Source organism: Taibaiella koreensis (assembly GCF_003545715.1).
Lineage (GTDB): Bacteria > Bacteroidota > Bacteroidia > Chitinophagales > Chitinophagaceae > Taibaiella > Taibaiella koreensis.
Genome location: NZ_QVNU01000010.1, coordinates 1 through 57463 on the forward strand (window position 1 = coordinate 1; position 57463 = coordinate 57463).

General features: G+C 46.0%; 58 protein-coding genes and 1 tRNA gene (1 of these 59 cut by a window edge). 33 read left to right on the forward strand and 26 right to left on the reverse strand.

The features are described 5' to 3' along the window. From DZK30_RS23815 to DZK30_RS23825, 3 genes are all read right to left on the reverse strand, one after another. A partial coding sequence (locus tag DZK30_RS23815) for a hypothetical protein (protein WP_162903402.1) occupies positions 1-189 on the reverse strand: 189 nt, incomplete at its 3' end. A gap of 647 nt (positions 190-836) precedes the next feature. Further along, complete coding sequence (locus DZK30_RS23820; protein ID WP_162903403.1) at positions 837-2534, reverse strand: T9SS type A sorting domain-containing protein; 1698 nt, start codon at positions 2532-2534, stop codon at positions 837-839. A 257-nt stretch (positions 2535-2791) separates the two neighbouring features. Next, complete coding sequence (locus DZK30_RS23825) at positions 2792-3331, reverse strand: GNAT family N-acetyltransferase (RefSeq protein WP_118976709.1); 540 nt, start codon at positions 3329-3331, stop codon at positions 2792-2794. A gap of 293 nt (positions 3332-3624) precedes the next feature. Here DZK30_RS23825 and DZK30_RS23830 point away from each other — a divergent pair, with 293 nt between their 5' ends. Further along, the gene (locus tag DZK30_RS23830) at positions 3625-7038 is read left to right on the forward strand and encodes an Ig-like domain-containing protein (RefSeq protein ID WP_162903404.1); all 3414 of its coding nucleotides are present in this window, start codon (positions 3625-3627) and stop codon (positions 7036-7038) included. 719 nt (positions 7039-7757) lie between these two features. On the opposite strand, the gene DZK30_RS23835 is transcribed toward DZK30_RS23830, so the two are convergent. Then, a complete protein-coding gene (locus DZK30_RS23835; RefSeq protein ID WP_118976711.1) occupies positions 7758-9299 on the reverse strand; it encodes a DNRLRE domain-containing protein in 1542 nt (513 codons plus the stop codon). Between the two features lie 228 nt (positions 9300-9527). On the opposite strand from DZK30_RS23835, the gene DZK30_RS23840 reads away from it, so the two are divergent. Beyond that, the gene (locus DZK30_RS23840; RefSeq protein ID WP_118976712.1) at positions 9528-10367 is read left to right on the forward strand and encodes a helix-turn-helix domain-containing protein; all 840 of its coding nucleotides are present in this window, start codon (positions 9528-9530) and stop codon (positions 10365-10367) included. A gap of 64 nt (positions 10368-10431) precedes the next feature. Continuing rightward, positions 10432-11082 (forward strand): HD domain-containing protein, encoded by a 651-nt coding sequence (locus DZK30_RS23845; RefSeq protein ID WP_118976713.1) that lies wholly within the window; start codon positions 10432-10434, stop codon positions 11080-11082. A gap of 70 nt (positions 11083-11152) precedes the next feature. Here DZK30_RS23845 and DZK30_RS23850 read toward each other — a convergent pair whose 3' ends face one another. After that, complete coding sequence (locus DZK30_RS23850) at positions 11153-11941, reverse strand: hypothetical protein (RefSeq protein ID WP_118976714.1); 789 nt, start codon at positions 11939-11941, stop codon at positions 11153-11155. A 201-nt stretch (positions 11942-12142) separates the two neighbouring features. Here DZK30_RS23850 and DZK30_RS23855 point away from each other — a divergent pair, with 201 nt between their 5' ends. From DZK30_RS23855 to DZK30_RS23870, 4 genes are all read left to right on the forward strand, one after another. Beyond that, on the forward strand, positions 12143-13084 hold the full coding sequence (locus DZK30_RS23855) for a helix-turn-helix domain-containing protein (protein WP_118976715.1): 942 nt from the start codon (positions 12143-12145) through the stop codon (positions 13082-13084). An 11-nt stretch (positions 13085-13095) separates the two neighbouring features. After that, positions 13096-13953, forward strand: a complete 858-nt coding sequence (locus DZK30_RS23860; protein WP_118976716.1) for an SDR family oxidoreductase — start codon at positions 13096-13098, stop codon at positions 13951-13953. Positions 13954-14331: 378 nt separating this feature from the next. Then, positions 14332-14580, forward strand: a complete 249-nt coding sequence (locus DZK30_RS26120) for a hypothetical protein (protein WP_162903405.1) — start codon at positions 14332-14334, stop codon at positions 14578-14580. Between the two features lie 640 nt (positions 14581-15220). Further along, complete coding sequence (locus DZK30_RS23870) at positions 15221-16375, forward strand: cystathionine gamma-synthase (protein ID WP_118976718.1); 1155 nt, start codon at positions 15221-15223, stop codon at positions 16373-16375. A 162-nt stretch (positions 16376-16537) separates the two neighbouring features. On the opposite strand, the gene DZK30_RS23875 is transcribed toward DZK30_RS23870, so the two are convergent. Beyond that, entirely contained in the window at positions 16538-17977 is a 1440-nt protein-coding gene (locus DZK30_RS23875; protein ID WP_118976719.1) for an OmpA family protein, read from the reverse strand. Positions 17978-18249: 272 nt separating this feature from the next. Between DZK30_RS23875 and DZK30_RS23880 the strand changes: the two genes are divergently transcribed. Next, positions 18250-20430, forward strand: a complete 2181-nt coding sequence (locus DZK30_RS23880) for an OstA-like protein (protein WP_162903406.1) — start codon at positions 18250-18252, stop codon at positions 20428-20430. Positions 20431-20580: 150 nt separating this feature from the next. Here the strand turns inward: DZK30_RS23880 and DZK30_RS23885 are convergent, their stop codons facing one another. Together DZK30_RS23885 and uvrC are read right to left on the reverse strand one after the other, a co-directional pair. Further along, positions 20581-20790, reverse strand: a complete 210-nt coding sequence (locus tag DZK30_RS23885) for a hypothetical protein (RefSeq protein ID WP_118976721.1) — start codon at positions 20788-20790, stop codon at positions 20581-20583. Between the two features lie 324 nt (positions 20791-21114). After that, the gene (gene uvrC, locus DZK30_RS23890) at positions 21115-22947 is read right to left on the reverse strand and encodes an excinuclease ABC subunit UvrC (protein WP_240432983.1); all 1833 of its coding nucleotides are present in this window, start codon (positions 22945-22947) and stop codon (positions 21115-21117) included. 82 nt (positions 22948-23029) lie between these two features. Here uvrC and DZK30_RS23895 point away from each other — a divergent pair, with 82 nt between their 5' ends. After that, a complete protein-coding gene (locus DZK30_RS23895) occupies positions 23030-23503 on the forward strand; it encodes a DinB family protein (RefSeq protein WP_162903407.1) in 474 nt (157 codons plus the stop codon). A 117-nt stretch (positions 23504-23620) separates the two neighbouring features. Here DZK30_RS23895 and DZK30_RS23900 read toward each other — a convergent pair whose 3' ends face one another. Continuing rightward, positions 23621-24826: an NAD(P)-dependent oxidoreductase gene (locus DZK30_RS23900; protein ID WP_118976828.1), complete on the reverse strand. Its 1206-nt coding sequence runs from the start codon at positions 24824-24826 to the stop codon at positions 23621-23623. A gap of 137 nt (positions 24827-24963) precedes the next feature. On the opposite strand from DZK30_RS23900, the gene DZK30_RS23905 reads away from it, so the two are divergent. From DZK30_RS23905 to DZK30_RS23945, 8 genes are all read left to right on the forward strand, one after another. Continuing rightward, positions 24964-25047, forward strand: a tRNA-Leu gene (locus DZK30_RS23905). A 131-nt stretch (positions 25048-25178) separates the two neighbouring features. Continuing rightward, positions 25179-25631: a very short patch repair endonuclease gene (locus DZK30_RS23910; RefSeq protein ID WP_118976723.1), complete on the forward strand. Its 453-nt coding sequence runs from the start codon at positions 25179-25181 to the stop codon at positions 25629-25631. Then, entirely contained in the window at positions 25606-26595 is a 990-nt protein-coding gene (locus DZK30_RS26475) for a DNA cytosine methyltransferase (RefSeq protein WP_118976724.1), read from the forward strand. Before DZK30_RS23910 ends, DZK30_RS26475 begins: the two co-directional genes overlap by 26 nt. Before the next feature lie 4 nt (positions 26596-26599). After that, the gene (locus tag DZK30_RS23920) at positions 26600-27592 is read left to right on the forward strand and encodes a BsuBI/PstI family type II restriction endonuclease (RefSeq protein WP_118976725.1); all 993 of its coding nucleotides are present in this window, start codon (positions 26600-26602) and stop codon (positions 27590-27592) included. 331 nt (positions 27593-27923) lie between these two features. Continuing rightward, entirely contained in the window at positions 27924-29207 is a 1284-nt protein-coding gene (locus tag DZK30_RS23925) for a tyrosine-type recombinase/integrase (protein WP_118976726.1), read from the forward strand. 328 nt (positions 29208-29535) lie between these two features. Continuing rightward, positions 29536-30516: an ArdC family protein gene (locus DZK30_RS23935; protein ID WP_118976728.1), complete on the forward strand. Its 981-nt coding sequence runs from the start codon at positions 29536-29538 to the stop codon at positions 30514-30516. A gap of 70 nt (positions 30517-30586) precedes the next feature. Then, entirely contained in the window at positions 30587-30802 is a 216-nt protein-coding gene (locus DZK30_RS23940; protein ID WP_205529557.1) for a helix-turn-helix transcriptional regulator, read from the forward strand. 47 nt (positions 30803-30849) lie between these two features. After that, positions 30850-31818 carry a toprim domain-containing protein gene (locus tag DZK30_RS23945; protein ID WP_118976729.1) on the forward strand — a complete coding sequence of 323 codons (969 nt, stop codon included), beginning with the start codon at positions 30850-30852 and terminating at the stop codon, positions 31816-31818. 7 nt (positions 31819-31825) lie between these two features. Here DZK30_RS23945 and DZK30_RS23950 read toward each other — a convergent pair whose 3' ends face one another. Then, positions 31826-32269, reverse strand: coding sequence for a DUF2958 domain-containing protein (locus tag DZK30_RS23950; protein WP_118976730.1), 444 nt, complete (start codon positions 32267-32269; stop codon positions 31826-31828). A gap of 34 nt (positions 32270-32303) precedes the next feature. Next, positions 32304-33389 (reverse strand): hypothetical protein, encoded by a 1086-nt coding sequence (locus DZK30_RS23955; RefSeq protein WP_118976731.1) that lies wholly within the window; start codon positions 33387-33389, stop codon positions 32304-32306. Between the two features lie 124 nt (positions 33390-33513). On the opposite strand from DZK30_RS23955, the gene DZK30_RS26125 reads away from it, so the two are divergent. The 7 genes from DZK30_RS26125 (at position 33514) to DZK30_RS23985 (ending at position 38640) form a co-directional block, all read left to right on the forward strand. Further along, positions 33514-33651: a hypothetical protein gene (locus DZK30_RS26125; RefSeq protein ID WP_162903408.1), complete on the forward strand. Its 138-nt coding sequence runs from the start codon at positions 33514-33516 to the stop codon at positions 33649-33651. A gap of 16 nt (positions 33652-33667) precedes the next feature. After that, the gene (locus DZK30_RS23960) at positions 33668-33937 is read left to right on the forward strand and encodes a helix-turn-helix domain-containing protein (RefSeq protein WP_118976732.1); all 270 of its coding nucleotides are present in this window, start codon (positions 33668-33670) and stop codon (positions 33935-33937) included. Next, positions 33937-34149 carry a hypothetical protein gene (locus tag DZK30_RS23965; RefSeq protein WP_118976733.1) on the forward strand — a complete coding sequence of 71 codons (213 nt, stop codon included), beginning with the start codon at positions 33937-33939 and terminating at the stop codon, positions 34147-34149. The genes DZK30_RS23960 and DZK30_RS23965 overlap by 1 nt, the downstream gene beginning before the upstream one ends. Before the next feature lie 210 nt (positions 34150-34359). Continuing rightward, entirely contained in the window at positions 34360-36213 is a 1854-nt protein-coding gene (locus tag DZK30_RS23970) for a type IV secretory system conjugative DNA transfer family protein (protein WP_118976734.1), read from the forward strand. 325 nt (positions 36214-36538) lie between these two features. Further along, a complete protein-coding gene (locus tag DZK30_RS23975) occupies positions 36539-36910 on the forward strand; it encodes a plasmid mobilization protein (protein WP_118976735.1) in 372 nt (123 codons plus the stop codon). Beyond that, positions 36894-37769 (forward strand): relaxase/mobilization nuclease domain-containing protein, encoded by an 876-nt coding sequence (locus DZK30_RS23980; protein ID WP_118976736.1) that lies wholly within the window; start codon positions 36894-36896, stop codon positions 37767-37769. Before DZK30_RS23975 ends, DZK30_RS23980 begins: the two co-directional genes overlap by 17 nt. 22 nt (positions 37770-37791) lie before the next feature. Then, a complete protein-coding gene (locus tag DZK30_RS23985) occupies positions 37792-38640 on the forward strand; it encodes a hypothetical protein (protein ID WP_118976737.1) in 849 nt (282 codons plus the stop codon). On the opposite strand, the gene DZK30_RS23990 is transcribed toward DZK30_RS23985, so the two are convergent. Continuing rightward, positions 38637-39020, reverse strand: coding sequence for a hypothetical protein (locus DZK30_RS23990; protein ID WP_162903409.1), 384 nt, complete (start codon positions 39018-39020; stop codon positions 38637-38639). The genes DZK30_RS23985 and DZK30_RS23990 overlap by 4 nt on opposite strands. Before the next feature lie 103 nt (positions 39021-39123). On the opposite strand from DZK30_RS23990, the gene DZK30_RS23995 reads away from it, so the two are divergent. Together DZK30_RS23995 and DZK30_RS24000 are read left to right on the forward strand one after the other, a co-directional pair. Beyond that, on the forward strand, positions 39124-39606 hold the full coding sequence (locus tag DZK30_RS23995) for a hypothetical protein (RefSeq protein WP_118976739.1): 483 nt from the start codon (positions 39124-39126) through the stop codon (positions 39604-39606). A gap of 192 nt (positions 39607-39798) precedes the next feature. Then, a complete protein-coding gene (locus tag DZK30_RS24000; RefSeq protein ID WP_118976740.1) occupies positions 39799-40032 on the forward strand; it encodes a hypothetical protein in 234 nt (77 codons plus the stop codon). Positions 40033-40133: 101 nt separating this feature from the next. Here DZK30_RS24000 and DZK30_RS24005 read toward each other — a convergent pair whose 3' ends face one another. From DZK30_RS24005 to DZK30_RS24020, 5 genes are read right to left on the reverse strand one after another with little or no spacing between them, the layout of a single operon-like run. Next, positions 40134-40709, reverse strand: a complete 576-nt coding sequence (locus DZK30_RS24005) for a hypothetical protein (RefSeq protein WP_118976741.1) — start codon at positions 40707-40709, stop codon at positions 40134-40136. 5 nt (positions 40710-40714) lie between these two features. After that, positions 40715-41236 carry a hypothetical protein gene (locus DZK30_RS24010; protein ID WP_118976742.1) on the reverse strand — a complete coding sequence of 174 codons (522 nt, stop codon included), beginning with the start codon at positions 41234-41236 and terminating at the stop codon, positions 40715-40717. 23 nt (positions 41237-41259) lie between these two features. After that, positions 41260-41664 carry a hypothetical protein gene (locus DZK30_RS24015; protein WP_162903410.1) on the reverse strand — a complete coding sequence of 135 codons (405 nt, stop codon included), beginning with the start codon at positions 41662-41664 and terminating at the stop codon, positions 41260-41262. A gap of 45 nt (positions 41665-41709) precedes the next feature. Then, on the reverse strand, positions 41710-41961 hold the full coding sequence (locus DZK30_RS26130; protein ID WP_162903411.1) for a hypothetical protein: 252 nt from the start codon (positions 41959-41961) through the stop codon (positions 41710-41712). Further along, entirely contained in the window at positions 41958-42617 is a 660-nt protein-coding gene (locus DZK30_RS24020) for a recombinase family protein (RefSeq protein WP_118976744.1), read from the reverse strand. Before DZK30_RS24020 ends, DZK30_RS26130 begins: the two co-directional genes overlap by 4 nt. Positions 42618-42962: 345 nt before the next feature. Between DZK30_RS24020 and DZK30_RS24025 the strand changes: the two genes are divergently transcribed. Both DZK30_RS24025 and DZK30_RS24030 read left to right on the forward strand, forming a co-directional pair. Next, positions 42963-43691, forward strand: a complete 729-nt coding sequence (locus DZK30_RS24025; protein WP_118976745.1) for a TIR domain-containing protein — start codon at positions 42963-42965, stop codon at positions 43689-43691. Position 43692: 1 nt separating this feature from the next. After that, the gene (locus DZK30_RS24030) at positions 43693-44328 is read left to right on the forward strand and encodes a ribonuclease H1 domain-containing protein (protein WP_118976746.1); all 636 of its coding nucleotides are present in this window, start codon (positions 43693-43695) and stop codon (positions 44326-44328) included. A 9-nt stretch (positions 44329-44337) separates the two neighbouring features. On the opposite strand, the gene DZK30_RS24035 is transcribed toward DZK30_RS24030, so the two are convergent. Both DZK30_RS24035 and DZK30_RS24040 read right to left on the reverse strand, forming a co-directional pair. After that, positions 44338-44685, reverse strand: a complete 348-nt coding sequence (locus tag DZK30_RS24035) for a hypothetical protein (RefSeq protein WP_118976747.1) — start codon at positions 44683-44685, stop codon at positions 44338-44340. 85 nt (positions 44686-44770) lie between these two features. Then, positions 44771-45985 carry a site-specific integrase gene (locus DZK30_RS24040; protein WP_118976748.1) on the reverse strand — a complete coding sequence of 405 codons (1215 nt, stop codon included), beginning with the start codon at positions 45983-45985 and terminating at the stop codon, positions 44771-44773. A gap of 670 nt (positions 45986-46655) precedes the next feature. On the opposite strand from DZK30_RS24040, the gene DZK30_RS26650 reads away from it, so the two are divergent. The 4 genes from DZK30_RS26650 to DZK30_RS24060 all read left to right on the forward strand — a co-directional run bounded on the left by DZK30_RS26650 (position 46656) and on the right by DZK30_RS24060 (position 50250). Then, positions 46656-46724, forward strand: coding sequence for a DUF1508 domain-containing protein (locus tag DZK30_RS26650; RefSeq protein ID WP_394342415.1), 69 nt, complete (start codon positions 46656-46658; stop codon positions 46722-46724). An 889-nt stretch (positions 46725-47613) separates the two neighbouring features. Then, the gene (locus DZK30_RS24050) at positions 47614-47907 is read left to right on the forward strand and encodes a hypothetical protein (RefSeq protein WP_118976749.1); all 294 of its coding nucleotides are present in this window, start codon (positions 47614-47616) and stop codon (positions 47905-47907) included. A gap of 386 nt (positions 47908-48293) precedes the next feature. Then, positions 48294-49571 (forward strand): hypothetical protein, encoded by a 1278-nt coding sequence (locus DZK30_RS24055; protein ID WP_118976750.1) that lies wholly within the window; start codon positions 48294-48296, stop codon positions 49569-49571. 7 nt (positions 49572-49578) lie between these two features. Beyond that, on the forward strand, positions 49579-50250 hold the full coding sequence (locus DZK30_RS24060) for a T9SS type A sorting domain-containing protein (RefSeq protein ID WP_162903412.1): 672 nt from the start codon (positions 49579-49581) through the stop codon (positions 50248-50250). A 651-nt stretch (positions 50251-50901) separates the two neighbouring features. Here the strand turns inward: DZK30_RS24060 and DZK30_RS24065 are convergent. The 7 genes from DZK30_RS24065 to DZK30_RS26335 form a co-directional block, all read right to left on the reverse strand. Beyond that, positions 50902-51114 carry a DoxX family protein gene (locus DZK30_RS24065; protein ID WP_118976752.1) on the reverse strand — a complete coding sequence of 71 codons (213 nt, stop codon included), beginning with the start codon at positions 51112-51114 and terminating at the stop codon, positions 50902-50904. A gap of 2 nt (positions 51115-51116) precedes the next feature. After that, positions 51117-51779 (reverse strand): flavodoxin family protein, encoded by a 663-nt coding sequence (locus DZK30_RS24070; protein WP_118976753.1) that lies wholly within the window; start codon positions 51777-51779, stop codon positions 51117-51119. 286 nt (positions 51780-52065) lie between these two features. After that, positions 52066-52239, reverse strand: a complete 174-nt coding sequence (locus tag DZK30_RS26135; RefSeq protein WP_162903413.1) for a hypothetical protein — start codon at positions 52237-52239, stop codon at positions 52066-52068. 102 nt (positions 52240-52341) lie between these two features. Then, positions 52342-52740, reverse strand: coding sequence for a VOC family protein (locus DZK30_RS24075; protein WP_240432985.1), 399 nt, complete (start codon positions 52738-52740; stop codon positions 52342-52344). A 129-nt stretch (positions 52741-52869) separates the two neighbouring features. After that, the gene (locus tag DZK30_RS26140; RefSeq protein ID WP_162903414.1) at positions 52870-53043 is read right to left on the reverse strand and encodes a hypothetical protein; all 174 of its coding nucleotides are present in this window, start codon (positions 53041-53043) and stop codon (positions 52870-52872) included. 227 nt (positions 53044-53270) lie between these two features. Beyond that, positions 53271-53477, reverse strand: coding sequence for a class I lanthipeptide (locus DZK30_RS26655; protein ID WP_205529558.1), 207 nt, complete (start codon positions 53475-53477; stop codon positions 53271-53273). A 785-nt stretch (positions 53478-54262) separates the two neighbouring features. Beyond that, positions 54263-54619, reverse strand: a complete 357-nt coding sequence (locus DZK30_RS26335; protein WP_118976755.1) for a response regulator transcription factor — start codon at positions 54617-54619, stop codon at positions 54263-54265. Between the two features lie 505 nt (positions 54620-55124). On the opposite strand from DZK30_RS26335, the gene DZK30_RS24090 reads away from it, so the two are divergent. Then, positions 55125-57463, forward strand: partial view of a T9SS type A sorting domain-containing protein gene (locus tag DZK30_RS24090; RefSeq protein ID WP_118976756.1) — the beginning only. 4042 nt of this gene lie beyond the right edge of the window; 2339 of the gene's 6381 nt are visible here — the first part of the coding sequence; its start codon is at positions 55125-55127; its stop codon lies beyond the right edge, outside the window.

Below are 57463 nucleotides of genomic sequence, written 5' to 3' on the forward strand. Positions count from 1 at the left end.
GATATCGACGCTGCCGTCAAACAGGTTGGGGCTATAGAGGCTTGAAGCGCCATTGCCGCCGCCGCTGCGCGTGGCTTCCGTCTGCGCTTTGTTGCTGGCGGGCGTACCGTCAAGGTCCTGGGCAGAGGCCAGCGCCGGGAATGATCCCAGAAAAATGCCCCAGAATAAGCGGTTAATGCAGGGTGTCATATACTTGTTGAAATATGGATAAGGATTGAAGCGCTCGGGTGCACAATGAGTGCCTGTATTTGTTTTGATGAATGTCGGGAAGGCAAGGGAATTGTCATTTGATCAGGAAGCCGGCTTGCCCCTTAGTTGCTGCAAGCGGTCGATAGTATTCCGGTAGCGCGATGCTTGTGCATCATACCTGGGAAACGAAGGATTTTTCATGAATAAAGGGGCGATTGTTTCCGGGGCAGGCGTTCCTGGATTGCTGCTCCCGCTAAAATGATCACAAATATTTGCAAAAAAAGGTCAGGCAAACGTTTCTTACAAACATTTCTAAAAAAGAGTGGCTATCGGGACGGGAAAGTAGCAGCCGGGATTTTGGTTGATAAAACGCTGGTTAAATAATTGTCTGTTAAATAAATAGGCGACCAATTTATTGTGATTTTACAGGAAAAGGCCTGAAAAAATTACAGGTTAAAACCTGTAATTTTTTTATTGCATACTTTGAAAATATAAAAATAAGATAATTTGTTTGCCCTGTTCATGGCACATCGGCGCTTCCCGGTCCGGGCTTGTCTGCAGCAGGTGTGAAGAGAATTGGCGGCTTACGCTTTCCTACGACAAAGGGCGCCGGATAGGCGCCCTTATGCTATATGTTTTTATGCAGACTATTGCTTCACCACTTTCGTCATACCATTCCAGCGGCCGCTTTCGGAGCTGATGCTGATAAAGTAAATACCGGGTGTCAGCTGGTTGCCTGTAATGCCTAGCTTGCCGTTCACTTTGGTCAGCGATCCATCGAAGATATCAACAGTTTTGCCCTGTACATCGGCGATCAGGATATGCAGGGTTTCATTATTATAACCGTCGATCGCCAGCTTGAAGCCGCTCCGGAAGGGGTTAGGATACAAGGTAACTCCCTGGGCCAGGGAAGGTTCTCCAATACCAGTAGGCGTTTCGGGACGGAAGCCGCCCGAAGTCCAGGGCACCAGCTTGGAACGCATGTCCAGGTTGAGCGGGCCCGAAGTGCCTGGCAAAGGGTAGGCGAGAAAAAGCCTGTCGTTAGCATTGTTCTGCCGGTTGAAGGAAAGCCTTGCCCCCGCGGCAATAGGCGAGCCCGGGAACAGAGCGATATTGAAATAGACACCCGGCGCAGATGGCGAAATAAAGGTGGTGCCATTGTTGGATAGCCGCGTGGCGATATAATTGTGGTTGACATCGGTGTACCAGCCGTAATTGATCTGCGTGGAATTTTGGGAATAGGCGATGGCCGGCCACATGTTTTGCCCGCTTAGTGAGGTAGTGAGCAGGGTAGTCACCGCTGGTCCGCCGGGCGGTTTGGTACGGGCCAGCAGTTGGTTGGGATTGCGGTTAAAGATCACCGACCAGATATCGCCGCCGAAGTTATCGGGGCAGTCGAGATGGATATGATCGTTCTCCGCCAGCCCGATGAGCCCGGTCGCGTTGACGACAGAATCGTCCCAGTTGAAGGGGACGGTGGGTGGCAACGCTGTTCTAAGCGTGGAAAAGCTCTGGTTGCGGATATACACCGGCTGCAACATGCTGGATACGGCATACATGGTATCCGAATTGTAGTAAGCGATCCGTACCCGGTCGCCGCTGGTGGCAAAGGCCACATCGGGCTTAATGCCCCAGGCAGTGGTGCCTGCTACCTGCAGCGCAAAGCCGCTGGAGGCGGTGAAGGGAGGGGCCGCAGTGTTGTCTAAAACCCTTACCCAGGTGCCGCCGGGATCGATAACAGCGCCGCCGCCATCCAGTATCACCGGTTCGTCCCAGGCAAAGGCGGCACGCTTCAGGTCCCAGGTATCCATCTTGATACGGTTAAAGCCCCAGCGGACAGGCGAGCCGGATACTGCGGGCCGCAAGGGGATCGGGGGAAAATCCGGCGTAGGATTCAAGCCCCAGGGATGCCAGCGGTACAGATCGTAGTACGCGCCACCCTGGTAGTAAGATACGATCACATAAGTAATGGTACCGGTACTGTTCTGCAAAAGCCCTACGCTCATATAGGCCTTGGTTGTGGGCACGCTGATATAGCCGGTGTCGATAATAGCGCTGGTAGCGGGATTGCGCCGTATCCAGCCGATACCGCTGTTAACGAAGTTGCCGCCATTCCAGCTGTAAACATACAAGTCCATGGGTGCGAAGGGACCGGTACCCATACCGCCCTGGTCGAAGGAGACATCGTTGTAGGAATAGGCCGATGTTTTGATGGGAACATAAACCTTCATGGCGGTGGATGCCGGCATCACCAGATCGGGTGTGCCGGAAGGGAGAAATGTCTGCGCATGTAAGGACGTCGCAAATAAAGCCACAGTGAGGGCTCGGGAGATCTTTTTTATCATGTGTGTGGTGTTTGGTATGACAAAAGTAGATGTACTAAGCGGCGTACTGTCGCGCTTCGGGACAGTAGCGTTGCTAGTGGAAGACCGCGTGCAGCAAAGGTTCTGGAAGATCGGAAGCTGTAGTCCTCGTGCGGTACGTAAAGCAATACCATAGCGCAAAGTCATGCTCCCACATTAGAGAACATGCTGTGACAGCAAAAAATCACAAGCTATTTAGCTCAAGACATATCGTGCAATGGTTCCGGTTGGTTGTGGTATCAGCCTTTGTCTTTTGTCAGGGTAAAGAAGACCCTGTTAGGTGGTACCGGTTTTTGGGGTTTGGCCTGCTGCCGGAAATGGTTCTTGATCAGTAGTCTGATGGAGCCGGCATTGCGTTCATGTGTATAGGCTTCGATCTGTTGAAGCTTCATCGTATGCCATCCGAAATCGATCACTTTTACCAATGCCTCATGCATATAGCCCATCCGGTGATGTGCCGGATCAAGCGTATAGCCGATCTCTGCTTTGTCCTGCTCTTTCGAAATATTCCAGAGACAAATGGTACCCATAAATGCCGGATCGCCTTTTTGTGTGAGTACCCAGAGTATCGATTGGCCCCTGGCAATCTCTCCTTGCACCCTGTTGATGAAGGCCTCGGTTTGTTCAACAGAAGAATGTCTGAAGTCGTCTAGCCAGGTATTCACTTCATCATTGGAGCGGTGTGCAAAAATAGCCAACTTGTCGCCTGCTTCGAGCTGTCTTAAGAGGAGGCGGTTGGTGGTCAGCTCCGGGAAGGGTATGAATGGGGTTTCGATCATCGGTAATATATGGGCAGGGACGAAGGTGATGGTCGCTGCCGGTTTTCCGGAGCGGCAGGCGGTAATATTTTCCTGATAAAGTTAAGCAGTAAAACCCTATCGGCGGTCATTGGCGGCCAGGTAATGCTTGCTGTGCCCTATCAAAAGGCTGCTATGCGATATACTATTTTATGAATAGAGAACGAATAGGATAGCCGGCTACTATGCGACATGATTATGTAGGGTGCCCTGCTTGCGTCCCGCCCCTTAAATTTGTTTGCAACAAAGAACTGATAAAACCAAAATTTAGTCCATTGAAAAAAAATCTATTCACCATCGCGGCAGTTTTTTGGGGTACCCTGAAGCTTGCCGCCCAGATTTCTGTTACCGCAACGGGAGGTACCACCGGGCCCACGGCCTACACCAATTTTACCACTGCCTTTGCGGCCATCAACAGCGGCACCCATACGGGATCGATAACGGTATCCGTTTCGGGGAACTTTTCTGAGAGCGCTACGCCTACCATCAATTCCAGCGGTACCGGTTCGGCCAGCTATACGGCGATCCTCATTAAGCCTGCGGCGGGCGCCACGCCTGTGATCACCAATACAGGCGATAATACGGCTGCCATCAAGTTGGATGGGGCCGATAATGTGACCATCGACGGCTCCAATGCACCGGGTGGTACCAGCCGGGACCTTACCTTTGTCAATACAAATTCCATTGGATCCGGCAAGGCCTGTAACATCTGGCTGGCCAGCAAAAGCGGCAATGGCGCCACAAACAATGTTATTAAGAACTGTAAGCTTGCCGGTTCCGGATTTTCGGGCGGCGCGGCCTATATGGGCGTTTGCATCTACAGCAGCAATTCCACCCTGGCGGGTTACTGGGAGGCGGGCGCACCTACGGTGAGCGCCAATAGCAACAACCTGATCCAGAACAACCTGATGAACGGTACCAATGCCGGCGTGGTGTTCATGGGCGGCGCCAGCGTAGGAGAAACAGGCAACCAGGTTATTGGCAATGTGATAGGGGACAATACCAGCGCCACCAATCTCAAATTTACCAATGTAGGGGTGTACCTGCTCAACCAGGCCAGCTTCAAGATCGACCAGAACACGTTTACCTGGATCTCGGCCGGCAATACCAATGTGGCCCCGGGAGGCATCTCAATAGGCGCAGGCTGTACCAATGGTACCATTGCCCGCAATACGATGACCAATATCCGGTTCAGCCAGACGACCGTGCTTACAGGTGGCATCCTGCTGCGTGCAGGCGCATCCAATGGTATTGCGATCTCCAACAATTTTATCTCCGACGTGGCTTCGGCAGGATCAAGTACCAATGCAACCAATAATGCTTACGGCATCGCTATCGGCGCCGGTACGGGTTATGATATTGCTTTTAACTCGGTGCACATGAATACCAACCCGACCACTACAGCCAATGGCTACCAGGCGGCGCTGTATGTGGATGCCGCAGTCAATACGGTCCAGGTACGGAATAACCTGCTGGTGCAGGCCAGCGCCAATACGACCAATAAATTCAGCGTGTATGCCGCCAGTGCCAATCCTACCGGCGCTACCATAGACTATAACGATTATTACAGCAGCGGTACCTCCCTGGCTTATGCCGGATCGGCGCAGGCGGGGCTGACCGATGTACAGGCCAACCTGCAAAACAATCTTGCACATTCGAAGAATGTGCTCCCCGTATTTGTCTCTGCGACCGACCTGCACCTGCAGGCCACCAATGCCAGCAATGTAACCAACCTGCAAGGCGCAGGGATAGCGATCACAGGTATCAATGTCGATTTTGACGGCACTGCCCGGCCGGTCAATCCCACACTAGGCGCACATGAGCTGGTATCGGTTCCCTGTACCACACCTGCGGCACCCACAGCGCCTGCAGCTTCCCGTTGTGGTCCCGGCACGCTTATACTTACGGCCACCGGCGCCACAGGTACCACGCTCAACTGGTATAGTGGTCCTACAGGTGGCCCGGTCATCGGCACCGGTAGTCCTTTTACTACGCCTAGCAACAGCGCGACCACCACTTATTATGTATCTGCCGCTTCCGGTACCTGTGAGAGCCCCCGTACAGCTGTCGTATGTACGGTCAAGGATAAGCCTGTAGCCGGTGTTACACCTGCGGGAACGGTACAAGCCTGTGCCGGAAGTACGCTTACCCTTACCGGCTCGGGAACGGGCAGCTACCAATGGCTTAACGCTACCGGTCCTATCGGCGGCGCAGTGAATACAACATTGGTTACCGGAACGGCAGGCAACTATCGTCTGGTAGTGACCAATATCACTTCGGGCTGTGCCGATACCACAACGGCTGTAGCGGTTACGATCAATCCGTTGCCCGTAGTATCGCTGGGCAGGGATACCATATTCTGTTCAGGTAACAGCCTGGTACTGGACGCAGGCAATGCCGGCGCTTCTTTTCTTTGGGATAATAGCGCCACCACACAAACGCGGACAGTAACCAACAGCGGTACTTATTTTGTAAAAGTAACCAACAGCAGCAACTGCCTGGCCAGGGATACGATACAGGTGACGGTAAATCCGACGCCCACTGTAAACCTGGGTATCGATACCAATCTTTGCGAAGGCATCAGTTATGTGCTGCAGGCCGGCAATACCGGCGCCAGCTACCTTTGGAATGACAACACTACAGCGCAAACCAAAACGGTAACGGCTTCGGGATCCTATTCTGTAAAAGTGACGAACGGTTTTAACTGCAGCGCCCGCGATACTGTGGTAGCCACTTTCTACCCCATACCGGTGGTAGCGCTGGGCAGCGATAAGGATATCTGCGCCGATGCCACAGTAATACTCGATGCCGGCAACCCCGGTGAGACTTATATCTGGGACGATGGCTCCACACAGCAAACAAGGGTGGTCGACGCCTCTGGTACCTACTATGTTACCGTCAGCAATATTGCGCATTGCAAGGGCAGCGATACCGTGCAGGCGATCGTGCATCCCCTGCCGGTCGTTAACCTGGGCAACGATACCGTTTTTTGCCATGGCAATGTCCTGACGCTGGACGCGGGTAATCCGGGTGCGGCTTATCTCTGGAGCGACAACAGTACCGACCGTACGCTGGATGCCGGCGCTACCGGTACTTATAGTGTAGTGGTAACCGATCAGTATGCCTGTAAAGCCTCCGATGCGATCGATATTCTGGTAAAAGGCCTGCCACAAGGCGTGATCAACGCGGTATACGGAGAAGCGGCTACTTATACCTTTAATATACTCGATGCGCAATATGTCACTTCCTGCATCTGGGATTTCGGCGATGGATCGCCTTCCGCTACTGTAAGCGATGCCAGCGCATTGGTACAGCATACTTATCATCGCAATGGTATTTTCCCTGTGCGTGCCAGGTTGCTGGGCCAATGCAACGACAGCCTGACGCCCATGCGTACTGTCGAGGTATTTGACGCCTCGGGTACGGGCATTCCCGTCATCGGGGACGACAAAGACCTGTTGTTGTATCCCAACCCGGCTACAGACAGGCTGATCCTGGAAAGTAAAGGCCAGCTGCGCATGGTACAGGTGATCGTATCCAACGTGCTGGGCCAGGTGGTATATAATGCAAAGGTGGATCATGCCGACAAATACCAATTGCCCACCGGCACCCTCGGCTCAGGTATGTACACCGTAATAGTGGCCACGGATAGAGGTACGATCGTCAGAAAATTAGAAATAAGAAAGTAAGGCCCTTTCTTGCCCCTTTTTTCAAAGCAATAACCAACGCCTTAGCATATAACTCTGAGGCGTTGGTTATTTTTATTGTATAGATGCCGGTGTGATCTTTTTGTATATAAGCTGGCGCGTGCCTCGCGTGTGCCCATTAAACTGTCTTGTAGCGGTAGCACAGTGATTTTTCTCACAAAGACACAACGGTACAAAGTAATACAAAGGCATGGTATGTTTGTGCCGTAGCAAAAACATTTCCCTGCATCGATGCGCCACAGCGGGCAATACAATCCAACACTTGCAAGAGAAAGAATGCAGCAGAAGAAGAAGAAACCCGCAAAGAGCACAAAGGTTACGCAAAGATCGCAAAGACCCATATCAAGGATAAGAATAGCTAAGGGCAACAGATGCTTGACGTCTCCGTGTGCCCGTATCTGAGCTATAATAAAGCGTCCGGAATCCTTTTCCCTTCACATGCCTCGTATCTGGATGAACGTATAATGTTTACAGTCCTGGTAAGCAGAAAACCATAAACATATCATTGCTCATGCTGACATCTGTGGCATCATGGAAGCATATCGATAGGGATGATGGTTGCGCCGAGCTTGGCGCCCTTTGCGTTAGGTAGGGGTTTTCGGCATACCACTTGATTATAGCGCCGGCAATCATTTTTCTTGGCGCACAAGAAAAGAGCCGCTCCGTTATGAAGCGACCCTTGATCCTATACTATAGACCTGCTATTCTTTTACTGCTTTAACTTTTGCGTTCAGGCCCGCTCCTGTTACGCTCAGGTAATACATGCCGGCCGGCAAGGCGCGGGCATCCTGGTATATCGTCTGGTCTCCCTCTTTTACAGCCTGTGTGGTATTCCGGAGCAGTTTACCGGTAACATCATAGACATTTATGGCGATGGCGCCACGGGCGGCGGCAGATAACCGGATATTCCAGCCATCCTTTGTGGGGTTGGGCGACAGCGTTACGATAGAAGAACCTGTGGCTGTTTCGCTAACACCCGTTGCGGGTGCGCCCGGACCGGCTGGGCGGTTCTGGCCCATGCAGAACTGTACACACCGATCGGTGGTTTGTCCCAGCGAGTTTGTCGTCTTAAGACAAATATAGTTTCCTGAAGGACCAGTAGGAAAGGTATGGTTAAGGGTGGGTGTGGTTGCGATCTGTGTGCCATTCAGCGACCAGCTATAGGAGCTTTGACCTGGAACGGCAGCAAAGCTATAGCTATAGGGTGTGGCAGTGCTGGAACAATAGGTAAAGTCGCCGGATGAGGGTGTTCCGAATGTGGGATTATCGCCAGGACAGATGTAAATGCATTTGGCGCATTTGCCCATACCGCTTGGCGTGGTTACATTGAGGCAGACAGGTATGCTGGGTGGGCTGAGCAGGGGCGTATTAACGCTTGGTGTATTACCACCCGGGTTTCCCTGGATCGACCAGTTATAGGTACCCTGGTTGGGATTGTTGGCGGTAAGCGTATAGATATACGGATTCATAGAGTTGGCGCAATAGCTAAAGCCGGCATCGCAAACCTCATAGGTCACCTCAAGCGCCGGCCAGATGCTATTGTCTGCAGCATCGCTGGATGCATAAAGCTGTGACCGGTAGTGCATTTCGGTCTGGAGCTGGAGCATAAAGCCGTTATTGGCATAGGGGTCGGTGGCCAGACCCGAAACAATGGCCTGTACCATAGCCCTTACGTCTATAGCGGGCACAGTCCAGTTGTACTGCGCCCCTGTAACCGGGATGGTAGCCCAGTTGGCATTTGTAGGGTCGGTACCGATCGATTGTGCGCTGTTCCAGGTTATGGTTTGTTCCTTCCAGTTATTGGGGCTGTTGACATTTCCGTTACCGGGCAACACTCTTTTTACCCAGCCGGGATTGGTATTGGGCATGGGAGTACCCGGATAATAATTGTTACCCGCCTGCTGGTTGGGCAAAAGAGATGGGGTATACAACCGCAGCTTGGCGCTGGTGATCGTGGCATTGGTGGGGATGGTACTCAGCTGGGTGAACCGGATATAGGTCCTGGTTGTCCCGGTGCTGCAGGAGCCCCAGGTCCACTTGGTAATGCTGCATTCCGGTGAGTTACCGAAATTCTGGCTGGCAGGTGTTGTTGTGTATCCGTTGGGTATGCAGGTAGTGTTGTCCAGGCCCCATACAAAGGCGTCTTCGCCTACGGCGGCGCCGGGCTTGAAGGTGACGGAGGTTTGGGCTGTCGCCGTTGTCGCGGCGAGGGCCAGAAGCGCAATGTGGATCGCTTTCATCATAATGTGTGTTTTGGATTAAAGAAAATAATTGTATATCGGTGAGGGTAATGCCATGAGACCGGGCTGTTCCCTATTTGTGCTTCAATGCTATGAAGATAACGGCAGGCCCCGGCGGAGGCAAGCAGTGATTCAGAAGTGTGCCGATCAATTTGATAAATGTGCGTATAGGCATAAGCCAAGAAAAGCGGCGGCGGAAAGCGTTACTTTAGCAGTCAATTGACTGTCTCTATGTTAGTCCGGGCTGAAACAGAAATACCCGATTCCTTTTCGATACGCATATTGCCTTTTGAGGGAATGCAGCAGGCCTACCGGTTGAGGTATCACCGTATCCTGTTCCTCACGGGTGGCGGCGGCATGCTGCAGATTGACGACAATACATTTTTTGTGTCGGGATCTTCTCTTTTCCTCATCTCCAAAGGACAGATCTTCATCGGCAATCCGGCACTCCGGATGGAGGGTTACGAGATCGCTTTTGGCGACTGTTTCTGGGAGCGCACGCCCTCGAGTGTTCATAATTGCAAAGCGGCTTTGTTTGACAATGCTACCGGCAACCGGCATCTTCTGCTGAATGATGAGGACAGGGCCGGTCTCGAGCCGCACATCGTTGCGTTGCATGAAGAAGCAGCTGCCGGTCCTTATATCAATAAGCTGGATGTGCTGGCCGCCTTTCTGAAGATCATTATGATCAAAATAGCCAATATCGACGCGGCGCTTACCGGCAGCTACGATAATCATGAGCGGCAACTATATCATCGTTTCCTGCAACTGACTACCCGGCAATATGAGGGGATGCACGAGGTGGCCGGATATGCGGCGCAATTACATATCACTGCCCGTAGATTGTCCGATATCTGCAGGCGCTTCGGCGGTAAGAGCGCCAAACAGGTGATTAACGACCAGGTGCTGGCCGAGGCGAAGCGACAGCTGCAGTTTTCTTCCCTGGCAGTGAAAGAGATTGCCTATAAGCTCCATTTTACCACACCGGAACAATTTAACCGTTTCTTCAGGAAGCATACACAATCCTCGCCTTCTGCTTACCGGTCCGGTTCCGTCAATTTGGATAGGTGAAGCGGCAATTCTGACTGTTTTCCCGATACAGGTGCCGGTAGCTTTGCAACATAAATCATCCTTTATGTCTGCAAACAAAATAAAATCAATCGCAGGGATCGTAATCCCCGACAGTGCCATTGCCCGCCAGGCCACCGACTTATTGCAGGAACATGGCACGACTTTTATCTACAACCATTCCCTGAGGGTATTCCTGTTCGCATCGCTGAACGGACAGCGCAATGGCCTCCATTATGACCCGGAGTTGCTCTATATCAGCGCGGTGTTTCACGACTTGGGCCTGGTGCCGCATTACAGCAGTCCCGATAAACGGTTTGAAGTGGACGGGGCCAATGCCGCCCGGACTTTCCTGGACAGCCATGGCCTTCCAAAGGCATCTCTGCAGCTCGTTTGGGACGCCATTGCCTTGCATACGACCATTGGTGTCGCCGAATATAAAGAGCCCGAAGTGGCTTTGCTGTATGCCGGCGTGGGCCTGGATGTGATGGGGGAGGGCTACGAACACCTGAGCAGGGAGAACAGGGAGGCAATTGTTGGCGCTTTTCCCCGGACGGGTTTTAAAAAGGAGATCATCCCTACTTTCTTTTCCGGCTTCAAACATAAGCCCGGAACTACTTTTGGTAATATCAAGGCCGATGTTTGCGCTTATATGATCCCCAACTTTGAACGGAAGAACTTTTGCGATTGCATCCTGCATTCGCCCTGGACTGAGTGATGGCAACCCTGTTTGTGACCGCAACGCGCCTTTCCGCAATGGCGCGTTGTGGAAGCAGCGGCGGCAATGTTCACCGGTAACTTTTGGGAACGACTTTCATTTGCTTCTTCGTATACCATTCATGCTTTTCGTCGTCAAGCAGCTCTACCACCCGTTCGGCCCCTTCATTGTTGCTCGCTTTGATCTTTTCCAGCAGAGGCTTCAGCTCACTTTCGTACTTGTCCAGACTAAGCCCCTCAACGTTTACGCTGCCATCATTCAGGAAATCAAGCGCCGCTTCCTGCCGTTGGGCATCATTGCTGGCAAGGGCCTCTTTAAGCGCGTCGTATCGCGACCAGTTTCTTTTGTGTTTTTCCCACCAGCCGGCGGCAGTATCTGCAAGTCGAAGCCGGAGGGCTATGAGCTGTTGCCGGTCTAGCTTGCTGCTGAAATCGACGTCATAGCTTCCTTTCTTAAGGTAAGCCTGATAATTGTCTATAACCAGCTTCATCAGGCGCTCTTCGGTGATACTCGTATCGCGGTAGCCAAAGTTCCGGAAGGTCAGTGTTTCCAGCACCCAACCAGCACGTACGGCGATCCAGTCGATATCGTAGCGCACGATTGCTCCATGTCCCAGGAAATCCTTTGTTCCCGGGTAGATGAGATCAAAGGTATTGGTGAGCGGGACAAAAGATGTGTCTTTGAGTAACGCGATCAGTCTGGGAACGGCTGCTCTGTCCTGGGCAATGATTTCGCTCTTAGCCTGCCGTATTGCGCTGTAATCGGCGCCTTGCAACTGCAGCATCATTTTGTCCAGCGATGGCTGGGCGGAGCAATAGTAAAAAGCCAGGCTCAATATACCTGTAAAAAGATAGCGCATACACAGAATTTACCATGCTAAGGTAATAAGGCTCTTTTGATTTTTATTTTCTTAAATACAGTTATTATTAAAAGCCTCACATATTATCTAATCATCCAGGCTTATAGACCCGTCCGGATTTTGGATACAACAAAGCTTTTTTTGGCAACACCTGTTTCCGTTCTGCTCCCGATCTTTACACTATCAATAGCAAACCACGCCATGAGCAGGAAGGCCAACAACGAGATCCGGGTCATTGATTCTATATCACAGCTGCACGCTGTGCTGGGATTGCCCGAACCAGAGCACCCGCTCATCAGCGTTAACGGACTCATACGCCATGCCACTTTTGAGACCTTGAACGGTAAACAAGTCGTGTATCCCTTTTACTCGATCTGCATTAAGAAAGACTTCAAGGGAAAGGTGCAGTACGGGCAAACGAGCTATGATCACGATGCCGGCGTGCTCAGCTTTTATGCTCCCGGCCAGGTAACCGCGACGGAAGTTACGGGCGACGATGATGCTACCGGCAGCTGGCTTATCTTTCATCCCGATCTGTTGCGGCATTACCCGCTTTACAGCAAAATAAAAGAATACGGCTTTTTTTCTTACGCCCTTAACGAAGCCCTGCACGTATCAGCAAGGGAAGAGCAAATGATCATGAAGATATGGGAGGAGATCAGGGAGGAATACAGGGGCAATATCGACACCTTCAGCCAGGATGTGATCGTATCGCATATCGACCTGTTGCTCCACTATTGCAACCGGTACTATAATCGCCAGTTCCTCACCAGGAAAGCTGTTCATCACGATGTCTTTACCCGATTCGAGGCCCTTCTGAAAGCCTGTTTCTTCGATAGTGCAAGTCTGCGCGAAGGTCTTCCTGAAGTGTCCTGGTTTTCGGAGCAATTACACCTTTCGTCCCAGTACCTGAGCGACCTGCTCAAACAGCTTACAGGAATGACTACGCAGCAGCATATACATCAGTACCTGATCGGGCTGGCCAAAGAACGGCTGATGCAGACTAATCTTTCGGTAGCTGAGATCGCTTATGAGCTGGGCTTTGAATACCCGCAATCCTTCAATAAATTATTCAAGAACAAGACCGGCATGTCGCCCAACGGATTCCGGAGCCTGGGTAGGGAGCAATCCAACCGGCATTAAAACCACAAAAAATGAAGAAAACAATGCTGATTACCGGAGCCTCCTCCGGTATAGGGAAAGCTACGGCCCTTTATTTCGCCCAACAAGGGTGGCAGGTAATGGCCACGATGCGTGATCCTGCAAAAGACGATGGCCTGGCGCAACAGCCCGGTATCCTTGTGATGCGTCTGGATGTGAACGATCCGCTATCAATACAGGCCGCCATACAGGCGGGTATCGATGCCTACGGCCGTATCGACGCCCTGGTCAATAATGCGGGCTACGGCCAGCAGGGTCTTTTCGAAGCGATTCCACCCGAAAAGGTGCAGGCCCAATTCGATACCAATGTATTCGGGCTGATGCATGTGACCCGGGCCATGCTGCCGCATTTTCGCAATAATGGCTCCGGTATCGTGATCAACGTTTCTTCCGGCGCAGGCAGGGTCACCACACCGCTGTTATCGGTTTATGCCGCATCCAAGTTTGCTGTTGAGGGCTTTTCCGAATCTCTTTCCTTCGAGCTCGATTCGCAAAATATAAGGGTAAAGATCATAGAGCCCGGCTTTATTCCCACTACCTTTTACGACAGAGCCGGACAGGAGTTTGCTTTCGACCCTGCGCTGGATGATTATAAGTCCTTCTCCGATGAAATGGCAAGCTTCTTTAAATCTTTTGAAGGCGGCAACCTGTTTTCCGCCGAAGATGTCGCCCGTGTGATCTATACGGCGGCGACAGACGATACCCATCAGTTGCGGTATGTAGCCGGACCCGATATCGAGCCGCTGCTGAATTTACGCAACAGCAAGCCCGACCAGGACTATGTCGATTATACCCGCAGCGTATTTACACCCAATGGTTTCGGGCAGCGTACAAAAGCGCTTTCCTATTAACTTTTTTTGATTTCGAAGGGGACAGAACCTTTACCGGTAAAGGTTCTGTCCCTTCAGGCGTTATTGCCTGGAGCGTGATATGGCCGCTGGCAGGTCGAAGATGCGCTTGCTGTTTGCTTTTCCTTTGGCATCATCAATCAATCTTCGGATACTCCGGCTTTTGTCCTTGGCGCGAAGTCTTCGACGCAGGTGTCCGGTATTTGCTCAAAAAGGTTACCCGGGATCGCTGTATTCATTACTCTGGCTTTGCTTTCCTGCATTTTCCCGATTGGCGGCTATGGTGCAGCACAGTTATCTAATTTACCCGCACAGTTACCAAAAACCGGTTTTTATATTGCCCGAAAAGGCCAAGCTTTGGATTCATAAAAAGCATCGATTATGAAAAAGAAGCAAGTTCACCTGAGCAAATTGACCTTGAACAAATCAATGATCTCAAATCTGCACCAGATGCAGCAATTAAAAGGAGGAAGCGTATTTGAACATGCCACTTACGAAGGAAGCGGCTGCCCCGCGTGTTACGAGCCGAGTCTTGGTTGTTCGGGCGCTGTCGAAGCAACCTGCGAGACCTGTTTCTCGCTGCCGGTTAATATGACTTGCCTCCCTCATTGCGGCCAGCCAGGGGGATGATAATGCTTACAATTTCTTAAAGAGCATTTGGGGAATTGGTAAACGAGGGGTCGCCGGTAGCAGGGCGGCCCTTTTTTTTATGACCATGGCCGCCGGTCGGAACGGTGGCCGAAGAATATATGATGCGTACATCTACAGACATTTTGCTCCTACGGAGCAAGACCATGGTTGCTTTGTTTATTTTACAGACATTTTGCTCCTACGGAGCAAGACCATGGTTGCTTTGTTTATTCTACAGACATTTTGCTCCTATGGAGCAATTTCAGGTAAACAATCCAAATAAATTAATCTGACTATCCGGATATAGGAAACAGGATACAATGTGCCTCCAATTAACGGCTGCTGAGCTTGTCGAAGCATCATCTTTGTCCTTTCGACGAGCTCAAGGACCGGCTTTGTTTCCTATATCCGGATAGTCACTTAAATTAAATCGTTCCTTTCCCTCGGAAATTCCACTTGATCTGGTATGACAGCCTGCATATGGACCTGAGCTATGGCTGTTAATCAGATCAGGAGAACAAGGCCTAAATGGCAAAATGACCAGACATAGCGCTGCAGCATGAGGATAAGCAGATAACAAAATATTGTACCATAAAGCAAGCCGATCCCTTACCTTTGCGCTGTTTTAATCCATTGATTTATGGCTGATCAGCAATATAAAAGAGGAACGCTCCTCATTCATGCCGGCGTAGAGCCGGATCCGTCTACCGGCGCTATTATGACGCCGATCTACCAGACTTCCACTTATGTACAGGCCGCTCCCGGCGATCATAAAGGTTACGAGTATGCCCGTACCCAAAATCCCACGCGTACCGCATTGCAAAAAGCGCTTGCGGCTATTGAGCATGGCAAGCATGGTCTCTGCTTCGGCAGCGGCATGGCAGCTACCGACGCGATCATGCGCCTGCTGAGCCCTGGCGACGAGGTGGTTGTGTCCAACGATCTGTATGGCGGTACCTATCGCATTTTTACCAAGGTATATGCCCAGTATGGCATCAAATTCCACTTCGTTCCTATGAATGATGCGGGCAGTGTGGAAGCTCATGTGAACGCCAATACCAAAATGATATGGGTGGAAACGCCTACCAATCCGCTGCTCAATGTGATCGATATTGAAGCGGTGAGCGCGATTGCCAAAAAGCATGGCGCAGTTACCGTGGTCGACAATACTTTCGCTTCTCCTTACCTGCAGAATCCGCTGGATTGGGGCGCCGATATCGTGGTGCACTCGGCTACAAAATACCTGGGCGGCCATAGCGATGTGGTGCACGGCTGTATTATCGTAAACGATGATGCTATGGAAGAAAAGCTGCGCTTTATACAGAACAGCTGTGGCGCCGTACCTGGTCCGCATGACTGCTGGTTGGTGCTGCGCGGTATCAAAACGCTGCATGTACGTATGGACCGCCATTGTGAGAATGGAGAGAAGGTAGCGCGCTTCCTGCGGGAGCATCCTAAGGTAGCTAAAGTGCTGTGGGTGGGCTTTGAAGATCATCCTAACCACGACATCGCGAAAAAGCAGATGCGTGGCTTCGGTGGTATGATCTCTTTCGTGCTGAAGGAAGACAATATGGATGCGGCGGTAAAAGTGCTCAAGGGCACGAAGCTGTTTGCCCTGGCCGAATCGCTGGGTGGGGTAGAATCGCTGATCGGTCACCCGGCATCGATGACGCATGGCTCCATTCCCCGCGAAGAGCGCATCAAGAATGGTCTGCCCGATTCGCTGATCCGGCTAAGCGTAGGTATCGAAGATGCCGACGACCTGATCGAAGATCTGAAGCAGGCCATAGGATAAGGTTTCAATTGATAATACATGCTGCGCTTTCTTCGCAGGAGATAAAGGACAGTGCCGGCTTTTGTTGCTTCGACAAGCTCAGCAACCGTGCAGTAGTCACTTCAATAAAAGACAACAGTCAGGCCAATAAAAGCCTGACTGTTTTTTGCTTTAGGATTGTTTCTAGAACAGGGTAAACTCCACGCGACGGTTCTTCTGCCGTCCGGCAGCCGTTTTGTTGGAGGTAATGGGTTGCGACTCACCATAACCTGTAGCCTCGATACGGGAAGGATTGGCGCCCTGGCTCACGAGGTAAGCCTTTACCGATTCGGCCCTGTCTTTGGACAGTTTCAGGTTGCTTTCATCGGAACCGATGTTATCGGTATGGCCGGCCAGCTTCAGGCTGAAGTTCTTTTTTACCAGGATATCGGCCACACGGTTCAGGCTGGGGTAAGAGCTGCTGCGAATGGTGGCTTTGCCCAGGTCAAATTCCAGGTTCCTGATCGCCTCATCCACAACCCGGCGGTCTTCCTCGGTAACTACAATAACCGGGGCGGGCGGCTTCGGTAGCGGGCAGCCAGTACCATCTACTTTAACACCTGATGCTGTACCCGGGCATTTGTCAAAATAGTCGGAAACACCATCGCCGTCGCTGTCTTCTTTAAACTGGTCGAGCTGCGACTGCATGGCAGCGATCTGCTCGGCATTCCTTTGCTCGGCATCTTTCAGACGCTTTTCCATAGCGCTTTGCATGGCAAAATTGTCTTCGGCGATCTGGCTGCGCAGGCGGGCGGCAGGGTTGTTCATCTGCAGCTGCGGCTTCGATTTTTTACCAAAGGCAAACTCGATGCCGGCAAATGCATAAGAGAAGCGGTCTTTTTGCGGACCATAATAATAGCCGTCAAGGTTGTCGCCATCTACGAAGTTCATACGGTAGCCAATGTCGATATTGACGCCCTGTGCCGCCTTGAACTTAATACCAGCGCCTACGGGAATATACAGCTCTTTAATGCTGCCGTCGGCTTTGTAATTAAGCTCCTGACCGGTAGCAGCAACAACGGGCTTGGGATTGTAATCAACCAGGCCGCCGCCCAGGGTAAGGTAAGGCACCATCACGATCTTCTCGTGCAGGAAATTGATGTTGCCAAAACTGATGACGCCGCTGAGGCCGGCCGACCAGTTCAGATCCGTTTTAAAGGAGGAATAGGCCCTGTTGGGTGGCTGGCCGTTGCCCAGGTTTTTGGAATTATCGCCGCTGAGCGTTCCCTTAAGGAATTCGGCCTGTATGCCCAGCATATGGCTGATCTGTTTTTTAACATACAAGCCATAGCCCAGCGTAGGCTTCCACTTGGTAAAGTCGTTGCTGCCGCCTATGGGTGCGATCGCTGCCAGTGCGCCGGCGTGAACGCCTACCGACCAGGTACGGAAACCTGCAGTGCCGGTAAAGGGGTTCTGGGTAACGGGCGTGCCGGTTTCACCCTGTTGTGCCCTTGCCGGAACTGCCAGTACGGCGGCCAATGCGGTAAGCCATAGTCCTTTTCGTAAGCCGGTTGCCGGCTGATGTCTCTGATGGATGGGTGTCATACTGTTGCCTGTTTTGTAAATGTCAAAGTTTAAAGTCATAAGGTTATTTGTTTTAACAAGCGTTATCTTTGCAGCTATTATAAAATTCTCAATAATAGTGCCATAACCCTTTCCTTAGGATTAAATTAGCAGAAAGATAATGCTTGTGTTAAATGAAATAAAAATTTAATCCTTTTGTAAGAAAAGTTCCTGGTTGCGACATAAATATGCCTGAATCCCGTTTCTTTATTCCGGTTATCCTGTCGGCAGGCAATCCGGTTGACAAAAACAAAACAGAAAGGTGGTCCAGCGATAATATGCCCCCATTCCGAATGTGTACAGGCCGCGGCCTTATTTTCTATATCCTGCTCATCCTGGCGGCCTTGGGGCCGTCATTCAGGGTCGCTGCGCAACAAACCAGGGACAGCAGCAAAACCACGCTCATCCGTATTCTTGAAAATGAATACGGTGAGTTCATCCAAAGCGATTCCAGCTCGGTACACAAGCTCAAAGGTAATGTAAAGCTGCTGCATGGATCGGATACACTCTATTGCGACAGCGCTTATTTCTATACCAAAAAAAATAATGTAGAAGCGTTCGGCGACGTGGTGATCCGCCAGGCCGACGGTACAGAAGCTTCTGCCGATTATATGCGTTATAATGGTGGCACCAAGATCGTATATATGCGCGCCGATCAGCCCAACCGTGAGGTGCAGCTCTACGACGGAAAACTGAATACCCTGTGGTCGCAAGAGATAGACTATAACATGACGACCAAGATAGGCCGTTATAAGCGCCGGGGTTACCTGCAAACGGAAAGCACCAACCTGGAAAGCAATACCGGCGAGTACAATATGCGTAGCAAAGAGGCCCGTTTCCGCGGCGATGTCGTGGTCAATGATCCCGAGTACCAGGCGGTATCGACTGACTTGGGTTACAATACCGGGACCAAGATCACACGCTTCTTCGGCCCTTCCGTGGTGACCAACGATAAGTCGGTGCTGCAGACCAGCAAGGGTGTATACGATACCCGCAACCGTGCCGGCCATTTTGTAGAGCGATCTTCCATTACAAACGAGTCGCAGTATATCGAGGCCGATACGCTGGATTATGACCGGAATTCAGGATTTGGATTTGCTATCGGTAATGTGATCGCTATCGATACCAGCATGAAATCTACTTTGTATTGTGGTTATGCGCAATACAATGAGATACACAAAACGCTCCTGGCTTATATCAAACCCCTGATGAAGAAGATGAACGGCAAAAAGGCGCTGTTCATCAAGGCCGATACCTTCTTCAGCGCCCCTGACCCCCGTTCGGGTAAGAAAATGACCGCCCAAGATAGTCTGCAGCGTACCGCCGATGAGATCCGCGCCGCTGTGGGCGCCGATAGCACACTGATGAACAGTGATAGCCTTGAGGGGAAAGCAGACAGCCTTACCACCGATACCAGCGCGGCAGGTAGCCTGGTGCCACCCGATGACTTCGATGAGATAAAGGATACGGTGGCGCAGCATGCGCCGGTAGTCAGGGATACGGCTATGGCGACCGCTCCGGCCGATAGTATGGCTACGCGACCGCCGTCTGTCGACCGGCTGAAACAGAAAATGGATACCCTGGTGTACCAGCGGAAGAATGTAGAAACCGGGCAGATATCATCTGTTGCCGATACGATGTCTTCCGGCGGTGCACAGGAACGCCGACGCCATATGGACTCGGCAAGTATGAGTTATCGTAATTCGCCTGAGCCGGTGGACACTGCCGGTCCGCGCTATTTCCTCGGCTACCACCATGTGCTTGTTTATTCCGATTCGTTGCAGGGCAAATGCGACAGCATCCGTTATTCACAGCTCGATTCCCTGTTACGTATGTATACCCATCCGTTGCTGTGGCCGCAGAACAGTCAGCTGAAAGGCGATATTATTTACCTGCAGATGGACAGCAGCAAGCTGCGCGAAGTGTTTGTGCCGCGCAATGCGATCATGATCAGCCGCAACGGTCCTGAGAAGGCCGGTATGTTTGATCAGATACAAGGCAATACCATCCGTGCGTATTTACGCGATAACAAGATGGACTCGCTCATTGCTGTACCCAATGCATCGAGTATTTATTTTATCAAAGATGATGACAGCGCTTATGTAGGCAGCAGCGAAGCCAAAAGTGACAAAATAGAAGTGCACTTCGAGAACGAAGCGATACGACGCATTTATTATCGTGTAGATGTAGAGCAGAAGACCACACCCATGAAAGACGTGCAGCCTGCGACTTTGCGGCTGAGCCGCTTCAGTTGGGACGAGAAGCAACGGCCCAAGACCCTGGAAGAATTCCTGGAAGGTACTACTTTGCCGCATGAACCTTTATTGATCCAACCCGCAATGGCTGAGGAGACAATACTGGAAGAACAAACGGCGCCGGAATCTCAGCCGGCCGGAGAGGAAACGCCACCGGCATCAACCGATAAACGGGTGCAAAAAGAAGAAACCCAAAAGCCGGTTAAGAAAGAGCCCTAGGATTTAAGAGGCAGGAATCGGAGCGTTAGCCGGGACTATTTGTACCTGGTAAAATAGCAGGACGTATATCTCCAGATGTGGTATCGTGAAAAAATTTGTCTTCGCATTTTTGCGGCTAAAACATGGTTCGCAATAGGAAGGCAATAGCTATCAGACTTCTTGTTGCAGGGCTGCGATCACGCCACGGATAAGGCCTTCCGACATTTTATTCTTATTCTTTTCTGCATTTTCCCAGCCTTTTGCAGCCTTCTTCAACGTATATTCTCCGCCATACATGGTAATGGATATCAATTGGTCGGATTGGCTATTAACGGTAAAGAAAAATTCCCGGTTCTCAAAGAAGGCGCTAAGCTTAGTCATAGGTTAAGATTTCCGCTGCAAAAATAATGGAATAGTGGGCAATTGGCAAGGTGGACATTCCATCAGGCTTCACAATCATCTTTGCGTACAGCTTAGCGTCCTTTGCGGTTAACTATATAGTGGGCAATTGGCAGTTGGCAATTTTCAAATCTTAAGTTCCAAGTTCCAAGTTCCAAGTTCCAGGTTCCAGGTTCCAAGTTCCAAATCCCAATACTCAATACTCAATACTCAATACTCAATACTCAATACTCAATACTCAATACTCAATACTCAATACTCAATACTCAATACTCAATACTCAATACTCAATACCAACAGCTGCACTCACTCTTCGGGGTGAAAATACTCATGGACGACACGGGCTTTGGAAGCTCCTATGGTCATGGTGAGCTCGCGCAGGGTCATTTCTTTCACACGGGCGACGGAGCGATAGGTCTGTAGCAGCGTCTGCGCTGTTTTGCTGCCGATACCCGGTATATCCTCCAGCTCATTTTTGATGGTACCCTTGCTACGCGTATCCCGGTGAAAAGTAATGCCGAAGCGGTGGACCTCGTCGCGGATACGGCGGATGAGGAGCAGGCTCTGTCCATTGTACGGCAGTTGCAACGGATCTTTGTCGCCGGGATAGAAAATGCTCTCTTCCCGTTTTGCCAGGCCCACCACCGTCATCCGGCCGGTAAGCCCAAGCGCTTCGATACTCTCCATCGCCGCGCCCAGCTGACCTTTGCCCCCGTCGATGATCACCAGCTGAGGGAAAGGTTGCTCTTCTTCCAGCAAGCGCTTGTAGCGACGCTTCACGATCTCGGCCATAGAGGCAAAGTCATTGATGCCTTCCACCGTTTTAATATGGAAATGGCGGTAGTCCTTTTTAGATGGTATGCCATCCTTAAAGCATACCATAGCAGCGACCGGGAAGCTGCCCTGGAAGTTGGAGTTGTCAAAGCATTCGATATGGGTGGGCAACTCTGTCAGCTGTAGGTCGTCCTGCAATTGCTCCAGCATCTCGTGCCGGTCGTCGGCAGTCCTGTCTTTCAGCATCAGGCGGGCTTTTTGCTTCTGCTCTTGCTTAAAGTATTCGGCATTCTTAAAGCTCAGGTCCAGTAATTTTTTACGATCCCCTGCCAGCGGTACCGTTATCTGCATGTTTTCTTCCTCAAGCTCCACCGGGAAAGGCAGCACGATCTCTTTTGAGGCAGAGTGGAATTTTGGTCTCAGGAAAGCGAGGGCATAGGCCAGCATCTCTTCCGGGCTTTCGTCCAGCTTTTTTTCAATATAAATGCTCTTGCTGTGAATGATCTTGCCCTCGGTCACTACCATATAATTGACATACGCATCGTCTTCCTGGGCAATAATGCTGGCTACATCGGTATTGATGAGGTGGCTGCTAATCACCGTTGACTTGCTCTGGTAGCGTTGCAAGGCTTGGATCTTTAGCTTTACCAGCTGTGCTTTTTCAAAATCGAGTTGCGCTACATGACCATTCAGCTCTTCCTTAAGCGCGTTGAGAATGGGGCTTAAATTGCCTTTTACCAGCTGGCGTATATAGTCGATGCTGGCTTTATAGCTTTCCTCGGTCTGGTAACCTTCGCAGGGGCCGCCGCAATTGCCCAGGTGGTACTCCAGGCATACCTTGAATTTGCCCCGCTCGATATTGTTGGGCGTGAGATTGAGGCCGCAGGTGCGTAGCGGTATCGTTTCCTTGATCATGCTCAGCAGCTCCTTCACGATAAAGACGCTGGTAAAAGGGCCAATATATTCCGATCCGTCGCGGATGAGGCGACGGGTAAGGTATACCCTTGGAAAATGCTCTTTGCGAATGACTACGTAGGGATAGCTCTTGTCGTCCTTCAGGTCTATGTTGTACATGGGCCTGAAATGCTTGATCAGCGAGTTTTCCAGCAGGAAGGCATCGTGCTCGTTATTGGTAATGGTCCATTCTATGGCATCGATGAGAGACACCAACTTGCTGGTTTTCCGGTTATCATGCGTTTTTACAAAATAGGAGGTTACCCGCTTACGCAGGTCCTTCGCTTTGCCCACATATAATATCTTCTTATCGGCGCCGTAGTAACGGTATATGCCCGGTGCATGGGGCAGGGTAGGCGCGATGTCCTGTTGGAATTTTTCTCTCGTCATGGCCTCTGGTACAGGTAACAAAGATAAGCCAAACAATTTTGGCGGAACACTGTTGTGGAGTGACCGTAACCGGAGTAATTTTAAGCCTTTAAAACAAATACCGATGAAGATCACCGAAGCCATAGCCCAACATTTGCTGGACGTTCATTACGGGGAAAACTGGACCGATGTCTGGATCCGCAGCGCACTGGAAGACGTTACCCTGGCCGAGGCGGAACAAAGAACGTCCGCTTCACCCAATACCATCGCCGCATTATTGCACCATATCACTTTCTATAATAAAGTGATTCTTGCCCGCCTGCAGGGCGTGGATCCCTATATCGGCGGGCCCAATGGTTTCGATGTACCGACGCTGGACGGGCAGGCCGGTTGGGAAAAGCTGCAATCGGACAACCTGGCATCGGCGCAGCAGTTGGCCGATGCTATACGAAAAGTGCCTGAAGAAGCGCTGGATCAGCCGGTTTTAAAAGATAAAGCCTCCTCTTCCTATTACCGGCAACTGCATGGTGTGATCGAGCATGCACATTATCACCTGGGGCAGATCGTACTGTTGAAAAAGATGATTCGTAACGACTGAATTGCATCGCTCGCAGCGGCGCGGCGATGCTGCGAAAAAAATAAAAGACACCAGGCTTTTTAAAGCTTGGTGTCTTTGTGCCTGTGTGGTGAAAAACCTTTCACCATAGTATAAAAACTAGCTGTAAGCGTAATCGCTCAGGTATTCGAAATAGCTGCTGAGACGGCCCTTGTCGCATATAGTAGCCCGGTCAAGAATAAGGCTTTGCTCCTTCATCAGCTCGGGTAAGATGTATTTGATAATGTGCTCGCCGAAATGCTGGGAAGCATCGCGGGGCAGCTCGTTGGGCAGGTTATCCACGGCCATTACATCGATCACGGTATCGATAGTCTGGAAGGGGGCTACCTTTTCCAGTGTTTGTTTATCGATGCCGTATACCGGATCGGCAATAGTGGATGCGCCTACATTGATAGGAACCGATCCATCCTCGTCGCAGGTCACGTCGGAGATCACATTCATGCGGAAAGCCGGGTCGGTCACATCAGTCTTTTCAAACAAGCGGGGAACGGTCTTATCCCAGTAAATACCGTTCATCAGGATATCGGCCGCCTTTGTAAAGGGCAGGAATTTGCAGCGATATTGCTCGGGGTGATGGTGGAAATCGTCGCGTGAGTAGGCTCCGGTATGCTTATTCTCATAGAGGTTAGCCCCTTTCAGCAAAGTATATACGGGGTAGTCGTACTCTTTTACCAGGAAATCTTCGGGCTCAACACTCTCGATATCCCAATGGTGCATGATCTCGAGCAGGCCGGCCGTTACACGACCCGATCCTGTAACAGCGATCTTGACCGGTGGCAGCTTAACATAGCGGTATTGCTGTAGCATCTGCTGCATATCGCGGCAGGCATGCGCGGGTATCAGGGAAAATTTGCGCGTTTTTTTGCCGTAGGTCATCAGGCCGTTGTGTGCACCTACTATACCGGCAAAAAAGCCAAAGCCCAGGATACGTGCGCCATCGTCGTAGGTAAGCGCCTCGTAGTCGATCATGCGGATCTGCTTATCGATGAGCGCATGCATCAGCTTTTGGTTATAAGGCTGTTTCTTTTTGGTATGCGAGAAGAAGAAATAGGTCTTACCGGTGATCAGCTTGTCGACAGGAACCTCTTTAATACCCAGGAGCACATCGCAATCGCTTAAATCTTCCTGGAGAGTGATGCCGGCGTTGGTATATTCCTCATCGGGGAAGCAACGATTGGGCGAAGGTTCTACCACCAGTTGTGCCCCGGGAAAAAGCTGGAGCACATCGGCGCACTGTTGGGGGCTGAGGGCTACCCGGGTATCGGGTGGGGTCTTGCCTTCCCTGATCAGACCGATCTTTATCATAAACATTGTTTTGAGCAGCGCAAAGGTAGGCTTTCAGGGCCTAAGGCGCTGAGAAAAAAGCGCTTTAATAATTTGAAAATGCAGTTTGAAAATTAGAAGGGAAGCCTTACCTTTGCGTCCCGTTGATTCGGATTGAGGCCCAGATGGCGGAATTGGTAGACGCGCTAGACTCAAAATCTTGTTTCGGCAACGGAGTGCAGGTTCGATTCCTGTTCTGGGCACACAGAAAATCAAGCAGTTATGAATTTACACTCATAACTGCTTTTTTCTTTACTACAACAATACTACAACAATCATGTTACTATGGGGATATGTAAATTTGTTCTCATTTCGGAAATCGAAATTGTAAACCATGACCGATGTTCATAGTAAGACGATACGGAGCTTCAACATGAGCCGAATTCGGAGCAAAGACACTAAGCCTGAAATGATTGTCAGGAAGTTTTTACACAGACTTGGGTTCAGATATAGACTATATGATAAACGACTAGTTGGAAAACCTGATATCGTTTTACCAAAGTATAGAACTCTAATTTTTATTCATGGCTGCTTTTGGCATGTTCATGAAAATTGTAAGTATGCAAAAGTTCCAGCTAGTAATACAGAATATTGGGAGCCTAAGCTTTTGAAAAACAAAATTAAAGATGCAGATCATATTCAAAAATTGCAAAACGAGGGTTGGCATGTAATAGTGATTTGGGAATGTGAATTAAAAGGTGAAAAAACAAACACCACATTACAGAGGTTAATCGTTAATATTGTGGGCGCAGTTGAACAAAATGAAGTACGTAAAAACAATAAATAGAATCCTTAAACCTAAAATCACAGAACAAGCTGTTGTGCTTGATCTGTTCGCAGGTTGTGGCGGTCTTTCACTTGGTTTTGAGGCAGCTGGGTATAAAACCATTGGCTTTGAGATGAATACTGATGCTGCAGCTACTTATAATAAAAATTTAAAAGGAGAATGCTTTACAGTTAAACTTGGCTCTGATTACAAATATCCTAAAGCTGATATAATTATTGGTGGCCCGCCTTGCCAACCTTTCAGTGTTGGAGGAAAACAAAAAGGGATTGATGATACAAGAAACGGGTTTCCAATATTTATTGATGCTATTAAACAAGTAAAACCTAAAGTATTCCTATTTGAAAATGTAAGAGGACTGCTCTACGCGAACAAGTGGTATTTCGAAATTGTCTTAGAGCAACTCAAAAGTTTAGGCTATACTATAGAATTTAAGTTGCTTAATGCAGTGCAATATGGTGTTCCTCAAAATCGTGAGCGCTTATTTGTTATAGGGCATAAATCCGCGTTTTCTTTTCCTGAACCTGATAAGGTAAAAACTGTTGTAGGTGAGGCTATCGGAGATCTGATGTCCGAAACTCCGCCAGAAAGTAAATTTTTGAATGCAGCACAGGATGCATATATCGCAAAATACGAAAAAGCGTCAGATTGTGTTAATCCAAGAGATTTGTATGCTGATCGCCCTGCAAGAACATTAACTTGCCGCAATTTGGCGGGAGCAACAGGTGATATGCAGCGTGTCAGACTTCCAGACGGAAGAAGAAGAAGGCTTTTGATAAAAGAGGCGGCGCGACTTCAAAGTTTTCCTGATTGGTTTGAATTCTCCGGACAGGAAACTAGCCAGTTTAATCAGATTGGCAATGCTGTTCCCCCATTACTGGCATATAAAATAGCCTTAGAACTGAAAAATTGCTTTAATTTAAAGTCCAAAACCAAATCTAAAGTCAAGCAAGAAGAAGCTGCATAGTACCATGAAAGAATTTATTAAGACGACAAAATCTGAGCTGAATCACAAACTGATTAATGAAGCCTTGGCGATTTTGGACGCAGTTGGAATTCCTTTTGAGAAAAAGACGCCAAAGGCACTTCAAAGTATGGCGATGTGCTTCCTTGCTGTTGCTGGTGTTACTAAATCTTGGAAGGACGCAAAAGGACAAACCGAGGGCAGACACTTAACAACAAGAGAAATAATAAAATTTATCAATGAACATTTTGAAGAGAATATCTCTCCCGGTTCGTATGATGATATTCGCCGTAAGCATCTTAAGCTCCCTGTTTTAGCTGACTTGATTTTAAATAGTGCTAAAAATCCAAATGCCTCTACTAATGATCCTACTCGTGGTTACACATTGAATTCGGAATTTAAAACATTAATCACATTTTGGAATACTAATCAGTGGGATATTAAGCTGAAACTATTTTTAAAAAATCGTCCTCCGCTTGCAGAAACTCTTGAGCGGAAAAGGAACATTCCCAAGATACCTATTACTCTTCCAGGAAATATCATTCTGGAATTCTCTAAGGGTGAACATAATCAGCTGCAAAGAGAAATTATTGAAGAATTTCTGCCAAGATACGGGGCAGGAAGTAATGTTCTGTATATCGGTGATACCAGTAATAAGTTTCTCCATAAACTTGACAATGAACTTAAATTGCTTGGCTTTGAATTATCCAACGATGAATTACCAGATATTGTCGCCTATAGTAAATCAAAAAACTGGCTCTATTTAATAGAGGCCGTTTATAGTTCGGGGCCTATGAGTGAGGAGCGAGTTCTTGAATTGAAAAAGACGCTTAAGAATTGCAAAGCTGAATTAATCTTTGTTACTGCTTTTATTTCAAGGAATGACTTCAGAAAATATATTATGGACATTGCTTGGGAAACTGAAGTTTGGACTGCTGACAATCCAGATCATCTTGTACATTTCAATGGCGATAAATTTTTAGGGCCATATCAATCATAAAAGGAAATAAAATTAAAATTATACAATGCCCCTAATTTAGGGGCATTTTTGGGGGCATAACTCGAAATGATGAAACAAGTTTTGCATTAATATCAATTGATTAACCAGTAGGATCGTTATCCCTCCTCAGCCACCATTTTCCCCAAAATAAGATCAAATTCCTACTCCTGTAACGTCCAAAATCCTTGTATTTTCAAGGGTTGTGTGTTACAGTACTCCTACAATGTCTTTTACAATCTAGGACTATCCTCCTAGAAAATGGGGCAAAAAGTGGGCCAAAATTTTAGAGCATTTTTTGTTTGGCCCACTTTTAACTATCAGGAGATAGAGTATGAATCTGAACGATCTTCAATGTCGTAGTGCTACCGCCCGGGAAAAACCTTATAAACTTTATGACCAAAAGGGCCTTTATTTGGAAATTAGCCCCACCGGGTATAAGAGCTGGCGTTATCGGTACCATCATTTTGGAAAGGAGAAGCGTGTAACGCTTGGAGATTATCCTTTTCTTTCACTTGCGGATGCCAGACAAAAAAGAGATGACGCAAGAAACTTATTAAAAAACGGCCAAGACCCTGCAATTGTAAAAAAGCATAAAAAACAGACAGCAAAATATAAAGCGAATCAGACTTTAGAATTAGTAGGCCGAGAATGGTATCAATACAATTTAGATACTTGGGGCGAGCGCCATGCGGCCGACATTCTTTACAGGCTGGAAATGGACATTTTTCCAGATTTGGGGGCTTATCCAATTACTGAAATTACCCCGGCTATTCTTTTTCATTGTATTCAGAAAATTGAAGCGCGTGGTGCTCACGAGTTGGCAAGAAGAGCCATGCAATACGTTGGACGCATTTTCCGTTATGGAGCCTCTACAGGCCGAGGCGTAAGGGATATAACAGTTGACTTAAAAGGAACATTAAAAAGATTTGAACGTGGACATTTCGCCGCGATTGAAGTTGATGAATTAAAAGATTTCGCAAAAGCAATTTACCGCAACGAAACCCGGATATATCCGCAGACCATTCTAGCCATCCGGTTTATGCTTTTAACTTTCGTGCGAACCAATGAGTTGATAAAGGCGAGATGGGATGAAATTGATTGGAATAAAGAACAATGGATAGTTTCAGCAGGGAGAATGAAAAAAGTAGGAACACGGAAACGTAGGGAACATATAGTGCCGCTTTCTAAACAAGCCATTGCCCTGCTTAAACCTGTATTCAACAACAAAGCGGCATCGCAGGAACTTATATTTCCTAGCATTCCCAAACCTAAACAACCAATGAGCAATGCAACAATCCTTAGCGGATTGGATAAGCTTGGCTATAAAGGTATCATGACTGGGCACGGCTTTCGTGCCCTTGCTATGAGCGCTATTAAAGAAAAGCTGAAATATCGACATGAGGTTATAGACCGCCAATTAGCACATATACCTAAAAGCAAAGTAGATCAGGCTTATGACCGTGCTAAGTTTTTAGATGAACGCAAGCAAATGATGCAAGATTGGGCTGATTATCTTGATACCCTTGTACAACAGCCTTCACCAGACGCTAAGGCTAAGCCTATTGGTATAAGCAATGTCATACAATTGAATGCCAAAACAGCTATAGGAAAATAATCCTTGACCGCTTTTGGCTAATGTGTTAGCTATTATATCATCCAGCGGAATTTTATAACGTGTGACAAAGGGCATAGAGTTTATCTCTGCCCTTTTGTTATGCGTACGGTTTGGTTTTCCGGCTGACAGGATTTAAGGCTAATCATTTTCTGACGCAATGTTGATGGTTTCGCGCTTACGGGATAACCGGGGCCGCGTCCGACATCAACAATAATTTTCGCCTGTCCTTCGGCCATCCCCGCCCTTCCAAAATTCTTGCTGACTTCGTTGCTCAATGCCCCGGTTGGGCATCCCGTATCAACCATCAAGAGTCAGAAAGGAAATAGCCATGAATACTAAGACACACCCCGAACCAGCAGACGCAGTTAAATCAGGAGGTTTGGATATTCACCAGACGGTTACCAATACGATTATTGCCCAGCTGGAGAAAGGAACACCGCCTTGGCAAAAGCCTTGGAACGCAGGATTAGTGAGCCCATATACGATGCCAAAAAATGTCACCACCGGAAACAAATACAGAGGAATCAATATCCCGCTGCTTTGGATATCTGCCGCAGCGCAGGATTTTACAACACAGGAATGGGCGAGTTTCAATCAATGGAAGGCTCAAAAAGAGCACATTGCACGTGGCCAAAAAGGCACCATGATTATTTATTATGATACGTTTGAACGTGAGCAGGACGGCGAGATCAAAAAGATTCCGTTTGTAAAAACCTCCTACGTATTCAACCGATGCCAGTTAACCAGCTATACACCAGACGCACAGCCGCAGCCTGAACCAGCGCCACTTGTGGAACGGATTGCAAAGGTTGACACGTTTATTGCTAATACAAAGGCAATAGTAAAGCATGGCGGCAACCGGGCGTTTTATGCGCCTGCTATAGACAGTATCACAATGCCGTTTCAGGAGCGCTTTATTGACACGGCAACCCGAACAGCCACCGAAGGCTATTATTCCGTCCTGCTGCATGAACTGACGCATTGGACAGGGCATAAATCCCGTTGTGACCGTTTAGGCAATAGCCGCTTTGGCAGCAAGCCTTATGCTTTTGAAGAACTGATTGCAGAATTAGGCAGTGCTTTCCTTTGTGCTGAATTGGAAATCACAAATGCGCCCAAATCAGACCATGCCAGCTACATTGCTTCATGGCTGCAAGTATTGAAAGACGATAAGAAAGCTATCCTTACCGCCGCCAGTGAAGCCACCAAGATTTGTGACTTCCTGCAAAGATTCCAACTTAACGGCACAGATACAACGCAGACTCCAGCGGCGGTAATCCAAACGCCTGATCTTGTGCCACAGCTTTAACCACTTCCCGGAGCCGCAGGAATATCTTGCGGCTTTTTTCTTTTCATACCCAATTACAAGGACTGATTTCATGACTACCGATACAAAACAGGAAATACTTATGCTGCCGCAAGAGGGCTTTTTGCGTCTGCCTGATGTTTTGCGCTTTATCCCGGTAGGGAAAAGCACATTCTGGGCAGGTATCAAAACCGGGCGCTTCCCGGCAGCCGTAAAGCTGGGGCCGCGTACCACGGCATGGCGGGTCAGCGACATCCGAAAATATATTGATACCTTCAACGCCGGTTAAACCAACCTCAATCCCGGTTGTCATTACCTGAACCAAAGGCCATCCTAATGAATATTGAGCAAGCAAACCAAATCCCAATCCATCGTATTGTAGAGTATATTGGCGGTACATATTCGCGCAAAGGCCGTAACGGTGAACTGTGGTATTTTTCACCTTTTCGTCCCGAAGAAAGGACAGCCTCGTTCAAGGTAGATGAGCGCAAAAACCGCTGGCATGATTTCGGTCATGTCAGCGCGTCCGGTGTTAGTGGTGGTGATGTTATCGCGCTATGGTGTGAATATTATAATCTCAATCGCAAAGTAGATGCAAAGGAAGTCCTGCAAGCATTAAAGGGGTTTTCTAACGTGCCGGATTTACCCGCTATGCGTAAGGAAAAGAAACAGCAATTCAGGCAACAGGTAGATGATGCAACGCAAATTGAAGAACCCAGATTTAAGATTATAAAGCTGCATCAAAAGATATTCTTTCCTGCTTTGCTCGAAGAACTTTCCCGCAGGCACATAACGCCTGCAATTGCCAATCTGTATTTGAAACAAGTGTTTCTTTCTGACGTTGAGAATCCAGACCGCAAGCTGAACGGCTTTGCTTTTGCTAATTATAAAGGCGGTTACGAAATCAGTATTCCCAATCTGTCTACAGGCAAGAGTTTCAAGACAAGCACACGGCCTAAAACATATACCCTGATCGAAGGACAGGACAACGGTAGGGCTGCAATTTTTGAAGGCTTCTGGGATTTTCTAAGCGATCTTGAAATGCAGAAAATAACGGTGCCGAAATGCGATACCTATATACTGAACTCGGTCAGCTTCTGGCACGAAGTAGCGGAGGAAATCACAAAGAAAGAAAGTGCTGTTAGCTCTGTTTTGTTATACATGGACAATGACAAAGCGGGAGATATGGCTACCAATAATTTTGCGTTTGAATTCGCAAAGCATGATATTTTGGTAGGCTGCAAAAGGCATAGTTATTCAGGATTCAAAGACTTGAATGAGAAATTGATAAACAAGCGCACTTAGAGTTATTCTATAGATTGTTTTTTAAAGCCCTTTCAAATGCTTTTTCATGCCCTTCATCATTACCAATGATTTGCCCAATCTCTTTAGCTACGTCTCTAAAAACAGATATTGGGTAATCATTTGTAAAAGCTATATGGTTATGAACAATAAATCCCATTTTAGATAATTCATCAAAAATCTCTAAATTAAAAACGCCTAAAACTGGTTCATCGTTATCAATGTATAACCCAAAAGCTTGATCTGGGTCATTCCCGTTTAATTCACTAATTATCCATTTTTTTATTTGAGGCGTGTTGTCTGGAAGGTTATTGTCTTGAGATGCCATTATATAAGCAACGGCAACATTATGCTCAGAAAATGCTGCGGCCTTCCAATTCTCCTTAAGCTGTGTAATTTGGTATTCAGTTAATAACTGCATGGCCACTCCTGTACCTGTAATACTACTTGTCATATCTCATATTTTTATAAAAGTCAAGGGTGAATAGTTATCCCAAATATGGAATTTTCATTTCAAGGCTTAAGAAACTATCATTATTCAAATACTCGAAACCATAATTAATTAAGATATAGTCGTATTCAGTTGTATAAGTACATATAACAACCTTAGAGTATTCCTTTGTTTTCGATGTGTTTTCGATTTGCTTTAGATTAATTGTATTCTTTTCGGAATTATTATGACCGAAATTGTGCGTTCGAATTGCGCTTATCAAAAGCGGCATATGCTGTAAGAGCCATACTACCAATCCTTCTTCAAGTAAAAATAAATCCGCTAATAGAAAATATTCATTTCTTTTTGGAGAAAAAAAAGCAACGTCCTTAATACTGATTTTTTTTAAAGATAGCCTGTTATATGTATTCTTATGAATTGCTCCTAAGATGAACGACCCAATTATTTGAGGAACATAATTCGTTATTACATACGATATATTTTCAGCTACCTGATGGCGGCCTTGTATTTCGGAAGCATTATAAAACTCATCTCTTAATAATTTGATGTTATTCAAGTCACCTTTTTCTTCAAATCTTAGGATTATCCTTTCTCTATCATCAACTAAAAGGTTGTGATATTTTCTACCTTCTAAAGCGCCTTCTATTCGTTTCAAATCAACTATTCTAATTAATTCCGAAAAAACTGCATTTCGTATTTCAGTAATAATTCCCTTTTCAGACAAAGAATTATAGTCATAGGATTTATATTTCTCGAAGCGGTAAGTACCGCTTAAAATTCTCATTGATTTACTGTTATACTCATTTACAAAATCAAGCCATCCAGAATAATTACCCAGAAATGATACACTTCGAGCAAGTTGATTTAGCTGGCTCAAAGGAATATTGAAACTTTTCCTCTTATCAACAATTTGACGAATAAATCCACCAGTTTTTTCTGGCGTGTCAACTTTTTTTATTCGTGCTTGGGTCAGCACCTTTACCCTTTCAAAATTCCTGCCAACTGAACGTACGATTGAAAGATATTGGGCTACTGTTGTGTAGCTTACTTGTTCCAAAAAGAAAGCTACTTCATGAAACAAAATATCTCTTAATAAATAAAATAGAAACGGATTTACTTCCATTGGTGTTGGCTTTTTAAAAGCGGAATTTCCGCGACAAAAAGTAATTAGAAAATGTTGAATTTTGATTTTGAATTAAACATTGCAACAATTCAAAGCAAAAAACTAACGGTTAAAATTAAGCAAAATGAACAGTAAAGAATGGTCTCTGACCAAAGAAAAATCAAAGGAGGCTGGCCTTAACCAGTCCCGCGCTGACCCTGAAAAAAATGAGGGTTCAGTCATTATCAGAAGTAGTGACGGCATCAATTACCAATCATTATAAAACCAGCTTTCCCGTTATGGAGATCATTGCCATCGAAGACAAAGCCTTTTTCCTGCTGCTGGAAAAAGTAATTGCCAGACTCAAAGTCCAACCAACAGAAGCAGCAGACCAATGGATAAGCGGAGAAGAAGCAATGAAGATGCTTCGCATTAAATCCAAGACCACTTTGCAAAAGCTGCGTGATACAGGCGCATTGCGCTACTCACAGCCGGAACGTAAAATTATTCTGTACGATGTGGCTTCTATCCACGAGTACCTTAACAAAAATGCACAAAATACATTCTAATGAAAAACCACAACCTGAGTAACGACCAGCTCTACGCCTTGGGTTTTTATGAAGGCTTTCTTTTAAGCGCCTTCGAGCCTGAAACAGCCAAGCAATTGCCGGATGTAACGGAAATGGGAAGTCCCTTCCTTACCGGAGTAGCCGAAGGCATTGCGCAGCATCAGCACAAAGCCACAATTGATATGCTTACCCAGACCCACCCCAAAGCATAGCGGCCACGAATCCAGCGGTCAGCTAAACAACACTTTAAATAAATAGACCATTTAAAGCCTGTCAACAGGCTATGGGCATCGCCATGCCCACCCAGACAAAACGAAAAGCAATGAACAATCCAATCCGCGCTCCCACAGATAGAGATGCATTACCCCGACCATGACGGGCTTTAGAAGTATATCAATTCACTTCCTTTCAAAAATGCACTTATGCAACATCCAAAATTTTCAGTGGTACAGCGGTGGGAAAACTTTGTATTCAAAGTTCGCCTGTTTAATTACAAAGCCTTCAGGCAGCAGATCATTGAACTGTTCCGCATTAAGCCGGAATCAAAAATGAATGCCCGTACCGTTCTGGTGATCGTAGCGGCCATCCTTACGCCTATTACCCTTATAGGGTCACTTATCGGCTATGTCCGTTCCTACGTTAAGTTCCTTCAAAGCAAAGGTGAAGTGCCGCGTTTTCACGCTCTTCCGGCTATTATGGTGTTCGCTATGGTAGCGGGCGGTGTCCTGATCTGGTTTGCCCTTTGGGCGGTATTCCAGCTTCTGGTGCATATCCTTGGCCCCGGCATCCTGCAATCCCCCTACCTGTTTGCCTTCCTTGGTATCAATCTGCTGTTGTCTGTTCCCGTATTTGTTGTTTTCCGCCGCTGGCGCATCAGCGTTACAGAACTGGTATTAAAGTCGAACATGCATGCTTCGGCTACGATTGCTGGCAATGAAGTAATGCAGCAATACAAAGGCAATACCGGCTTCTATATTGGCGGCGGCATGACCTACTCTGATAAAGGCCACCTGATTTTAATGGGTGGTGCCAGATCCGGCAAAGGAAAAAACATCCTTATTCCAAACCTTATGGGCATGGGTGGTTATACAGGAAGTTGGGTTATCACTGATATAAAAGGAGAGCTTGCCGCCATTACAGCCAACCACATGAGAAAGACAGGTAAAAAAGTTGTCCTCCTTAATCCGTGGAATATTTTACCTGACAACATTCAAGGTAACAGTACCTATAACCCGCTCGATTTTTTGTCTGATAAGTCCAGCCCACACCTTATCGATGATGTATCATTAATCGCAGAACTCATTTGCCCCTCGAAGGCAGATGGAGACCGTAATGAATTTTTTGTATCATCAGCCCGTAACATTATTTCTGCTATCCTGCTTCATATAGCTGTTACGCAGGAAGGTAAAGCAAGGTCACTGGCAACCTTATGGGAATGGTGCCGGAAATCCGGCCAAGAATGGGATAGTATGCTGGCAGATATGGCAACCAGCACCGACCCGGTTAATGGTGCAGCCTTACAAGCTGCCGCCAATGAGATTGCCGCAATGATGGCCTCTGCAGAAACCTTTGCCTCAATCATGACCAATTGTTATGAAGCTACTAACTTCCTTAAATCAAGCGCCCTGCAGGACAACCTTGTTTCCGGGCTAAACCCATTCTCTATTACAGATGGAGACACGGCGGTATTTATTATTATACCGCCAGATAAGATTGCCAGTCACGGTAGGTGGTTGCGTTTAGTGGTTACTACATTAATGCGCGCAGTTGTTCGCAAGCCCAATAAAGCAACCAGAACCGCGTTCCTATGTGACGAAGCAGCTGCCCTCGGATTCGTATCTGAATTTTCAATATGTCTATCCAGCTACGCAGGCTACGGCATCAGTTTTTTCCCTGTTTTCCAAGATGCCAACCAGATGAATGCCCTCTATGGTAATTCATGGCAAACCGCCATAGCCAACACATCCGTGAAGATCGTTACAGGTGTGCGTGATAACTACACAGCCGATTATTTCAGCGACTTCGCCGGAGAGTCCACAAATGTCATTTATTCACATGACTGGATGGGTAATGTATCAGACATAGAAACAAACGCCCGTAAACTATTCACCCCGGAAGAAATCAGGCGTGAGTCAGATAAAAACATGTTTGTCTTTATCGAAGAACACCCGGTATGTGTTGTTCCCAAGCTGGCTTACTATGAAATGCCGGAGTTGAAGAACCCCGATGGCTCCAATATGTACGATAGTAATCCCTACATAGAAAACAGCCTGTAACAGATGAAGAACGGAAGGCGTAGTGCCAGCGTGTCAGTATGTTGATGGTGCAGCCTTCCGTTTTTTCTTTTCCAAACCAATTAAGCGCCCCTGATTATCCGAAGAAGTACGAACTGGTCTTACGAAGTATTATATAGTATTTACAGGTATTTAGTAACGATTGCCGCTTGACATTTTGGGTTGCCGTTGTAGAGTATCTGTCGATACGCAAGACAGTGGCTGTAGCTACAAAACGAAATGTTTAGGTATCTACAGCCTGCCTTGCCAAAGAGGCCGAACGCCTCTCTGGACACTCCCGCAAACCAGTCGCAGTAAAAATGAAACCATGAAACATCATCCAAAAGATGGTGATACATTCCGCACGATTACGGTGCGGGTACGTGTCAAGCCGTCAGAAAAAACACAACTGGAAACCAACGCCGCTGAAGCCGGATTTAGTTTGAGCGATTGGATAAGGCTGCGGACAATAGGTGCCGCCCCCCTTATCAAGAAGCCCAATCCTGACCGGGAACTACTGCACAAGCTGCTGGCTGAGTTAGGGAAACAGGGTTCCAATTTAAACCAGATAGCCCGGCACATGAACGGGAAGGGCGAAAATTTTACGGTGCCGATGAAGCTCATTACGCAGTTGCTTCACGACATTAAATCACTTACAGACCGCTTAAGGAAAACACTGAAACATGGTAATCAAGGGTAAACCACGGGGACATGGCCGCCAATTGGCAAGCTATCTGCTGACACTGAACGAGAATGAGGCCATCCGCATCCTGGATGTGGATGGTATGAGACAATTCACTGAGAAAGACCTACGCAACTTCTTAGGGGATATGTCGCTCAATGAACAGCTGACACGCAGCCGGAAGGGGCTATACCATGCTGTTATCAATCCTTCCCCCAATGAGGCGCTAAAGATGTCTGATAAGGATTGGCAAAGGGCTGCTGATATTCTAGCTGGGGAATTGGGCTTTCAGGAACAGCGCCGGGCGATCGTACTGCACAAAAAGCAATTAAGAACCCATGCCCATGTTGTTTACGATCGCTATAACCATGAGCAAGGAATTATGATTGATGTGAAAAAGAACTATTACAAGCATGATAAAGCCCGCGCCCGGATGGAAGCAGAGTTCCAGCATACGCCTACCGCCCGGCGTAACCCACGCAGGCCGGAAATGAAAAAGACCCTTACAGCCTTATGGCAGCAAGCGCCCGATGCGACCAGCTTTATGAAAGCAGCAAAAAAAGAGGGCTACACGATCTCACAAGGCTTTGGCCGCATCCCTTATATGGTAGTCGATCATACCGGACGTTCCTTTAACCTCGTCCGGCATCTGGACGGAATTAAAATGCCAGAAGTCAGGCAGCGCCTGAAAGACAAGGTGCTTATCAGCGAAAAAGACGCTATCGCCTTTGTCCGTACACAGCAAACTGTGACACATAAGGCTCAACCCGAAACGCCCAAACCGGATAGCGCACAAGAAGCCCGCAACGCCTTTTTGGAAAACATGAACAAATTAAGACAACAACAGCAGGGTCAAAAACTTAAGCCCCGCCTTTAGTGAAAATTCAAAATCTTATTTTATGATTAAAGTAGTGAATGAGCGCCACGACCGCGAATGGGCGCAATACCTGAAAGACAGCAACGAAGCACGTAAAGAGCTGGCAGAAGCAGAGCGCAGCATTAAAGGCGCTTTCAATACCGATGGCCAGCTTTCAGAAGGGATGCAAAAGGAGATCGACCACATGAGGAATGCCCATCTGGAAGAATGGGGTATTAACGGCAGACATGCGATGAAAATAATTAATCAACAGCATCAGGAAAAGCAAGAAGAGATTAGCCAGTTCCTGCAACGTGCCAATGAGGGAGAAACCTTTACCAACGAAGAAATGGAAGAAATGTATGACCTCTATCTGGCATCAGAGCAGCGCGATAGCGAGCAGGGAACCCAATTGCAGATATTGGAACATATCCATAACAAACAACGCCAAGAGGCATTCCAGATAATGGAACAGGAAATAACCGCTGTTGCCGCTGTTTACGAGAAAGCCGGGGAAGCTATGCCTGTTACGACCCAGCGGAGGTTTGAAAAGCGTATTGCCGCCCATATGCAGCAATGGCACAGCCAAAAGCCCCAAACGCCACTTGAAGAATTTTCAACATTGGGTAACACAGACATTTCCACGCCTGCTGCGCAGTTGCAACAAAGGCAGGAATTGGCGAAGGCGCATAGTATTGTTGCGGCACACTATGGCGGCGCTAAACATATACCGGAAGCTTCCAGTAAACAGATGATGCGGGAAGTGGCAGATTTCCAAAAAGAAATTGACCAGCATAATGCTCTTTTAAAGAACCAGCCAGCAGAAGACTTTAAAGAGCGTTTACAGACGATCCGGCAGCAACAGCAATCCAATAAGCCAAAATTGCATTAATGGGTTACATACGGGTTAAGCAGGAATGTTGTACTGCGCCCCTGTACCTTATAACCTTCATTAAACCGGGCTTCGTTATAAGGCAATTCAATATTTAAAGCTGCACCAATGTATTTGCGCAGCATCACATCAATCCATTCCCAATCATATTCTTTATCCTTATGCAGGATTTTATAAGAAATAACATCCCTTACGATACCTCTTAAAAAGGTTTCGTGGATAAGGCCATGCTCATGCGGGTTATAACGATCACCGGCATAATGGCTCATAGCCTTTCGGACAAGATGCCCGAAGCGTGGCAGGCTTTCCGGTTCATGGAGCAAGAACCAATCCCTGAATTCACTGCCGTAAATGTATTTTTTGGTATCTTCCAGCAGCATTTCATTAAGAGATTTCCGTTGAGGCTTGGCGGTTCCCTGCATGGCACTTCTCCCGAAAAGGTTACAGTATTTTATCACATTATTATTCTAAAACGCAATAAAAATGGACGATGATAGAGTAGATATACCAGATTTCCTGAAAGCCTATTATGAAGGCAGTGATTACGAAGGGCAGGCCAAAATCGAAATTTCTGTAAAGCATCTTCAACAAGCGGAGCAAAGCTACCGCATGAATACGCTTCCCCTTCACCAAGCAGTGTTGAATAGAACGCCCGGCAATGCCGGAAAGAAAATTGACCCGGAGATAGCGTTATCTTATATCCGTGAAGGTTATAGAAAAGAAGTTGAGGCCACAGCAAAAGAACACGGATATGTTGACCCACAACAAACACTGGAAAATAAGTTGGCTTCTGAACGGGAAGAATTTTTAAACAAAGTAAAGGCCATCCGGCAATCTCAAAATCAAGAAGAAACAAAGATTGAAGAGCCACAGAAAAAGATGGAGCAGCCACAAGCAGCCCGGGAAACATTCATGGCTAATATGGATTCCATAAAGAAAAAGAATAACCCCAAATTCATACCCTGAATCTTGCCCCTATAAAGCGAAAGGCCGCCAGTAATACTGGCGGCCTTTCTGTAATGATGATTAAAATTCAATTTCCATCATCGCAAACAGGCAGGACACATTTTCAAAATTATTTAGCATTTGTTTTACCTTTAACAAGGAGGGTTACGCATATAGAAATACTATCTTTGTTGAACTTCAGAATTTAATTACATGCCTGCATTCTTTCCAAATAAAACCATGCAGATGATTGGAGAAATAGAATTGAAGATTGAAATATTGTATCGTCAATATCAAACCGCCTTAACTGATGGTAACATTGAAAAGATTATCAGATTTGGCGAAAGCTATTTTAATGCCCTGCATAACGGCGAAATGACGGCGGAAGAGAGAGAACTGTTACAACGAGAAGTTTTCAATCTAACTTTAAAGGATAAGAAGAAATAACTGTGCCGTCGTTTGTGGCTCGGTTTATCATTGGGAATAATAAAAGGCTGTCAAGAATGACAGCCTGAACCAAACACCCAGCTCTAACTGGAAGTATTATATTATTCAATCACTACTGAAAATACAGTTGCCTCGCCGACATAGTAATAGAGCCTTTCGGCTTTCTTACCGCCGACATTAAGGACTTCCGTAATCGTATCGGCTTGATTGTTCTGTGCCGATTCTGCAACAATACCATTGCCATCGCACAGGCGTATTTGCGTTCCTTGGTTGACCTGTGAAACCTGTGATTTAATGGTGACTTTGTTTATTGCAGGCAGTTTGCTTACATCGCCGATCAATACCCCATGAATAACAGTGCCATGCCAGTAATTGCTTCCAGTGCTGAAACTGTCCGTGCCAGTTGGAACGCAAGGCTTCCAAGTCCCATCAGGGTTCAAAATGGCACCGGGTAGGTTTAGCGTATAGGTATAATTTACACCGTTCACGTTCTGGATTGCCGCTTTAGGTTGCAGGACTGCAAAATCACAGTTCACCGGAAGAGTTGTTGCGATATTGTTCCCGTTATTGTTGTTGCCGTTGTTATTATTATCCGGTGCCGGATTGTCTTTACCGCAGGAGAACAGGCAGGCAACAAGGGCGATTATGCCGGAAAGGAAAATTGTATTGTGTTTCATAAGGGTTAGATTTTTTTGGTTATAAATATGGCCGGAGTATCGTTGATCCCGTGGTATTGGCATTTTTTGTTGGCTTCCATTACGAAATACTTTTTCGCACTGGATTCAACGCCATTCACAGCAGGTTTCAGATCGGTGTCACTTACGATCACATAGATGATCCCGGCGTTATCATACATTTCATAGGCACACCCGGCAGTACCGCACCAACTGCGTGACCGCAGTTGAATACCGATACCGAGTACACCATCCCCATTGAGGTCAATCAGGGCAATATCGACTTCCGGGTAAGCGACATCTTCCTCTGTTAGCACACTTTGAATGAAGTCATACAACGTGCTTCCCCTGCGGGTGATAATCAGCTTGGTTGCATCTTTCAGGCTTTGCGGTGCTTTCGTCCAGTTCGTCCAGATAAACTTTGGTGAAGTGCCTTTGGTAACAGGTGTATTACCGAAGCCCTGTGCATTGCCGCAAAACGAGGCAAGCATAAGCAGTACCGCAGTTGCGGCAGTAAGGAATGGTTTCATATTCTTTGTAGATGGGTTTAAGGTTATTGAACTAAGACGGCTTGGCAATCATCGGTGCAATCAGTAGCGAATGACCCGGTAAAAGTCCGGCCATCTTCCCCGGTAAAGGTGTAGTCGTACTGCTGCCCTTTATCGATGCTGATCTGCGCGACACCTGATGCACCACATTCCGGCTGGCTGTTGTAATACTGCAATATTTGCGCCCAGCCGGAATAACTTTCTTCCTGCCCGGTCTTGTGCCTGACCATGCTGGTAATGGTAAGCTTTCCGGCCTTGTGGTCATGGTCAAGCCAGAACATGACGGGTTTGTCTACAGATGGTACAAAGCCGTTACCGCCTGACTTAACGCCGCATTGTTCCTCCTTTTTGCAGCCCATCAGGGACACGATAGTAATGCAGCTCATTAAAATAATTGTTGTTTTGTTCACTGTTTGAATTTTTATTGTTTGTTCAATCGGATTTTGCAGTTATCTCTAATCTACCAGATCATCGACCTTACAGCCGAAGACCGCGGCTATTTTTTGCTGACAGGAATATTTGATCTCGAATACATCGGTTTCAAGCGTATTCATCCAACGATACAATGAAGACCTTGATGCCGGTTGCAATGCCGTCAGTAGGTGCCTTATGGCTATTTCGTGATCTTTACGGTTCATCAGTTCCAGCCTTGCAGCAATGTTGTATTTCCGTTTCGGTAGCTGTCGTTCGGTAATTATGCCACTCATGTTATGGAAGTTATTTGCTTTTGCCTTTTGATAAGATTATACACTGTATTTAAGTGCCATTTGCCTTGCCTGTAAGCGGGCACATTTATGCGGTTGAGTTCATCGACAATAGAGCGAAGGGAGCATTTACCCTGCTTTCTGATCGCGTTAATAATCGGGCACATTTTAAGGGCGAATTTGTCCGCTCTTATCCTGTTGCGTTTGGATAAGACGTCACGGCCGTATTTGCCTAAGAGGGTGCCGCGCCGTTTGGCCGCCGCCAAGGCATCTTTAGTGCGTTTGCTAATATCCCGCCCTTCTTTTTGTGCCACTGCTGCAAGGATGTGCAGCTCGAATTCTTCTGCATGCGGATGCTCTACAATGCGAAACCGGATGCAGGACTCCATAAGGGTTGCGATGAAGGCCACATTGCGCTTTAGCCTGTCCAGCTTTGCAATCAGTAGGATAGCATTACAGTTATAACATTCCGCAATGGCTGCGGTAAGCATAGGATTACCTTTACGCATGCCGGAACGGGTTTCCTGATATTCGTTCACCAGCTTCAAGCTGGAAGCCTTGGCAAAATCCATCACTGATTTTTGCTGTGCTTCCAGACTCAAGCCGCTTTTTTCCTGCCTTATTCTAGATACGCGGTAATATGCGATTGCTTTTTGCATTGTAGGTAAACCCCTCTGCATTACAGAGGCAAAATGTACACATATGAACCAAGGTTTATATTTGTACAAAAATTAGCCCTGTGAATTGATCGCTGAATAAATAATAGTAGTGTGAAAGTGCCTTAAAACAAGGCTTTCGAGGAATGGCCGATATTAAAGACGATATTAATATTCGTATAGTTTTGTTCATACACATACCTTGGTATGCATATGGACAAAAAATGGCTTATAAATTTGGAGTGAAAATTCTTTAATCTGCATTTTGTAATCCAAATTGGAATATTTATTTTAGAGCTAACGTAACTTGTTATTTAAATATATTTATAAAACCAAAACTATAAACCCATGGGCAAATTTTTTGGCAATCTTGAAGCATTGCAAAACTTGGTAAATACAAACGGACTTGTAGGGAACTGGTCGGAAATTACCAATGCACATAAATTTAGTACAAATGATGGAGGAGTCCTTTTATGGTATCCCAGCACAAAAACTTTACAATGCCAAGGCCGAGGACCATCTAAGAGTACTATTCAGAAGTTAATTAATAGTATTGATGAAAACGGGATTGTTACTGAATCTGCTACAGTTGCTCACGTTACCACTTCCGAAGTTTTTGTAGTTTATGGCCATGACGAAACAAGCAGGGATCAATTAGAACTAATACTTGGAAAGTTGGGAATAGCTCCATTTATACTAGCTAAAATAGGTGGACAAGGGCTTACTCTGATTGAAGCACTTGATAAACAAGTTGGTCAAAATGGAGCCGCAAGTGCTGGCATTGTTCTTTTAACACCAGATGACATGGGTTACTCACTTAGACAAGGAGAATCTGCTTTAAAACATCGAGCAAGGCAAAACGTGATTCTTGAAATGGGAATGTTATTATCAAAGCTTGGTAGAACACATACGATTATTTTAGTGAAAGGCGACTTAGAACGCCCGTCTGATACAGACGGAATAATATATCTTTCTTACCAAAAGCATATAAAGGAGTGTCTCGTTGCCCTAGCTAAGAGGCTTGAAGCCATAGGGTATAAGATTGACCATAAAAAAGCTCTTGAAGCGGCATCATAATATGAAGAAAGCACAAAAATTCTATACAGTATGGGTTGGCAGAAGACCGGGAGTATATATGACTTGGGATGAATGCAAGGAACAAGTTGTCGGATACGAAAATGCAGTATATAAAAGCTTTTCAACACTTGAGCAGGCAAAAAAAGCATTCTTAGGTAATAGTAAAGAGTTTATTGGAAACGATACTTTTGAAACAAGTTTGTCAAGCGAGGAATTAGAAAAAATAGGCAATCCATTACAAGATAGTATCTGTGTTGACGGTGCATTTAATACACGTACTAACGAGATGGAATATCAAGGTGTAAGCTACCAGTCAAGGCATAAGTTATTTCATTTTGGTCCCATTGATGCAGGAACAAATAACATTGCCGAATTTCTAGCTATCATTCATGCTTTAGCTTACTGTAAAGACCACGCTCTATCGGCTACTGTCTATTCAGATAGCCAAACAGCTATATCATGGGTCAATAAGCAAAAAGCTAAAACAAAAATTGACGATACTTATAGAAACCAATACGTTCTCTCTCTAATTAAGCGTGGTGAGGATTGGTTAAGAAAGAACACAATCCATAACGCGGTGGAAAAATGGCAAACAGAAGCTTGGGGCGAAAATCCAGCAGATTTTGGAAGAAAATGATGAAATAAATTAGTCTGTATTTAACCCAAGTATAGCTTCCAATTGTAAAACCTGATTTCTTAAATGTTCAATTTTTTTTGAATCAGATGGTACTGGGATGGTTCCCAAGTTTATAGCAACTCCAGGTGTAACTTTTAAAAATGATAATGACGATGATTTCCAGCTTAAAAACAAATCTCTCATCAGTTCTTGTTCTGTGAGATGATCGATCGCAGGTACGTTATTGTAAGTAGTATTGAAAACCAAAGCTATTTTTTGATCTAATACTTTGCTAAGAAACTCATCATTTGGAAAATTGACTTGTGCTGTATTTAATATCCATTCAATGAATTTTGATTTAAGAGATTCTTGGTTCATGAAAAAAGAAATGTTACCAGCAAATTTAACTAAATCTAATTACTGTTATAATTATTTTTCATTAGACGAACTCATCTCTACATTGTTAAAGTTTGGGACTTATTACCGCATCTAAAGCTTCATCCACATCTCCATGAATGAAATTAGCTTGATAACCTATTGTGGTCTTTATATCTGTATGACGATATAATTTTTGCAACATTTGAACGGGTATTCTATCGCCAGATATATTCCCGAAGGTGTGTCTGGCGATGTGCATTGTCAGTGGTTTGGTAATATTTGCCGCCTTACGAACATCGTCACGCAAGAACCTGTCAATTGAATTTATCCGCGAAGAAATAGCCCGTTCCATTTCGAAACGATCATTGGGTTTTATTCTTCGCAGCTCAGCAAAGATAAGATCTGTGTCCTCCTGTTTTATATCCTCATATTGCTTCAGTATTGCAACAACCTTTTCGGGTACTTTTAGTGAGTCACCTTTGTTATTCTTTCCCATTGTATAATACATACGGCCATCCTGAAAATCTGACCAGCACAGTCGTAATACATCTGAAATGCGCATCCCTGCAAAATAAAAAGAAATAAGCCAAAGGTTGCGGGCGTGGTTAACTTCGGGTCTTGAGATTTCGGCAGCTTCAATACGAGTAACATCCTCCGCATTTAGACCAATCTTTTTACTGTCGGGGAATTTAATAGTGAGCTTGCCTTTTCCAAAGGGATAATATTTGGGATCGCAAGCCCCTTCTTTAATCGCTTGACTAAAAATAGATCGAACAGTTATCCAATTGTTAATTGCTGTCCTTTCAGTTACTTTATTTTTTGAAATCAGATGTGCCTTAAAGCGTTTCAACACGCTTTCTGTTAAGTCTTGAAATGGAATGTCAGTTTTTAAAAATCCTTTCAGATGTTTGACATTTGATTTCTCGCTGTTCCACCTATTGAACTTCCCATCTTCCTTTAACCGGTTAATGTATAAATCAGCTTGGACAAAAACTGTGTCACCGGCTTTGGGCTTTAGCTTTTGGGATACTGCCTTTGCTGACACAACCGTTTTAGTTGTTTCAAGTTCTAATGAGCGTTCGTCGGCTTCCGCCTTTTTCTTTAAGAGATAACTATTGAGACGGCTTGAATTTGGATGTGATTTTCTTACCCGCTGAGCCTGCCTATCCCAATCCTTTTCTTGAATACTGTATTCAAGATAGATATAGGAAGACTTTCTGTCTTTAGTAATCCTGATTGCTAAGGGGGATGTTCCATCCTGTTTAATTTCTTTTCGGAGTACAATAGCAATTGCAGCCATATCATAGGAATTTTTACTACAACAATACTACAACAAATTTTGATTTTTCCTGCATTTTGCTAATCTAATATTTTCGCTATATGCAGCGAAATAAGCAATAACAGCGCATTTGATTTTATATAGAATCAAAACGCGCTAGACTCAAAATCTTGTTTCCGAAAGGGAGTGCAGGTTCGATTCCTGTTCCGGGCACATTGATTACCAACTACTTAGAAAGGCTCGCATTAGCGGGCCTTTCTTATTTTCAAGAAATTTGCAAACAATTTTGTGCCAAATTTGCAAACAAATTAGCATGGCGCTAGATTCTTTGCTTAACCAAATTTTACCTCTATTAATTTCCTTTAATCTCCTTTAATTTGGATATAAGCATCGATGAAAATTCGTTCCCATTTCGAAAGTTGTTTTCACATACCTTATCGGCAATCTCCGATCTGGATAGCATTTGGGCCTACGCGTCGATATCTTTTCAGCTATGGCGAACGATTAAAAAATGAGAGAATTTGTAAATGAACATTGGTTATTTTAACCAAGTTATTCCGCAAGATCAAGCTGCGAAATGGTATTGATTCCGAAAATAAAAAACACCTGGCGACGGTAAATATGACAGGCTGGAAGTCAAGGAAGAAAGATGTTACTTTAATCTGAAAAAGGTATTGGGTAGATTATCGGTATCAGTGAAATGTGTAAGAGTAAAGTAAGCAGGGATAATGGCATTGAATCTGTAAAAAAATGCACCTGATACATTAGATCATCAGACAATGTAACTAAGCTCTTTTTAGATCAAGTTTGACTACTTTTCAGTGGCGCCCTTACAGAATACATTACGGAACAGGAACTAACAAAGTTAGACACGAAAGGATTCGTGTACCAATTGGGAGACACTGTCGAAACGAAAATGGTCGCAGCTATACACCAAGACTACACCGGGCTATTCTATGAGATAAACATATGGCTTGGAATCTAGCACTAATACTAAATGAAACTGCCGTAGCTCGATTTTGTCCAACTTTTGAATATACAGTTTAGAAACTAAATATTATATTACAGGCTGTATTTCTATAATTTTTTGGTACCAAGCAAATAATTTATAAGCGCATTAATGGTTGTCTGATCGATCACACCTTGTTAGATCCATGTCGGAGAAAGTCTTATCAAATTCAATCATTCTGGCGTCAAGTACTTCAGGTCTTCGAGAAAGATTCTCCCAAGGATATATAGAGGTCGGTGTATATCCCTAATATTGTCTGTAAGACTATCTGGTATAATGTTACGTTATAAATTCATTTTTTAGCAGCTATACATTATACATCCATTACGTTCCAGACATTGGGGTCTAGTCCAGCTAGCCGCGCCATAAATCGATCAGAGTGAACTGCCAAACAGAGCAAATGCGTAGGACGTGAAAAGCCCACGTAGGCCATCCGCAGGGATTGCTGCGTATAGGGATGAATCTAAGCCGGTCTTGGTTGGCCAAGTAAATAATTCGATAGCCGCAGGATATCAGAGGTAAGGACTTTGTTAGCCTCAATATTTCGAATTTACCGCCAGGTATTTATTTCTATGAAGTGACGAATAGCCGGGAAGTTATATCAGGCAAGTTATACCGCATTTAAATACAGGGAACAGGAATGGATCCGGAAACTCGTCAAAGAATAGCAATTGACGTGATATGCAATTGGAGCTACGAGCAGAACAGCCTTTACGGCAGCCGTTTTTGCCTGTTCAATGCCGATCTTTATGTGCCGTTGTTCCCTGACCTGATCCCCTTAAAGACCGACATCAGCGCCGTGTACAACCTGCAATTGGGATTATTTGCCGATATGGCCGCGGCGCAGCAGGATCCTTCCGGCTACGAAAACGCCATTGTATGCCTACGGCTTCAGTGCGAGGACCCTACTGGCAGGCTATCCGCTACATTTTGATATGGCCTGGCCCGGAAACTTCAACAGGCAATCGGTATGGTATTGTCGATGACGATAAAATGAAACGGAAATGAGCACTAAACCGCTTTTGAATAGCCCTTCTAACAATTTCTTTCGCGAATAATCTGTTGCACTGTCTACTCAAAATAGCGAGGTATAGTTTTTTCCATCATGTTCAATTACAAAGGTAAATTACCCGGAGCTTCAACATAGACCACCGCAACCAGCAGTTAGCTATAGGATAATTTAATATTTCAGAACTTTTAAAGTATAGAGATTCTGGTTAGGATCGTTTAGATTTTTTTTCAAGTTTTGTCCTATTAATTATTGCAAAGCAATCTAACAACTTTGGTGAGATCCAACTGCTAACTATAAAAAGCAAGTTCATGAAAGAAGTCTTTCGATTTCTAATCTTCCTTTCCCTAGTCCATAATGTCAATGCGCAAACGAAGACGCAATATTGTATCGATTTTGACAAGTTTCTAAACATCTCTCCTGATCCATTTTGCTCCTATTATGTGTCGGAGATACCATTCAAATTGTATCAAATTAATGATGATCCGATGTGCAGTAACTTACCAACAACATCATCGGTGGTTAGATGGGCTCGTTTCAATCTTACAAGTCTTCCAAATTATAAAAATATTGTGTCCTTGCGGTTCACCGTAATTAAGGACAACAAATTTGGTGCTCAACCAGATGCAGGTGCAGACGCTTGTTGTCTCCTCGTTGGAACCAGTTCCGGTCAAGATAAGTTCTATTTAAAAAAAGGGGAATCCTTCGAAATTCCAGTAAAAGAGACTGATGTTATTATTATAGCAGACCCTGAAATGTATTTGATAAATCCTCCCGGCAGTTCAACTAGATATCCATCAGGCCCAATTCCCAATCCCATACTCAATTTTTCTCCGGTTTATCGAAATTCAAATGGTCAATGTCATGACCCTTCAATCGACAGAGTGGAGAATCTACTTAGTCAAGAGCAGGTATTGTATGATTCGACTCGCGTGCATAGTAGAGCATATCATTTTTATCAAGTTGACACCATAGTCTGTGACCCCCACACCCCGCCAAGCCATAAATTATGTAATGCGGACGCTGTGTGGGATTTTATTAAAAGCAGGGATTATTATCAGGCTCCCCTCTACAGTGACTTTCCATCGCTTAGTGTTCCGAATACTGACTGCGACATGACTTATGACTTTCCATTTAAAGGTATTTCAAAAGCTTTTGAGCTCCTCAATTCGGTTCGAGCACCAGGACCTTTAGGAAACACTATCACTGACTGTGAGCAAATCAATTTGTCCCCGACACCGGCTCGCTGGCTTTTGGGTGTAGTGGATGGTCCAACACACAATATTTTGCCCTACTATACCAATTCAGATCCCGTAAAAATTGTAATAGACGAAGAGAACAAGTGTATTACTAACTATACTTTGCCAGGCCATTTCCTTTATCCAGGGAAAATCAAACGATGTATAGTTGGCGGTGGTGAGTGTGATCGCGTTGTAAGGGTCACAACTGAGGGAAGCGGCTTTAGTGGATGGGACTCGGCTTTAGGATATCCATTCTCACCCTGGATATCTATGCTGAATATTTGCGTTGGGACCAGGACTTTTAGTAACCTAAATGCGCGCCTCGTATATGACTTCAATAATAAATAAGATCAACATGAAAAGAAAATGCTCCCTTCTTTTTTCGCTCATCGCAACATTGATTGTCTCTTGCCAGGTTTATAGTCAATCCCTTTCAGATCGACGTTGGAAAATAGACAACAGCACTGTTATCTCCGGTACAGATACGACAGAATTATTTGATACCAGAAGAGAGCTAAACATTTTTGATCTAGATCAAATTGAATACAGCTTCGATGAAAATGATCATTACGTAGGTGCAAACGTTGATGGAGGTAATATAGAAGGGGTGTGGACACAAAACCAATCGGAAATTGTGCTAGATGGCGTTACAAGCGGCTTTCAGTGGATTGACTCCACACACTTTTTATTGAGTCAGCCATTACTACTTCATGACTCAACAGGTGCGATAAGGCCGGCAGTGTCTTTAATTAAATTCTACTACAGCCCGATAACTTCATTTCAATTTACAGTTTTTCCCAACCCGATGAAATCAGACCTTTTTATTCAATTGGAAGCTCCAAAGGCGTTCAACGCTTCAATCGGTGTACGTAATATGCTGGGCCAAACGGTATCCACTTACCCGATCACACGTTTCGACGCCTATAGTAGAATATCGATCAATGTATCTAACCTACCGAGGGGAATATATTGTGTATTCGTTACCGGGGACAATATTGCGGAAAATAAGCTCATAAGCATTTTGTAAAAAGAATGGGTAACCGATCGCTAAAGAAATTCAGGGAGATAGTAGTCAAACTGTAAAGAAAGTCCCTTCATTTCTTGTGTGAAAAAGCTGACGATTCTTGTATCTGCGAGTCGGCAAAATCAGGTATGCACAGAGATCAACCAGGCACTTACGTCAAACATAAAACACTCGGCGCTTCCGCTGGCATGGCCATTTCCCAGCGCAGCTACATAGCAAATGGATGTTTACAATCACATGAAGTGGAACCTCGAAAAGGTCGGTGCAAGCCAAAATATGGATCTAGAACAACGTTGTGTAGGATGAGCTAATAACTTTTCTGTTTGTAACCAGAATCAAGAGTAATTAAATCACGGCTTGGTAAGTAACATCTCAGTTAAAAAATGGACAATCGCTGTAATGTGAATATCATTTTACAAAAATCTTTATTCCACTAAAGGATTTGCGTACTTCTATTTGCATTCTACTCCTTTTCCCATTCATCTAATTTGATCACGAAAACGATACTATTAAACGCGTCTGTTCAACAATAACGCCAGATCTATAGAGATCTGGTGTTCGCGTTTTATTAGTCGTGACAAAAACAGTATAAAGCATCATTATTCCGTGGCCGCCTGATCGTTTACAGAGCTTTCTGCTATTCCCGTCAGTGCTTCATCTGTTGCTTTTCCCTGATATAGTGTTTGCTGCAGTAGGTCTGCCACTTCTGAATGAATAAACCACGGTATCATCCTTTTTGAGTGGTACCCAATCAGGCACTTGCGCACAGAATGCTTTGCGGGCAAAGCTCCGGTGACCGCTTCCGGCGAAGACCAGGGCCGCACCCAGCAGGATACGCGCGCCGTTTTTGATTCTTTCTTTTTCCATTTTTATTCTTCTTTGTCGCTTTCTGTTTCGGCTTTTTTGTTTTCTTCCAGCAGGTTGGTGGTGTAAGGATGTTCAGCCAGCAATCTGGCCATAAAAGCTAGGTTAGTGGTCATATAACGCAGGCTTTTGTTGGTATAGAGGTAGTGTTCACCGCCGGCCTCCACATAATCCTTTTCGCCGCCGGCCTTGCCTACCCAATACGCATTGACATTGGCCGGGATGGTGAATCCTACTTCCTGTAAGGACCAAAGCACCTGCGCGGCGCAGCTGTGTGCACCATCTTCGTTACCGGTCACCAGGCAGCCGCCGACTTTTCCGTAAGGCATATATTGCCCTGTGGCTTTGTCCGCGAGGTCCTCATCACGGAATATCGCATCCAGCCTCTCGATGACTTTTTGCGAGGTGGAAGCAAGGTGCCCCATCCAGATAGGTGTAGCGATCACAAAAATTTGACAGGCCTTGATCTTATCCAGGATCTGTGGCCACTGGTCACCATCCCCCTCGTCGGACGTATTGCCGGTTAATACATTGTAATCGTTCAGCCGGATGATCTCGGTCTCAAAACCAAGTTCCTGTAACTGCATGGCGGCCTTTTGGGCCAGCGCACCGGTGTTGGAAAAATCAGGCGTACGCTTCAGCGTGCAGTTGATGAATAATGCTTTCATAGGTTAATAAGCTAGTTCTTGATCGTACCTCTTCTCATACAACCGTATGTCTATGGATGTTGTTTTCTTTTGAGTTTAGAAAATTAATTTCAATTAAAACCTGAGGAATAAGGTCGGGATTTATTAACGTAAATGCTGTTATTGCCGATTATAATGATTTCACAAAACTGCGGCAGGCAAGAATATTTCTGGGGAAAGAAATGCCTGGTGACGTATGAAAGTCACGCCGGAAGACTGGATAGCTAATTTGCAGGAAATAAAAAAGCCTCCGTTTGGAGGCTTTTTACTAGTGCTTATCTGAGTTGGGTATTTTCTTGAGTGCTTTTACTTTCTCTGCTGTGTCGTGCATTTCGGTAATCAACTTTTCGTTTTCGCCACGTAGTTCGGCTGATCGTCTTTTAAGCTCATTTAATGCTTCCTGACCGTCTTCGGAAAGAGGTTCTTGGGAATTTTCGTCCATTATGGCTTGCCTTAGACCTCAAATGTACGGCATAATTTCAGATAAGCTATAAGACAGGATTGCATTAACAATAAACTAAGTGTTATGCAATCTGGTCCTTACTTACATGTTGTCCATTAACAGCACATTGAATTTATGGCCGTCCGGATCAGCAAAAGCAAAGCCATAATAATTAGCCTCATCTCTTTGTACCGGCTTAATAATATTGCCGGCGGCATTTTTTACCTTATCTGAAAATTCATTGACTTCCTCCTCTGTTTCCGCGGAAAGCGTAAAAATGATCTCACTATTACCTTTTGACCCCGAAGGTAAAAACTCATCTATTTGTGATCCCTGTTCAAAAAAATGGATCACAAAATCATTTTCTCCGAAAAGGAAGCTGGCTAGTTGAGGATATTTGTTTGCCCCGTTGGGTGTAAAACCTAATTCCGTATAAAACCGGTTGGTACGCTCCACATCTTTTACGCTATAGTTAGCCCAGATTTTTTGTTTCATATTCATAACGATATTTTTTGGTTGATAACTATTTTTCAAAGCTATTGTTTAGCGGCAAAATATGTGAGGTGCAGGAGCGCCATTTTAGGGGGCCGTTTGCGTCACGACCAGCTAATGAATTTTGTATTTGCGGCCTTATTTCCTTTTTATTTCCTGTAATACCTGCTTGATCATGTCTTTTATTTCCTGTACTTCCGTTGGTTTTTCAGGCAAGACGTTTGTCTGGTGCTTATAGTATTTCCATATTTCCAGCACTTCCGATACCTGTACCGTATAGGGAGCGAACAGGTCGTTAAGCGATTTGAGCAATAAAGTCCCGTCCTTCTGTACTGTGACTTGCTTGAATACAAATTCCTAATCTCTCTTTGAAACGCCGATACAGGGGCCGGAGGGCGATGGCCGTCCAGCCCTTGATATATTGCTGATCACTGACTATTCAAAGATATAGGAAGTAAAGGCATCGCCCCCAGGTATTTGCTTTTAGAGGGGACGATTATTAACAGAATACCTTTACTTGATCGATACAAACACTTCACTTAGCCCGGCTGCATTGTTCCGGAGCACACACATTCTGATCCTAAACAAGTACCTCTCATTGAATGTGCGCAAATGTCAATGGGGCATGACTCCCTTATGCTACAAAGGAATGAAAGGCCTCCCTTGATTTGCCGTGCGTCTAAAGGCGCAATACTCTCCTTAAGTAGCAGAAGCTTCTTACTGAACTTCAGATTTTTCTTTTTCATCAATTTGATAGTTGGTATATCCTCCCCTGTCTTTAGCCATGCTTTGCCTTGGGGTGGTTGTTCAGCATAGCTGCAATCTACCAGATAGAAACAAGCTCGGCAATGACCAATGATTATCTGTAGCTGAAAAGAAATATCTGTAGCTTTTCGACCATTGTTGTTTGTAAAGCAGGATTACAGTAATTGCCAATCACAACTTTTTCAGCGTTTCAATTATCCGCTCTATGAATTCTTTTTCGATAGCCACCTGGTTATCAGGTGATGGGTCGATTACCCTGAAATCATGATTATCATCACGTTCAAAGACTTGCTCTTTGCCGCTTATGATCAGATGAAATTTATAGGAATACGCGAACGTCACGAACCGTCCCTTCAGCAATAATTTCTCACCTTTATAGGCTACCGGCAATTCAAAAAATGTTCCACACTATTTGTGACTTAGAAGATAGCCAATGACGAGTCTGATAACAACGGCGATAAGGACAGGTCAAGCTAATCCTTGCTTGGATTGTGCTTCAGCTAATTGCATCTACTAACGCCTGGAGAACATCTAGGCAGCGATAATTTCTTCCTACTATGGACGAATTCTGATTACAGCAAAATAGAAGCAGCTCTACTCCCCACAAAAGAGCTCTGTACAACCTCAGTTCAAATATTCGGAAAATTCAACTTGCATTCACAACGCTGGCTCATAAATTACACAAGAACATTTTCAACTGACAGCCTTAGATACTAAATCGGTTTCTTGTAGAAATGGTATTTATATTACGGGGCGCTCATAACAACTAAATAGTACCCGGTAAAGATCCTTCCATTGGAATCATTTCCAAAATTGCTTGTTGTATGCCCTCAACGGGCACCTTTTTGGGGATACAGCAATCGATTATCGACTCCTCAAGCAACATCATTACTTTGATACTCGGTTGCAATGACTTGACGTGCTGGATTAGGTCCAAGTTATGCCTTTCTCCTATCTGTCCGCCGCAAATCATTAAATCTACCATTTGCTCTCCCAGTGTCTGCAAACATTGCCGATGGGTATTGGCATAAAGTAAAACGGCATCAGGGAAAATGCCTCGGATAATAAACGCCATTCCACGGCGCACTAGCTCCGTCTTGCTTAGAATTATAATTGCTGGCATGGTATACTACATTGAGATAAATAATAGCAATGTTTACTTTACTAAATTAATATGCTAACCGGCTATTGCCGGAGTACACAGTAATAGCTGAAGGATTCAATTGTAATATTACAGCAACTACGAGAGCAAGAAGTCGGGGCGCACCGGTAGATATATAGTGACGCTTGCTTTGATAATACACAGGATTGAGAAGGCTCTGTAAAAAGGACATCCCATATAAGAGGCGACTTGTCCATCAGCCGGCGGTACCATTTTTTGCATTTAATTCTTTTCTTCTGCGAATAAAGTAGCAGTGATCATTAATACTTTATTTACTGTTTTTAATCATGAAACATATTTAAGTATTGGGCTGCTCAACTAGTTCAATACTTATATTCATGCTTCCCTAATCCGTTGGAATAACAGTTAGTGGCGATTTACCTTGTACCCGGAAGCCGGGTATAAAACCCGAAAGCGAACAAATTCACTACCCGGCACCGCCATTTTAAACCAACTTGTAAAAATTATGAATGAGATGTACACATCGCACTACAAGCGACCAATCCGCTCTTTAACAAGGCGCAGACATCCGGTTGGCATAGCATTACTGCTGACTACCTTAATGGGAACGGGTTATGTCTATGGACAATCTCCCGGTGGTGTGACACCCGCAGCCTGGTACCGCGCCGATGGCGTTAACCAGCTTTACTCCGATGCCGGCACCACGCCGGCTGCAAATGGCACACAGCTTTATCAGTGGTCGGAGGCGCAGGGTACTGGCTACAACCTGCTCCAAAGTACTGCTGCAAGGCGTCCTGTATTCACCAGCGCGGCTGATCTCGCCAACTTCAATCCTACTGTTACTTTCGATGGCGCCAACGATTTCATGCAATTTACGGCAGGCGTTGGTGTAAATGTGATAGACCGAGCCAACGGTACACTGTATGCGGCGGGCTATGTAAATGTGCAGAAACACAATGGATTTGTAGGATTTCATCCGTCTATGGACTATCCCGGATTACATGAATTTACAGACAATAAGGTTTTGTTCTTTACCGGAGGGCCGGGGTACCAGGGCAAGAGTGCCGACGCCATGGCGGCAAAAGCTTATTTTAGTGCGGGGGCCGGCTGGGAAAATGGCGCTGGCAGCAGTGCTGGTTACGCGGGCGCTACCGTTTCTTTAAACGGTACACGGACCAACTACAATGGCGGCCAGCTTTATAATGCGAACCTGAGCACAGGCGCGCGTGACCTAAGAATCGGTGGCGACAGCAACTATGGTGCTTTCAGCGGCCAGCTTAATGAAATTCTTGTCTTTGACAACAGGCTGACCCCTACTGAAATGGACCAGGTAGAATCTTACCTGGCTGTAAAATATGGCTCCACTTATGCAGCCGGGACACGCGACTACAAGAATGCTTCGGGAAGCACAGTGTGGACTGCTGCTTCAAATGCCGGCTATAACCACAACATTGCCGGTATTGCTAATGATGGTGCCCTTAATCAAAAGCAGTCCTGGAGCACCAATAGTGCCCGAGAGGTATTGATCAGCACTACAGGACTGGCTAACACCAACGTGGGTAATGCAATCACCCTTACTGCCGGCCAGTACCTGATCTGGGGCGACAATGGTCTTGCAAAAACACCTGGCGTGGCAATTACAGGTTTTGCCGGCATCAGCCATCGTTTTGCTGCCATCTGGAAGGTGCAGAATACAGGCGCCGTAGGTACCGTACGCATAGCCTGGGTAAAGACGTTAACCAACCTGAGCCTCATCCAGAGTACGGACGCTGTTATCAGTTCTGCCGACGACATCATCAATATGACAAGCAACGAAGTGACGGTTAATGGTGTGGTGTATAACTATGCAGATGTTGTATTGGACAATGGCGAATACTTCACCTTTGCGGCTAAGGTAGCTGCGCCCGGTGGCGTAAATGGTCCCGCTGTATGGCTTAAGGCAAATGAAGGTACTACCCTTGCCGGAACCAGTGTAAGCGGTTGGGTAAACTATGGCAATTCAGGAGGTGTTGCCGGCCAATTACCTATTAATGCAAACAGCAGCTGGGCATTGCCGAAGTATGGCGCCAATGAGCATAACTTTAACCCGGCCATTATTGATGATGTGCCAGGTACCAATGCCGGCGGTATGCTCCTGGAAGATGTATTCCCATCGACGGGGAACCGTCCGTTATCTTCCTTTGTGCTACAGAGCTATAATAATGTAGCGGCGCAAACCGACCTGATCGCTTATGCGCCATTGAAACAAACAAGCGGTGCTCTTGAGGCCCCGTTCATGTCATGGTATGGCGCCAACCGCCTTTGGCTTTACTGGCAGGATGTTTATCAAAATGCGCCAACGCTGCCCAATGCTTTGGGAAGACAAAACAACATAGCCTCTATCAGCTCATTTTACATACCGCAATGGGTGTCTGGAACCTTACACCAAACGACTGTGAGCATGAACGGCGCTACGGCGACTACACCTGCCTATTCCATTAACCCCACTTCCCGTCCGTTTGGCAATCAACTATTCATCTTCGGAGATGGCGGCGGTAACAATAATTCGGGAGGAAAGATATCAGAAGTGATCACATACGATAAGGATCTTACGACAACGGAAAAGCTGCAGGTTAATTCCTACCTGGCTATTAAGTACGGCATCACGCTGACCAATAACGCCGGCACGGCCGTAGCCAGCTACCTGAACAGCAATGCCGATACGGTATGGAATGCCACGGCGAATACAGGATATAACAATGCCATTGCCGGTATAGCCTACGATGAAAATAGCGCGCTGAACCAAAAGCAATCCAAAAGCAATAAGGCGGGACAGCAATTAATCATCGGGACCACGGGCTTAAA

Excerpts from the sequence above, each read along its gene's own strand:
- DZK30_RS24035 (WP_118976747.1), bottom strand. The coding sequence starts at position 44,685 with ATGAACCAAGAATCTCTTAAATCAAAATTCATTGAATGGATATTAAAT.
- DZK30_RS23965 (WP_118976733.1), top strand. The coding sequence starts at position 33,937 with ATGAAAAACCACAACCTGAGTAACGACCAGCTCTACGCCTTGGGTTTT.
- DZK30_RS23825 (WP_118976709.1), bottom strand. The coding sequence starts at position 3,331 with ATGATCGAAACCCCATTCATACCCTTCCCGGAGCTGACCACCAACCGC.
- DZK30_RS23845 (WP_118976713.1), top strand. The coding sequence starts at position 10,432 with ATGTCTGCAAACAAAATAAAATCAATCGCAGGGATCGTAATCCCCGAC.
- DZK30_RS24010 (WP_118976742.1), bottom strand. The coding sequence starts at position 41,236 with ATGAAACCATTCCTTACTGCCGCAACTGCGGTACTGCTTATGCTTGCC.
- DZK30_RS23880 (WP_162903406.1), top strand. The coding sequence starts at position 18,250 with ATGTGTACAGGCCGCGGCCTTATTTTCTATATCCTGCTCATCCTGGCG.
- DZK30_RS26135 (WP_162903413.1), bottom strand. The coding sequence starts at position 52,239 with ATGGACGAAAATTCCCAAGAACCTCTTTCCGAAGACGGTCAGGAAGCA.
- DZK30_RS23885 (WP_118976721.1), bottom strand. The coding sequence starts at position 20,790 with ATGACTAAGCTTAGCGCCTTCTTTGAGAACCGGGAATTTTTCTTTACC.
- DZK30_RS23935 (WP_118976728.1), top strand. The coding sequence starts at position 29,536 with ATGAATACTAAGACACACCCCGAACCAGCAGACGCAGTTAAATCAGGA.
- DZK30_RS23855 (WP_118976715.1), top strand. The coding sequence starts at position 12,143 with ATGAGCAGGAAGGCCAACAACGAGATCCGGGTCATTGATTCTATATCA.
- DZK30_RS24005 (WP_118976741.1), bottom strand. The coding sequence starts at position 40,709 with ATGAAACACAATACAATTTTCCTTTCCGGCATAATCGCCCTTGTTGCC.
- DZK30_RS23925 (WP_118976726.1), top strand. The coding sequence starts at position 27,924 with ATGAATCTGAACGATCTTCAATGTCGTAGTGCTACCGCCCGGGAAAAA.
- DZK30_RS23980 (WP_118976736.1), top strand. The coding sequence starts at position 36,894 with ATGGTAATCAAGGGTAAACCACGGGGACATGGCCGCCAATTGGCAAGC.
- DZK30_RS23945 (WP_118976729.1), top strand. The coding sequence starts at position 30,850 with ATGAATATTGAGCAAGCAAACCAAATCCCAATCCATCGTATTGTAGAG.
- DZK30_RS24025 (WP_118976745.1), top strand. The coding sequence starts at position 42,963 with ATGGGCAAATTTTTTGGCAATCTTGAAGCATTGCAAAACTTGGTAAAT.
- DZK30_RS23995 (WP_118976739.1), top strand. The coding sequence starts at position 39,124 with ATGGACGATGATAGAGTAGATATACCAGATTTCCTGAAAGCCTATTAT.
- DZK30_RS24050 (WP_118976749.1), top strand. The coding sequence starts at position 47,614 with ATGGATCCGGAAACTCGTCAAAGAATAGCAATTGACGTGATATGCAAT.
- DZK30_RS23940 (WP_205529557.1), top strand. The coding sequence starts at position 30,587 with ATGACTACCGATACAAAACAGGAAATACTTATGCTGCCGCAAGAGGGC.
- DZK30_RS23835 (WP_118976711.1), bottom strand. The coding sequence starts at position 9,299 with ATGATGAAAGCGATCCACATTGCGCTTCTGGCCCTCGCCGCGACAACG.
- DZK30_RS24070 (WP_118976753.1), bottom strand. The coding sequence starts at position 51,779 with ATGAAAGCATTATTCATCAACTGCACGCTGAAGCGTACGCCTGATTTT.
- DZK30_RS23970 (WP_118976734.1), top strand. The coding sequence starts at position 34,360 with ATGCAACATCCAAAATTTTCAGTGGTACAGCGGTGGGAAAACTTTGTA.
- DZK30_RS26125 (WP_162903408.1), top strand. The coding sequence starts at position 33,514 with ATGAACAGTAAAGAATGGTCTCTGACCAAAGAAAAATCAAAGGAGGCT.
- DZK30_RS24075 (WP_240432985.1), bottom strand. The coding sequence starts at position 52,740 with ATGAATATGAAACAAAAAATCTGGGCTAACTATAGCGTAAAAGATGTG.
- DZK30_RS26655 (WP_205529558.1), bottom strand. The coding sequence starts at position 53,477 with ATGAAAAAGAAAAATCTGAAGTTCAGTAAGAAGCTTCTGCTACTTAAG.
- DZK30_RS23820 (WP_162903403.1), bottom strand. The coding sequence starts at position 2,534 with ATGATAAAAAAGATCTCCCGAGCCCTCACTGTGGCTTTATTTGCGACG.
- DZK30_RS23955 (WP_118976731.1), bottom strand. The coding sequence starts at position 33,389 with ATGGAAGTAAATCCGTTTCTATTTTATTTATTAAGAGATATTTTGTTT.
- DZK30_RS24060 (WP_162903412.1), top strand. The coding sequence starts at position 49,579 with ATGAAAAGAAAATGCTCCCTTCTTTTTTCGCTCATCGCAACATTGATT.
- DZK30_RS23875 (WP_118976719.1), bottom strand. The coding sequence starts at position 17,977 with ATGACTTTAAACTTTGACATTTACAAAACAGGCAACAGTATGACACCC.
- DZK30_RS23860 (WP_118976716.1), top strand. The coding sequence starts at position 13,096 with ATGAAGAAAACAATGCTGATTACCGGAGCCTCCTCCGGTATAGGGAAA.
- DZK30_RS23895 (WP_162903407.1), top strand. The coding sequence starts at position 23,030 with ATGAAGATCACCGAAGCCATAGCCCAACATTTGCTGGACGTTCATTAC.
- DZK30_RS26120 (WP_162903405.1), top strand. The coding sequence starts at position 14,332 with ATGAAAAAGAAGCAAGTTCACCTGAGCAAATTGACCTTGAACAAATCA.
- DZK30_RS23840 (WP_118976712.1), top strand. The coding sequence starts at position 9,528 with ATGTTAGTCCGGGCTGAAACAGAAATACCCGATTCCTTTTCGATACGC.
- DZK30_RS26475 (WP_118976724.1), top strand. The coding sequence starts at position 25,606 with ATGAAGTACGTAAAAACAATAAATAGAATCCTTAAACCTAAAATCACA.
- DZK30_RS23900 (WP_118976828.1), bottom strand. The coding sequence starts at position 24,826 with ATGATAAAGATCGGTCTGATCAGGGAAGGCAAGACCCCACCCGATACC.
- DZK30_RS24000 (WP_118976740.1), top strand. The coding sequence starts at position 39,799 with ATGCCTGCATTCTTTCCAAATAAAACCATGCAGATGATTGGAGAAATA.
- DZK30_RS23950 (WP_118976730.1), bottom strand. The coding sequence starts at position 32,269 with ATGACAAGTAGTATTACAGGTACAGGAGTGGCCATGCAGTTATTAACT.
- DZK30_RS26335 (WP_118976755.1), bottom strand. The coding sequence starts at position 54,619 with ATGCCAGCAATTATAATTCTAAGCAAGACGGAGCTAGTGCGCCGTGGA.
- DZK30_RS24040 (WP_118976748.1), bottom strand. The coding sequence starts at position 45,985 with ATGGCTGCAATTGCTATTGTACTCCGAAAAGAAATTAAACAGGATGGA.
- DZK30_RS23990 (WP_162903409.1), bottom strand. The coding sequence starts at position 39,020 with ATGCTGCTGGAAGATACCAAAAAATACATTTACGGCAGTGAATTCAGG.
- DZK30_RS24055 (WP_118976750.1), top strand. The coding sequence starts at position 48,294 with ATGAAAGAAGTCTTTCGATTTCTAATCTTCCTTTCCCTAGTCCATAAT.
- DZK30_RS23985 (WP_118976737.1), top strand. The coding sequence starts at position 37,792 with ATGATTAAAGTAGTGAATGAGCGCCACGACCGCGAATGGGCGCAATAC.
- DZK30_RS23910 (WP_118976723.1), top strand. The coding sequence starts at position 25,179 with ATGACCGATGTTCATAGTAAGACGATACGGAGCTTCAACATGAGCCGA.
- DZK30_RS24065 (WP_118976752.1), bottom strand. The coding sequence starts at position 51,114 with ATGGAAAAAGAAAGAATCAAAAACGGCGCGCGTATCCTGCTGGGTGCG.
- DZK30_RS24020 (WP_118976744.1), bottom strand. The coding sequence starts at position 42,617 with ATGCAAAAAGCAATCGCATATTACCGCGTATCTAGAATAAGGCAGGAA.
- DZK30_RS23960 (WP_118976732.1), top strand. The coding sequence starts at position 33,668 with ATGGAGATCATTGCCATCGAAGACAAAGCCTTTTTCCTGCTGCTGGAA.
- DZK30_RS23850 (WP_118976714.1), bottom strand. The coding sequence starts at position 11,941 with ATGCGCTATCTTTTTACAGGTATATTGAGCCTGGCTTTTTACTATTGC.
- DZK30_RS23870 (WP_118976718.1), top strand. The coding sequence starts at position 15,221 with ATGGCTGATCAGCAATATAAAAGAGGAACGCTCCTCATTCATGCCGGC.
- DZK30_RS23920 (WP_118976725.1), top strand. The coding sequence starts at position 26,600 with ATGAAAGAATTTATTAAGACGACAAAATCTGAGCTGAATCACAAACTG.
- DZK30_RS23975 (WP_118976735.1), top strand. The coding sequence starts at position 36,539 with ATGAAACATCATCCAAAAGATGGTGATACATTCCGCACGATTACGGTG.
- DZK30_RS24030 (WP_118976746.1), top strand. The coding sequence starts at position 43,693 with ATGAAGAAAGCACAAAAATTCTATACAGTATGGGTTGGCAGAAGACCG.
- DZK30_RS26130 (WP_162903411.1), bottom strand. The coding sequence starts at position 41,961 with ATGAGTGGCATAATTACCGAACGACAGCTACCGAAACGGAAATACAAC.